The organism is Pseudomonas sp. S36, from assembly GCF_016647875.1.
Taxonomy (GTDB): Bacteria; Pseudomonadota; Gammaproteobacteria; order Pseudomonadales; family Pseudomonadaceae; genus Aquipseudomonas; species Aquipseudomonas parafulva.
Map to the genome: position 1 here is coordinate 1 of NZ_JACVVG010000001.1, position 57,191 is coordinate 57,191.

Below are 57,191 nucleotides of genomic sequence, written 5' to 3' on the forward strand. Positions count from 1 at the left end.
GGGGGGGCCGGCTTCTGCGCGCCCCGCCCGCCCCCCCCCCCCCCCCGCCGCGCGGGCGGCGCTCGATCTCACAGACGCTGCATACCCCAAGGCAAGCACCTAGAGCGCAACACGCAACCTGGGCGAATGCTCCACCAGCGTCCGGGTATAAACATCAACCGGCCGCCCAAGCACCTGCTCGGCAGCCCCCTGCTCCACCACCCGCCCCTGGCGTAACACCAGCACTCGGTCGGCGATCGCCCGCACCACCCCCAGGTCATGGGTGACAAACAACAAAGTCAGCCCCTCACCCTGCAATCGCTGCAACAACGCCAGAATCGACGCCTGCACCGACACATCCAGCGCGGAAGTGATTTCGTCACACACCAGCAACTTCGGCTCGCAGATCAACGCCCGGGCAATCGCCACGCGCTGGCGCTCGCCACCGGACAAACTATGCGGGTACAAGTCGGCCACACGCGTCGGCAGCGACACCCGCTCCAGCACAGCCTCGACCCGCTGACGCGCTTCAGCACCGCGCACCCCGAAAAAGTGGGCCAACGGCGCGCTGAGGGTTTGCCCGATCGTCTGCCGTGGGTTCAAGGCCCGATAGGGGTTCTGGAACACGTACTGGATCTGGTGACGCAGCCGGGCATCGCGTTCACGCGCGGCAAACGCCAAAGCCTCACCCGCGTAGCTCATTTGACCCTGAACGTTTTCGCCCAGCCCGGCAATGGCCCTGGCCAGGCTGGTCTTGCCCGAAGCTGACTCGCCGACCAGCGCCAGGCACTCCCCTTGGCCTACCTGCAGGGAAACATCAAACAGCACCTGCCGGTCGTAAGCGACATCCAGCCCGCGGACCTCCAGCAACACCGCTTCGCCCGGCGCCGCAACAGCCTCGGCAGCCACCCCACCAAGGGGCAGCGGCTCTCGGTGCGGCACCAGGCAGGCCACCCGATGCCCGCCTTCATGGTTCAGCAAAGACGGCTCGATCACTGAACACTCTGCACGACGCCTGCCACAGCGAGGCGCAAACGCACAGCCGTCCGGGCGCAGCCCCGGTGCCGGGGCATGCCCGGCAATCGCCTGCAACGGCTGACGACGGGCAATGTCGGGAATGGCCGCGAGCAGAGCGCGGGTGTAAGGATGCAGCGGTGCGCGGAACAACGCCTCGCGCCCGGCCACTTCCACCAGCCGCCCGGCGTACATCACCATCACACGGTCCACCAGTTCACGCACCACCGCCAGGTCATGGGTGACGTACAGCGCCGCCACACCTTGGTCACGGCAAAGGCGCTTAAGGGTCTGCAGCACATGAGCCTGGGTGGTCGCGTCCAGTGCCGTGGTGGGCTCGTCGAGTACGATCAGTTTTGGCCGCAAGACGAACGCCAGCGCCAGCATCGCCCGCTGCTGCTGCCCGCCCGACAGTTGATGCGGGAACCGTCGCAGGAACGCGTCGTCATCAGGCAGCCCTACATCCAGCAGGGTCTGGCCGATGCGCTGGCGCACCGCTTCACGCGGCAGCGCCGGCTGGTGCGCCAACAGGGTCTCGCGCAGCAAGGCCCCCAGGCGCAAAGCAGGGTTCAACGCCGTGGCCGGGTCCTGGGCCACGTAGCCGACCAGCCCGCCACGGGCCAGGCGCAACGCCTCACCATCAAGATCGAGCAGCGACTGCCCGGCCACCGCCACGTGCCCACCAACAATACGCGCACCTTGCCGGGCATGGCGCAGCAACGCCGTGGCCAAGGTGGTCTTGCCCGAGCCGGACTCGCCCACCAGGCCACAAATTTCACCTGCTGCAACGCTGAACGACACCTTGGCCAGCACATCAACCTGGCCGGCCAGCTCCACCCGCAGGTCGCTGACCTGCAACACTTCACTTGCTACGTTCAACAGCGCGCTCATGGCTGCTTCTCCCCGATCCGTGCACTGGCCCGGCCAATCCCTTCGGCCAGAATGTTGGTGCCGTAAGCAAACACACCGATCAGCAATGCAGGTGCCAGTACCGCCCAGGGCTGCACCAGCAGGCCGGCCTGGTTTTCGTTGATCATCAGGCCCCAATCCGCCGCCGGCGGTGCCACCCCGTAGCCCAGAAAGCTCAGGCCGGACAGCATCCCCACCGCCCAGGTCAGCATGTTGCCGAAGTGCACCAGCAGGGGCGTGAGGATGTTCGGCAGGATTTCCTGAAACAGGATGCGCCAACGCGGATAGCCCATCATCTGCGCCGCCTCGACGTACTCCTGCCCGGCCACCGCCACGGCACTGCCGCGGGCCAGACGAATAACCCCCGGGGTAAAGGCAATGGCCACGGTCAGTACGATCAGCCAAGGGGCTCGGCCGAGCATGGACACGATCAGCAGCACTAGGATCAGGTCTGGAAACGCCAGCGATACGTCGGCCGCCCAGCTGATTGCCTGGTCCAGGCGCCTGCGCGAGAAACCGGCCAACAGGCCCAGGCTGCCGCCAGCCAGCAACGCGAGGCTGGCTGCTGCCACCGACATCCACAGCACCGACAGGCCACCGCTGAGCAACCGCGAGAGCAGGTCGTGGCCCAGAAAATCGTGCCCCAGCGGCGCCCCGGCAGCCGGAGGGCCGTACACCGGCCCGACCATCGCCGTGGGCGCATGGGGTGCCAGCCAGGGGCCGAAAGCGGCCAGCAGCGCCACCAGCAAGGTGATCACGGCGCCACGCCGCACCTGTGGGTCGGCCAGCCAACGGGATTCACTCATGGGTCGCCTCCTGGGCAGGGGTGCTGCGCGCACGTCGCCACCAAGGGCGAATGCCGCGCCGGATACGGCGGATCATCCGCACCCGGCGCGCGGTGCGCAGCTTGGGGGTGAGCAATACGGTCAGCAGGTCGGCCAGCAGGTTGATCAGCACCACCGCCAGGGTAATGACCAGCACCACGCCCTGGATCATCGGCAGGTCACGCATCTGGATCGCGGCGTTCAACGCCGTGCCGATACCCGGGTAGCTGAAGATCACCTCGGCCAGCAGCGCGCCGCCGACCAGTGTGCGCAGGGTCAGTGCCACGCCCTGGATCGCCGGGGTCAGGGCATTGGGCAACGTGTGCCGCCAGACGATGCGCCGCTCAGGGATACCCCGCAGACGCGCGGCGGTCACATACTCGGACTCCAGCGCCTCGATCATCGAGGCCCGCACCATGCGCGTGAGGTACGGCAGGGCCGTCAGGCTCAGGGCCAGCACCGGCAGCACCAGCGACGGCCACTGCTGCCACAGCGGTAACTGTGGGTCGAGGATCGACACCGCCGGCAGCCAGCCCATGCCCGGCATGGAAAACAACAGCACCAGGCCGATGGCCAGCAGAAAACCCGGCGTGGCCTTGAGCAGAATCAGCGCCGACAGGCCCCAGCGGTCCAGCCGGCTGTCACGCCGCAGGGCCAGGCTCACCCCCAGCAGCAGGGCCAACGGCACTACCAGTGCCAACACCCCGGCCAGCAGGGCCAGGGTGTGGCCCAGGCGGTCGAACAGCAGTTGCGCCACCGGTACCTGTGAGTCCAGCGAAATGCCCAGGTCCCCGTGCAATGCTGCGCCCAGCCAGCGCAGGTACTGCACCAGGATCGGCTGGTCGAGGCCCAATTGCCGTTGCAGGGTGAGGATGCTTTCCAGCGGCGCATCCGGGCCGAGGATCACCCGCGCCGGGTCCGAAGGCAGCGCCTGGGTGGCGATGAACACCACTAGGCTGATCACCCAGGCGGTCAGCAGCCCGTAACCGAGCCGGCCGATGAACCAGGCCAGCCAGGCCGGCGAGCGGGGCGTGTGTCGAGGATCAGGCATTGGGGTTCAACCAGAGTTCGTCAAAGCGCCAGGAGGCGAAGGTAGTCTGTTCCGGGGCAAGCCCGTCAACCTTGGCCGACGCAGCATCGAGCACGTCGGAAAAGCCCCAGATCAGCAACCCACCACGTTCGTGCTGGATGGTTTGGGCTTCATGGACCAAGGCCGTGCGCCGCGCCAGGTCGGGTTGGGCCAATGCCTGCTGGAACAGTTCGGTAAAGCGCGGGTCGTGGAAGTTGCTGCGGTTGTAGATGGCCTGCGGTGCATCGTTGTGCAGCGCCGAGGCAAGAAAGCCACGCGCCGGGGTCGAGCCCGGCGACAGCTGCCATTGCTCACGTTGCGGGCCGTTGAAGACCGAGCCGTCCACCTGATTGACCTTAACCTGCACCCCGGCCTTCAGGGCCTGCTGGGCAAACACCAGCGCAGCGTTGACGCCGGGACCCGGCGTGGTGGTCAGTTCGACGCGCAAATCGTCCTGCCCCGCCTGGCGCAGCAGCGAACGGGCCTGGTCCAGGTCGTACGGGCGCTGGGCGATGGCGTGGTTGTAGGTGGGGTCGTGGGGCGAATACAGGTCGTTGGCCAACCGGCCAAAGCCATTGAGCCCGCGTGCCACCAGTTCCTGGCGGTCGGCCAGCAAGCGGAACGCTTGGCGCACCCGTACGTCTTGGAACGGCGCCTTGGCCAGGTTCAGGTTGAAGCCGGTGAACGAGGTGCTGGGCGAGGCATACAAGCGCAGCCGTGGGTCGGCCTTGAGCAGCGCGCTGTGCTCGGCCTGCACACCACTGGCCACGTCGATCTGCCCGGCGCGCAACGCTGCGGCCCGCGATACCTGGTCCTTGAATTCGATGATTTCCAGCTCGTCCGCGTAGGGCCGGTTGGGCTTGTAGTAATTTTCAAAACGGGTGTAGAGCGAGCGCTGGCCAGGTATGAAGCTTTTCAGCCGGTACGGCCCCGCACCCACCGGGTTGGTCACCGGGTGGTAATCGGTGGGCACGATGCCGCCGAAGCTGATCAGCGTTTCATCCAGCGGGTAGAAGCTTTGCCCCTGCTTGAAGCGTATTTCGATAGTGCGCTCGTCCAGCTTGCGCAGGGCCTGCCGATCGATAGCGCCGACCAGCCCGGCGAAGGGCGAGGCCAACTGCGGGTCGGTCAGGCGCAGGATCGAAAACAGCATGTCGTCGGCGGTGATGCTTTTGCCGTGGTGGAATTGCAGCCCAGGCTTCAGGCGGATGGTCCAGGCGCTGGCGTCGGCATTCGGCTCGGCGAACTCGGCCAGTGCCAGGCGCGTGCTGACGTCGGCGTTCCATTCCCAGAATTTGGCGTACAGCGCCCAGCCACGGATGATGCCGCCGCCCACCGGCTTGTGCGCATCAAGGTTGCCGGCCTGGTCGCCATCGATAATGCCCACCCGCAAGCGCCCACCGCGCACCGGCGAACCCGGCAGCGTTGCACTTGCAGTTGCCGGCGCGCCGCTGTCGCAGCCGCTGAGCAGCCCGCTGCCCAGCAGCAGGCTGCCGCCAACGGCCAGGCTGTTGCCGAGAAACACCCGGCGCGAAAACAGCTCGCTCATCACCCTCTCCTTACGCCGGTTGCGCCACGCCAGGCTTGCTCACTGCGCCCAGGCGCGGCACCTCGAAGCCATGGTCCAGGTCCAGCAGCGGGAACAGCAGGTCTGCCACCCGGTGCGCCTCATCGATCAGCGGGAAGCCCGACAGGATGAATGCCGACGTGCCCTGGGCCTCGTATTCACGGATGCGCTCGGCGACCTGTTCGGCGCTGCCGACCAGGTAAGTGCCGGCAGCCGGGCCGAGGATGTTGAAACCGAACAGGCTGGGGCCCAGCCAGACGTTGGGGTAGATCTCCAGCTCGCGTGCCGTGGGTAGGTGCCCGGCGCGGAGGCTGTCGAGGTTGCGCTGGATGCGCGGGTCGTCGCTGACGTAGCTGTCGAAGGTTTGCCCGGGCGGCAACTGGCGTTCGATGGCCGCACGTGCGGTGGCCAGCGAAGTACGCTGCAACAGGCGTTCTGCATGGGCCCACGCTTCTTCCTCGGTCTCGCGCACGATCACTTGCAGTCGGGTGCCGTAGGTGAGTTCGCGGCCGATCTTCGCCGCCTCGGCCGCCACTCGGCGGAACTTGTCGCCGAGCTTTTGCGGGGTATCGGCGAAGCTCAGGTACACGTCTAGCAACTGCACAGAGTGGGCTACGCCTGGTGCCGAGGTGCCGGCGCCCCACAGCGGGATGCCGGGCTTTTGCTTCGGTGGGTGCCAGCCGCCAAGCGGGTGATGGGCAGCGGCGGGCGAACGGGGTGATAGCTTGACGTAGCGGCCGTCGTAACCCGCCGTTTCGCCCGCGTAGAAGCTTTGGAAGGCGCGCCAGTACTCCAGGCTGAAGTCATAGCGTTCGTCGTGTGGGTAGTGCACGCCCAGCGTGGCCAGGCCGGCGTCGTTGCCGTTGACCACGTTGAACAGCAGACGGCCGTTGGAAAACTGGTCGAAGGTGAGCGCCCATTTGGCCAATACCGCTGGCGACAGCTCGCCTGGGTGCTGGGCGACCAGGAAGCGCAAGCGCTTGGTGGCGTCGATCAACGCTGCCGACACGGCCAGGCTTTCATTCGGGCTGGAGCCGAGCAGCGATCCATAATAGCCCAGGCGGTCGGCGGCGATGGCCAGTTGCTTGAGGTGTTCGAAATCGGTGTGCCAGCGGCCGTCGGGCTCCCAAGGGTAAGGGCCGTCGGGGGTGGTCAAGTACCAGAGGATTTTTACTGCCATGAGTCAGGTCCTTGTGTTGGAAGGCAGAGGTGGCATTGCCCCGAAATCAGCTACGCCGATCGATGCCAGGCACCAGGCCCAATTCGGTAGCACGGTCATACAACCCGCTCATCTTCCACTGCTGGGTCAGCACCCCCGGCCCGTAAGGCCGCGACCCACCCAAAGCATCGGCCAGCAACTGGATCTGGGCGCCCTCCTCCAGCAACAGGATGAACTCTGCCGTGGCCCGCAGCCCCTGCTTGCCCCACACCGTGGAGCCGCCGTTGGCTTCCAGGATGGCCAAGTTGAAAGGGTTCTCGGCGATCTTGTCGAGGATGAAGTCCACCTCCGCCTGGCGCCGGTCGATGTACACCGGTAGCTCGCGAGCCAGCTGGTAACGCTGCACCGGCACGTAGTGGAACGGCAAGGTCCGGTGGGTTTGCGCCCAAGCGCCCAGGTACGGGCTGTGCACATGGGACACAGTGGTGACGTCGGGGTGGGTCTGGAACAGCTTGGTGTAACGGCCCAAACCGCCTTTACCCTTGCCGACAATGACGTTGCCGGTAAAGTCGGTGACGGTGGCCTGCAGCGGTTTGCGGTGGTTCCACGGCCCGCCGTAGTTCACCGACACCAGCAACTCTTCACCCGGCACACGCTCGATGAAGCCGACCGTGCCATTGGCAGTGATGGTGTGGGTTTCGCGAAAGACGTTGAAGGCCGCTTCGGCTTCGGCCACTACTTGGTCGATGAAAGCTTGCAGTTCGGCAGTGACGGGGCGTTCGTTGATCAGTACGGTCATGTTCAATCTCCAGTCAGGTCAGGCGCGGCGTTGAGCCGACAGTTCATGGGCAGCTTGAAGAGGCCGCGGGTCGACCCAGTCGGCGATGTCGAAATCGGCTTCGAGGAAGCCGTGCAGGTACAGAAAATCTTTCTGGGTGCCGAGGAAGGCCAGGCGCTGTGCGGATAGGTCTGGCGCCAGCGTGGTGTGGAAGTCACCGCGGTAGGCTTCGGCTACGCCCTGGCTGCCCGCGCGGGTTTCTTCTTCGAGGATGCTGTTGAGCGCAGCGCGGTTGCCGGCTGCCCACTCGGCGGCACGCAAGGTCTGGGCAAGAAAGCGCACCACCAGATCAAAATGGTTGTCGAGCAGGCGTTGATGCACGGTGATCGGTCGCGGGGTGCCGTTGTTGATGCGGTGGCGCGGGTCGGCCAGCAGGTCGAGGTCGACGCCGACCACCAGGCCCAGCCGACGTGCGGCATCCGCGGCGGCCGCGCCTTTCACGTACACCGCATCGACTTCACCGCGCGCCAGGTATTCCAGCCCCGACCATAGCCGCTGCAAGCCCAGTTCCGGGGTGGCGGCAGTGGCCTGGTCGAGCAGTGCCACTTCCACCAGTTGCACGTCATCCAGGTGCAGGCCTGCCGAGGCCAGGGCGCCTTTGTAACCGTGAAGGCTCATGGCCCGGGCAATGCTGCCCGGCCGGCTGTCGCCCCAGGCCGGCAGCGCCAGGCGTTTACCGCGCAGGTCGGCGGCGCTGCGGATGCCGGAATCCGGGCGGACCAGGATGGTTTGCCATTCTTCGATCCAGGTCAGGCCGATCAGCCGGCTGGGCGAGCCGGCGGCACGTGCCGCCAGCGCAGGCACGTTGCCCCCTTCGCGAAACAGCCCGGGCAGCTGGTGATCGTAGTGGTGATGGCCAAGCTGGCGGGCCTCTTGCAGGGTCGAGACGGTCAAGCCATCGGCAGCGAACTCCTGCTCCAGCCAGCCGAGCTTGTAGGCCAGGCCTGAGGCGGTGGGCACCGGGCAGCGGGTGAACCAGATGCGTTCCAGGGCGCAGGGGTCGTCTGCCAGGTGTTTTGCTGTGGGGGTAGCGAGGGACATGGGGTGGCTCCTTGGGCGTCGTGCAAGCACCTTTGCAGTGTGCGTGCCAACCGCTGAAGGCCTTGATTTACCTGAGATTGCTTGTTTTGCCAGGTGGTTGGGTGCTTGGCTTGGAGCAGGATTGCGGGTGGAGTGCTGCCAGATCAGCAACATGACTGCTGCTGAGGCAGCAAAATGCGGTGAAAGCCACGCAGGATGCGGTATGAGTAGGGGTGGCAAAGATATTGCTCAGGAGGTTGGGACCGCGGTGTGGCTATTCGCGGGTGAACCCGCTCCCACAGGGACCGCGCAGAACTCTTGCACTGCGGTTCCTGTGGGAGCGGGTTTACCCGCGAAACAGGCGCACTGGCCTCTTCAGACAATTCGAGACCCCCACCATGAGTGCCATAGAACCTTCCCCTGCCCGCCGCCTCACCAGCGAAAACGAAGCCATCGAAATCGCCCGCCAGGTCGCCGTGCAAATCGCCCAACTGGCCGCCGACCCGCGCAACAATGGCCAGCTCCCCCTCCGCCAGGCCGAGTTGTTGTCCAGCAGCGGCCTGACCGCCATCGCCGTACCGGCCGAGTTCGGCGGCCTCGGTGCCTCGGTGCAGACCGTGGTCGAAACCGTGCGCCTGATCTCCACCGCCGACGGCGGCGTCGGCCAGTTGCTGCAGATTCACAACGTGATGCTGCGCGGCATTTTCACCGGTTACCCCGAAGAAGTACGCGACCGGCTGGTTGCCGACGTGTTGGCCGGCAAGCGCTTCGGCAACGCCCTGGCCGAAGTCGGCGGCAAGAACAAGTTCGCCCTCAAGACCCGCGTCGAGCGCCGCGCCGATGGCCAGTGGGTGCTCAACGGCAGCAAGTTCTACTCCACCGGCTCCTACCTGGCCGAGTGGATCTCGTTGACCGCTGCCAGCGAAGACGGCGGCGTCGGTGTGCTGCTTCACCGCGACACCCCCGGGCTGACCCTGGTGGACGATTGGCAGGCGTTCGGCCAGCAGAACTCGGTAAGCGGTACCGTGAACTTCGACAACATCGTGTTGGACGAGCGCTACCTCACGCGGCGCAGCGGGCCGATGAAGCGCACGGGCCTGACATTCCCGCAGATTCTCCACGCTGCCATTGATACCGGCATCGCCGCTGGCGCATTGCAGGCGGCTGTCGAGTACCTGCGCGAGCATGCCCGGGCCTGGGTGGAAAGCGGCGTCGAACGCGCCAGTGACGAGCCGCATGTCATTCGCCAGATCGGTGAGTACGCCGTGGCGCTGCGCGGCGCCGAATCGGTACTGCGCGAGGCGGCGCGGGTGTTCGACGACCACGAGCGCGACCCCGAGAACAAGGCGTTGCAGGATGAGCTGATCCTGTCCGTGGCGACCGCCCGTGCGCATTCCGATGCGGCATCGTTGAAAATTTCCAGCGACCTGTTCTCGCTGCTGGGGGCCAGCGCTTCGCTGAGCAAGTGGAACCTCGACCGCTTCTGGCGCAATGCACGGGTACACACCACCCACGACCCGATCCGCTGGCGGCTGCACAACGTGGGCAACTACTACCTGAACGGGGCCGACCCAGGTGAGTACACGGCAGTGCTCAATGCCAAGGAAACCCAGGGCGCTACATGCCGTTGAATCCATTTGGGGCCGGGGGGCGCGTAGTGCCCCGTTCGCGGCACAAGGCCGCTCCTACAAGGGCGGCGTCGCATTCTGATCGAGCATCTACATGAACCACCCGCTTCTTCGGGCATTGGCCATCTACCGCGAAATGCCTTGGCGCTTTGCTCTGGTCGCTGCCTTGTACATTGCCGGCAACCTCGGCCTGGCCTTGCAGCAATGGCTGATCGGCCATGCGGTCGATGATGTCAGCGCCGGCCGCGCCGTGCTGCGCCTGGCCGACGGCAGCCTGGACGCCAGCTTGGCCTGGCACTGGTTGTGGCTGCTGCTGGCCACCGCCCTGTGCCGCGGCCTGCTGCAGTATGCCGCCGCCGTGCTGTCGCTGGTGCTCAGCCAGGCCCTGCTGACGCGCCTGCGTGAACGCATCCTGAGCCAGGTACAACGCCTGCACCTGGGCTATCACTGGCAACATGGCATGGGCGAACTGGTCACCCGCACCACCCGCGATGCCGACAAAGTACGCGACGCGCTGATCACCTTCTGGCGGCAGATCATCGAAACCCCGCTGGTGGTAATCGTTGCGGTAGGCCTGCTGGGTTGGTACGACCCGCTGCTGGGGCTGGTGCCCCTGCTGCTGACCGGCGCCGGGCTATGGCTGTTCGTGGTGCAGACCGATCGCCTGGTCACCCTGGACCGCGCCGTGGGCGCCGCCTATGACCAGGTCAGCCAGGACCTGGCCGAAGGCATCGGTGGCGTGCGCGTGATCAAGGCATTTGGTCTGGAACAGCAGCGCATTGCCCGCTTCGCCCGGCAGGTCGAGGTGTTCACCGGCCATGCCCGCGCCGCCCTTGCCTACGCCAGTTCGCGCATTCCACTGCCGCAGGCGGTGGTGGCGCTGGGGCATGTGTGGATCCTGGTGTACGGCGCCCACCGCGTGGCGGCCGGCGCGCTGGGCATCGGCGAGCTGGTCACTTCGCTGCTGGTGGCCACCACGCTGGTGTTCCGCATCGAAGGCATTGGCCGGGTGATGCAGACGTTCGCCGATGCCCGCGCCAGTGCCGAACGCATCTGGCAGCTACTGGACGAACGCCCGGCCATCGTCGGCGGCCATGCCACCCTGCCCGCAGGGCCGTTGGGGCTGAAGCTTGACCAGGTGCAAGTCAGTGCAGCAGAGGCTGGCCGGCCCATCCTACAGGACTGTTCGCTGACCCTGTTGCCCGGTGAGGTGGTGGCGCTGGTCGGCGCAACCGGCACGGGTAAAAGCCTGCTGGCCAGCCTGCTGCCACGTTTGGCCGATGTGCAGCACGGCAGCGTGCAGGTCGGTAACGATACGATGGGTTGGCGCGATGTGCGTGACCTCGACCTGGCCGACCTGCGCCGCCGCGTGCAAGTGCTGCCGCAGGAAAGCTTTCTGTTCTCCGACAGCCTGGCCGCCAACCTGCGCCTGGCCGTACCGCAGGCCAGTGACGCCCAGTTGCGTGAAGGCATGCGCCTGGCCGCTGCTGAGGACGTGCTGGAACGCCTGCCCCACGGCCTCGACACGCCGCTAGGCGACCGCGGCGTGACCCTGTCCGGCGGCCAGCGCCAGCGCCTGTGCTTGGCCCGGGCGCTGCTCGGCGCACCCGACATCCTGTGCCTGGACGATGCCACCAGCGCCCTGGATGCCCTTGGGGAACGCCAGGTGCTGCACAACATCCGCGGCCTGCACAGCGCCAGCGGCCAAGCCCCAACCTTGCTGCTGATCACCAGTCGCCTCTCTACCCTGCTGCTCGCCGACCGCGTGCTGATGCTGGACAACGGCCGCATCACTGCCAACGGCAGCCATGCCGAGTTGTGCGAAAACAACACCCATTACCGCGACTTGCTGGGGATCGACCATGACTGATGTGCAGCACTCCCCCGCCAGCGATATCGACATTGAACAACGCCTGGCCCGCCAGGCGCTGGACAGGGGCATGTTCCACCGTTTGGCGCCGCTGTTGCGGCCCATTCGCGGGCAGATCCTTGCCGTGATCGGTATCGAGCTGCTGCTGGTATTTACTGTGTTTCTGCGCCCGTGGTTCGTGCGGGAACTGCTGGACAAGGGCCTGGTGCCCAGCGCCGACCACTGGCTGCTCGACGAGCGTCTGGTACTGTGGTTGGGCCTGGGGCTGGCCGCGAGCTGGCTGGGGCGCTTTCTGCTGGCCGGGGTGTCGCAGTTCATATCCGGGCGCGCAGCGATCGGCGTGCTTAACGCCCTGCGGGTGAACGTGTTCGCCCATGTACAGGCGTTGTCAGTAAGCTACTTCGACCAGACCCGTGCCGGGCGTATCATTTCCCGTGCCGACCGTGATGTGGATGCGCTGGAGCCCCTGCTGGTACAAGGCCCGCCTGAGTTGCTTGGCGCCTTGCTCCGCTGCGGCCTGGCGGCGGTGATGCTGTGGCGCATCGACCCCAGCTTTTTCTACAGCCTGGTTGCCACGGTACCGTTGCTGGCCGTGGCCACCTGGCGCTTCAAGCGGATATCGCAGCGCAACTGGGCCAGGGTGGCCGAACAGCGCAGCCGCTTCACTGCCCACTTGGTAGAAAGTGTGAGCGGTGTGCGGCTGATCCAGCAATGCGGGCAGGAGCAGACCAACCGGGCACGCTACCGGCGCCTGCTGGAAGACTTCAACCAAGCACTGATCCGCGGCAGCCTGCGCGCCGGCTGGTTCGCCCCGTTTACCGCATTGCTCAGCACCGCCGGCATGGCCGTGCTGTTGCTGGTCGGCGCTCACGGTTTGGCCGAGGGCAAGGTTAGCGTGGGCCAGGTAGCCGAGAGCCTGTTCTACGTGTTCTTGTTCCTCGGGCCGCTGCAAGAGCTGTCGGACCTGTTCGAGCGCTACGCCACCGGCAGCGCTTCAGCCCAACGCATTTTCCTGCTGCTCGACACCCGCCCAGAAGTGCCTGACCCGCCAGCGCCTCACCCGCTGACCAGGGCGCGTGGTCAGGTGGACTTCGATGCGGTTGGTTTTGCCTATGCGCCGAACAGCTCGCGCCCGGTGATCGACGGGCTCGACCTGCATATCCGCGCCGGTGAAGTGCTAGCTATCGTCGGCCCCTCCGGGCATGGCAAGAGCACCCTGGTGCAGTTACTGACGCGCTTCTACGAAGTGCAGCAAGGCGCCGTGAAGCTGGACGGGATCGACCTGCGTGCGCTGGCCCAGCACGACCTGCGGCGCAACGTGGGTGTGGTGCTGCAGGATAACGTACTGTTCAGCGGCAGCATCCTCGACAACCTGCGCCTGGCCGCTCCAGCTGCCGACGATGCACAACTTGTAGCCGCAGCCCGTGAGCTGGGTGCAGACGAGGTGCTGGAGCGCCTGCCGCAGCGCTACCACACCGAAGTCGGCCCGCTGGGTGCACACCTGAGCCATGGCCAGCGTCAGCTGGTGTGCCTGGTGCGGGCCTACCTGGCCGACCCGGCGGTACTGGTGCTCGACGAAGCGACCTCGGCAGTGGACGTGCATACCGAGCGGCGCATCCAGCGTGCGCTGCGCAGGCTGTGCCAGGGGCGGACCGCGATCATCATCGCCCACCGCCTGGCGACCATCCGCGATGCCGACCGCATTGCCGTGGTGAAGCATGGGCGGGTGGTGGAGCAAGGGGCGCATGCCGAACTGATTGGGAGGAGTGGTGCTTATGCAGCGCTGTACGAAGCGTATCTGCGCAGTGCCGGGGAGGTTATGGCCGAAGTGTAGGACGTGAAGGTTGCTGCGCCTGGGCGATCGAGCGCCGCCACATCACCCAAGCCCTACACCTGGCGGCCCTCATGCTGCTACCCCAGCAACCATTGCTGCCGCACTGCTGCCACAGCAGCACCCCTAGCCCCGTCCACGCCTCAAACCCCCGCCCCACAGGCCATGCAACGCGCATGGCACAGCCGTTGCACCACCTCCCACACTCGCACACCCTCTCCCTTCAGGAGCCCCCATGACCACCGAATTCTTCTGGCGCCTGCCCTTGGGCACCGACGGGCCACAGCTGTCCACCGACCGCCATAACCGCGGCAACCCCGCGCACCGCCCCGGCAACATCGCCCCCGGCCGCCTGCCCAATGGACAGGCCGACGGCTTCACCTACATCGACTACATCGCCCAGGTGGCCAAGGCCGCCGAGCTGGCCGGGTTCGAAGGCGCGCTGCTGCCCACCGGCCCTGAGCCGTGGATCGCAGCCGCCGCGCTGGCCCGCGAAACCCGTCGAATACGCTTCCTGATCGCCTTCCAGGCCACCTGGACCCTGCCCGCCTACGCCGCCCAGCAGGCCGCAATCCTGCAGAACCTCAGCGGTGGCCGGCTGGACTGGAACATCATCACCGGCGGCAACCCGGCCAGCCAACGGGCCAATGGCGACTTCCTGGAGCATGACCTGCGCTACAAGCGCACCGGCGAATTCCTCGACGTGATCCAGGGCCTGTGGACCCAGGACAAGTTCAACTACGCAGGCGATATCTACCGCCTGGAAAACGGCAGCCTGCCACCGGGCCTGCAACACGAACGCAAACCGGGCGTGTACTTCTCCGGCTTTTCCGATGCCGCGCTGAACGTGGCCGCGCGCCATGCCGATGTGTACCTGAACTGGGCCGAGTCCATCGACAAGCTCAAGCCGCATATCGAACGGGTACGCGAGCTGGCCTACAAGCAGGGCCGCACCGTGCGCTTTGGCCTGCGTGTCGACCTATTCGCCCGCGAGACCGAAGAACAAGCCTGGCGCGAGCTGCGCCAGCAGTTCGAGCGCCTGGAAGGCAAGGCCAGCGCCAGCGCAAAGGGCTTCGTGACGGGTTCGGACTCTGTCGGTGGTGCACGCCAGGCGGCCTATCACCAAGGCCTGCAGGGCTTTGACGAACTTATCCTGGCACGCAACCTGTGGGCCGGCTTCGCCAAGGCCAAGCCCGGCCCCACCGTAGGCCTGGTGGGTAGCCATCAACACATCGCAGAGCGCCTGGCTGAATACCGAGATGCCGGTTTCAGCACCTTCATCCTCGCCGCCAACCCGCACCTGGAAGAAGCCTTGCGTATCGGCCAGGAGGTGTTGCCGCTTGTGCAGCAGGCAGCCACCACCTCTGAGCAGGCCAGAGCCTGAACGCCATCGGAGCTGAACATGAGCCAACCCCTCGATACCCTGTGGTACACACGCTGCCCGGTGCCCACCGGCCTGGGCATTGCCGTGCAGCAAGGCTGGCTGCAGGAAGACCTGGCCGGGCCCAGGTGCAGTCCCTGCGTGAAGCCGACCAGCAGGCGGTGCGTGAATCCCACTTCGATCATAGCCTGCTCAATTCCGTACGCCACGGCGGCAGCATCCCGGCCATCTGGGCCCGTGCCCAAGGCCGCGACACCCGCGTGATCGGCCTCTCCTGGGCCGATGAGGTGCAGTTGATCCTGACCAGGCCAGACAGCGGCATCCACACCGTAAAAGACCTCAAGGGCCGCCGCTTCGGCCTGCCCGACTGGCCTGCGGTACAAATCGACTTCACCCGTGCCCAAGCTCTGCGCGGGCTGGAAAACGCCCTTAAGCTTGCAGGGTTGCAAGTGGGTGACGTGGAGGTGGTCAATTACCGCTACAACGGCACTTTCAGCGACCGCCCGGTGCGCAACGTAGCCGGTACGCCGGTGTCCAGCACCCGTAGCGAAGGCCGCAACCTGGAGCTGGCCGGCCTGCTGCGCGGCGAGGTCGATGCGGTCTTTCTCAAGGGTGCCAGCGCCGTGCAACTGGCCCACGCCTTTGCCCTGCACACAGTGATCGACACCGGCAGCCACCCCGACCCGCTGATCCGCAGCAACAACGGCACACCACGTACACTGGCGGTGGACAGCCACCTGCTGGTGCAGCACCCGCAGGTGGTGCGTACCCTGCTCGGTTCGGTACTGCGCGCCGAACGCTGGGCACACCAGCACCCTGACGAAACCCGTCGCTACCTGGCGCGGGAAACCAACAGCAGCGAGTACTGGGTGCGAGTGGCCTACGGCAGCGACGCCCACCTGCGTCTGAGCACGCGCCTGGAAGATGAAGCCATTGATGCCCTGCAGGACTTCGTCGAGTTTCTCCAGCGCTGGCGCTTCATCCCGGCGCGCTTCGAAGTACGCGACTGGGTCACTCGGCAACCACTGGAACAACTGCTGCCGCCCCTCCCCATGGACAGGAAACCCGTTACCCCATGACCAAGCCCCTGGAAACGCTCTGGTACACCCACAGCCCCGTGCCCACCGGCCTCGGCATCGCCGTGCAGTCGGGGCGCCTGGCCGAGGCTTTCACGCCGTTCGGCACCAACATCCAGTCGCTGCGTGAATCCAGCGAACGCGAGGTGCGCGAAGCCCACTACGACCATCACCTGCAGAACTCGGTGCGCCACGGCGGCAACATCCCGGCGATCTGGGCATACGCCAGCGGCGTCGAGACCCGTGTGCTGGGGCTGTCGTGGAGCGATGAGGTGCAGTTGATCCTCACCACTGAAGAAAGTGGCGTATGCAGCATTCGCGACCTGAAGAACCGCCGCTTCGGCATACCCAAATGGGCGAACGTACAAATCGACTTCACCCGTGCCCAAGCCCTGCGGGGGCTGGAAAACGCCCTCAAGCTCGAAGGCCTGGCGGTAGCCGATGTGGAGTTGGTCGACTACCCCTATGGCGGCACTTACAGCGACGATGCCAAGCAGCACCTGTACGGCGCCGAAGTGAGCCTGGGCACCAGCCGCGTCAGCCGCCGCAACAACGAGCTGATCGGCCTGCTGCGCGGCGATATTGACGCCATCTTTCTCAAGGGTGCGCATGCGGTGCATCTGGCCCATGAGTTCGGCCTGCGTGTGGTGGTCGACACCGGCAGCCACCCTGACCCGCTGATCCGTAGCAACAACGGTACCCCGCGCACGTTGACCGTGGACCGGCACCTGCTGGAAAACCATTTCGATGCCAGCCGTACGCTGGTCGACACGGTGCTGCGCACCGAGCAATGGGCCTGGGCCAACCCTGTCGAGACCCGGCGCTTTCTGGCGCGGGAGTTGAACACCAGCGAGTACTGGGTGGCGGCGGCCTATGGCGATGATGCACACCGGCGCTTGCGTACGGCCCTCGACAGCCGCTCGATCGAGGCGCTGCAGGACTTTACCGAGTTTCTCTTCAGGTGGGGGTTCATACCACGGCGTTTCGACGTAAAGGGGTGGATTGATTTTCGCGTACTGGAAAGTGTGATCGGTTCGACTTCTCGGTTGGCCGTATAAGTTTTTGGGGCTGCAGCGCGGCCCCAGGCACTCCAGGGCCGCGCTGCTGCCCCAGCAGCACCCGCCCAGCAGTCCACTGTTGTCCAGTAGGCAAGGCCTTTCCAGAAGTCTGAAAAAGACCTTTGTAAACAGATAGTTAACAAGCTGGCACAGTCCCTGCTCTAGCTCTCCCCAACAACGCTTTACATACGGGGAGATCCACCATGCACCAGCTCAACCCTCTTGCCCGCCAGATCAGCATCGCGCTGCTGTTGGGCGGCACCGGCAGCCAGGCCTTCGCCGCGACCGAAGAGATCCAAACCGAACCGGCCCTGGAAACGGTCACGGTCACGGCCCAGCACCGCGAGCAGACCTTGCAGGAAGTCCCGGTAGCCGTATCGGCCATCAAAGGCACCAGCATCACCGCCGATGGCGTGCGCTCGATGGGCGACATCACCACCTTTGTGCCCAACGCCTCGGCAAAGAACCCCGACGGCGACGGCCGTCCGCGCTGGTACATCCGCGGCCTGGGCACAGGCGACACCGGCGCGGCAACGGTCTTTCCGGTCGGCATCTACGCCGATGACGTCTACCTCAACGCCCCCGTTGCCGGCGGCGGGCCACTGTTCGACCTGGAGCGCATCGAAATCCTGCGAGGGCCGCAGGGCACCCTCTATGGCAAGAACACAACGGCCGGTGCAGTGAACGTGATCTCGAAAAAGCCCTCCTTCGACACCGACGGGTATGGCACCGTCGGCTTTGGCAGCAAGAACGAGCGCATTGTAACCGGTGCCATCGGCGGCGCGCTGGTGGACGAAAAACTGGCCGGGCGCGTGGCGCTGTACTCCGAGGAGCGTGATGGTTTCCAGAACAACGACTTCGACGGCAACACTTATGGCGATGTGAACAAGAAAGCCATCCGCCTGCAGTTCCTGGCGCAGCTCAACCCCGACCTAGACGCGCTGCTCAAGGTGCACAGCCGCCAGTTCAAGGGCGACGGCAGCAATGGCTCGCTGCCCGTGGGCCGCTACTACAACGTCGGCTACCAACGCCCGCATGGGCGCGACATTTCGCTGAACGTCAACGAAGACTACCGCCTGGACCACGACGGCGCCTCGCTGACGCTCAACTACTACCTGGGTGACTACACGCTGACGTCAATCAGCGCCTACGACTACATCCGTAACCGCTCCACCAGTGACGCTGACTACACCCCCTACGAGGTCAACGGTGCATCGATCACCGACAACAGCTACCGCCAATGGTCGCAGGAGCTACGCCTCGCGTCGCCGGAGGACCGCCCGCTGCACTGGTTGCTGGGTGCGCACTACTTCCACGAAGACCTCGACAGCTCGGCGCAGCGGGTGGTAACCCCCGGCCCTACGCCCAACGGCACCGGCTCGAATCAAGTGGGCACCACGGCATTGCGCGACATGGGGTTCGACCACCGCACCGACAGCTACGCGCTGTTCGGCAATCTGACCTACGACTTCACCGACGATTTCAGCGTCACCGGCGGCCTGCGCTGGACACAGGAGAAAAAGGACATCGACCTGGACCTGCTGCAGCTGACCCGCGCCAGCGCCAATGGCCCGCTGATCCCGCTGGGCGGCGCGGGCACTAATGGCAACCGCCAGGAAGACAAGACCTGGGAAGCCTGGACCTACGACCTGACGCCCGAGTATCGCATCAACGACAACCTGCGGGTGTTCTTCCGCTACGCTCACGGGTTCCGCTCGGGCGGCTTCAACACCGGGCTTTCCACCAGCCTGGCGCAGTTGACCACGGTCGACCCGGAAGAGCTGGATGCCTACGAGCTAGGGCTGAAGTCGGAATGGTTCGACCGCCGCCTGACCGTCAACGCCAACCTCTTCTACTACGACTACTCAGATATCCAGGTCAATTTGCTGACGGTGAACAACGGCGTGCTCACTACTGCGCTGACCAATGGCGCCAAGGGCAAGGTCAAGGGCGCAGAACTGGAGATCGAAGGCCAGCCGACCGAGCGCCTGCACCTGCGCGCAGCGGTGTCATTCCTCGACACCGAATACACCGATTTCAGGAACACCAACCCCAACACCGGTGCGGTAACCGGCGACTATAGCGGTAACAGCTTCGTGCGTTCACCGCGCAACGTGGTGTCGCTGGGTGCCGATTACACCATCCCGCTGGAAGTGGGCGGCAAGCTGGTGGCCGGTGGGGACGTTAGCTTCCGTGACAAGGAGTACTTCCTGGCCGACCGCCAGAGCAGCGCTGACGAAACCCTCAGCCAGCCCCACTACACCTTGGCCAACGCACGTCTGAGCTGGTTTAGCCACGATGACAAGCTGAGCGTGACCGGTTTCATCAACAACCTTACCGACCGTCGCTACCAGGTACACGGCCGGCCCAACGGCACCGCTGGGCAGTACGTGATCACCTACGGCGACCCACGTACCGTCGGGGTCAGCGTTACCAGCCGGTTCTGATTGAAAACCACTGGGGCCGCAGCGCGGCCCACAGCCTCACGCTGTTTGAAAGGACTACGCCATGCCCCATCACACCCCCTTGGCCAGCGCCATTGCCCTGGCCATTACCGGCCTCGCCGTGCCCGGTTTCGCCGCCGAACCCAACGACCGCCTTGATACCGTGGTCGTGGTCGGCACCCACCGCAGCGACATAACTGCCCTGCAAAGCGCCGCGCCGGTCGATGTGCTGAGCGGTGAAAAACTCCAGGAAACCGGCGCCAGCGACCTGTCCACGGCCCTCACTGCGCTGTCGCCCTCGTTCAGTTTCCCGCAGTCGCCCCAAGGCGCCTTTGCCGGCTCCATCGCACAGGGCGCTTCGCTGCGCGGCCTGGCGTCGGATCAGGTGCTGGTGTTGGTCAACGGCAAGCGCCGCCACACCAGCGCCAATGTCACCCGCCAGGGCTTGGTCAATGCCCGTGGCGCGGCTGCCGTGGACCTTAGCCTGATTCCGCTGTCGGCTATCGAGCGCGTGGAAATCCTGCGTGACGGCGCGGCCGCCCAGTACGGCTCCGACGCCATCGCCGGGGTGATCAACATCGTGCTGAAGGAGCGCGACGATGGCGGTAACGCCGGCTACCGCTTCGGCGGCTACAAGAAAGGCGACGGCCTGCAACGCAAACTCGGCGGCTGGAAAGGCTTCGCTTTGCCCAACGATGGCTTCCTGACCCTAGCCTTCGACGCCGGCAGCCAGGACCCGGCCAGCGACACCCGCGACGACAACCGCATCTTCTACCCCGGCTCCACCAGCATCGGCACCGCGCGCGAGCAAAATAATCGCTACCGCAACTGGCGTTGGGGGTCGGGCAATGTCTCTGACCAATACAACTTCACCGCCAATGCCGAAATGGGTTTGGGCGAGGGCCTCAGCGCCTACGGTTTTGCCACTTATGCGCACAAGAATACCGATGCCGAGAATTTCTTCGACCCGCCTACCACGTTGCGCAACAACTACGGCAGCGTAGCCTTGGCGCGCTACCCTGACGGCCGCCTGCCGGTCACCCGCTACGGCCTGGAAGACGTTGCCGTCACCGGTGGGCTGCGCTTTGAAAGCCAATCTCTGGGCAGCTTTGACCTCGCGCTGAACTACGGTGCCAACCGGGTCGATTCCACCGACCACGATGCGATCAACCCGAGCTGGGGTTCCGCTAGCCCGTCAACCATCTACACTGGCCGCCGCGAAGCCGACCAGACCAACCTGACCCTGGACTGGACCCGCGACTTCGCCGACGGCTGGCTGTTCAAACCATTGACCGTTTCTGCCGGGTTGGCCTGGCGCCAGGAAAACTACGACCTGAACGAGGGCGATGCTGCCGGGTGGTCCAACGGGCCAATGTTCAACACGCGTGACCCTTTAACCGGGCGGCGCATTCCTGGCTATTACTCGGGCATTACCCAGGTCGACGCAGTGTCGCTTGACCGCCGCGTGATCGGCGCGTATCTGGATGTGGAAGCGCAAGTGACCGAGCAATTCCAAGCCGGCGTGGCGGTGCGCAGCGAGCACTATTCGGACTTCGGCGACACCACCAATGGCAAGCTGTCGATGCGCTACGACTTCACCCCTCAGATCGCTGCCCGCGCCAGCGCCAGCACAGGCTACCGGGCGCCGTCGCTTGTGCAGAGCGGTTTGTCATCGTTCAGCGTGCAGGTGGTGGAGCAGCCGCCAGGCAGCGGTAACTGGGTCGAGGTACAACAGCGCACCCTGCGTGCCGATAGTGCGGAAGCTGCGTTGCTCGGTGGCAAGGCACTGAAGCCGGAAGAATCGACCAACTTCTCTATGGGCCTGGTCTGGCAGCCACTGATCAATGCCTCGGTGACCATTGATGCCTACCGGATTGATATCGACAACCGCATCACCCTGTCCGATCAGTTGCCTGCGTCCGTGGTGGGCCCGATTTTCGCCGGCACGCCCTACGCCAGCATCCAAAGTGCGGCGTTCTACACCAACATCGCCGACACCCGCACCGATGGCGTCGAACTGGCCGGCCATTACCTGCTTGATGTGGGCCGTTGGGGGCGCGTGGACTTCAATGGTGGTTACGCACGCAACAATACCCGCATCACCGGCCTGGACAACGTGGGCAACATCGCCGGCAACCAGATCATTGGCCGCAATACCCAGGGGCTGGTTGAAGACGGCACCCCCAAAGACAAACTCACACTCAGTGCCAACTGGCTGTATGACGGCTGGAGCGTTACCGTTGCCCAGCGTCGTTACGGCGAATGGAAAAACCGCAATGCCGCCAACCCCGCGCTCGATCAGACCTTCAGCCCGCAGTGGGTGACGGACCTGGATGTTTCGTACCGCTTCAACCTTGGCCTGACAGTGTCGGCGGGCGCGATAAACCTTTTCGACAGCCATCCTGACAAGCTAGAGGGGGCCCAGCTTTATGGTGTACCTAAATACTCCATTACCAGCCCGGAGGGCGCACAGGGGGCGTTTTACTACACCAGCGTGAGTTACGACTTCTAAGCTGAAACCGGGTTGGCTTCTTCGCGGGTGAACCCGCTCCCACAGGGCAGTACTGATCTTCAGACCTGCGTAGCACCTGTGGGAGCGGATTCACCCGCGAAAAAGCCAGCACCTATATTGCTGCCCCACTGCTGCTCTGGAAGCACCTGACTGCTGCCCCAGCATCACCCTTCTCCCTCCAGCCTGCCAAACTGGGGCCTGCGCCGCCTGGCACAGCTCTTGCGATACAGCTCTACCTTCAGGCCAGCCATGCGCGTGCTCTCTCGTCTTTCTTGGTTCATATCCCCCGTGGCCCTGCTTACTCTCTGGGCCGTGGTGGCCAATGCCGGGCTATTCCCGGCCAACCTGCTGATCCCGCCGCTCGAAGTGTGGCACAGCCTCACCGACCTGCTGGCCACCGGCGAGTTGCAAGAGCACCTGGCCGGCAGCCTGTCACGGCTGGCGCTGGGCTTTACTGGCGGGACGCTGGCCGGCCTTGGCTTTGGCACGGCGTTGGCCTTGTCGAACACCCTGGAGGCCTATTGCGCCCCGTTGTTCCATACCTTGCGACAAGTGCCCAGCATCGCCCTGATCCCGATGTTCGTACTGCTATTTGGCGTGGACGAAACCTTCAAGGTGCTCATCGTTGCCAAAACTGCATTCTTCCCCGTAGCACTGGCCACCCGTGAAGGTATCCGCGCCATCCCCCTTAACCATTTCGAAGTGGCGGCCGTTTACCGCCTGCGCTGGCCCACGCTGGTAGGGCAAATTGCCCTGCCTGCGGCGGTGCCGGCAATCGTGACCGGAATACGTGTGGCACTGACCCGCGCTTGGGTGGTGCTGGTAGCTTGCGAGCTGCTGGCAGCCGACAGCGGCCTGGGCCAGATGATCGAAATGGGCCGGCAGATGCTGCGCATCGATGTCGTTATGGTCGGCGTGGTGCTGACCGGGCTGATCGGCTTCAGCCTGGACTTCATCCTGCGACGCGTGGAATGCCACTTGTCAGCCTGGCAAAGCCGTTGAGGAGGCTGTTGATGAAACGACCTGATTTGCGGGGCCTGGTGCTGCCGCTGGTGCTGATCGGCGCCTGGGAGTATGCCTCTCGCCAAGGGGCGGCCGGTGCCTATGCGTTCGTGCCCCTGGCGCAAGTGGGCACAGCATTGGTCGAACTGCTGGGCAGCGGCGAATTGCTGGTCAACCTGTGGGCCAGCCTGTTCCGTACCTGCAGCGGCCTTACCATCGGCATCATCGGCGGGGTCGGGCTGGGGGCGTTGATGGCCTTGTCCACCCCCGCCAATCGCCTGATCGCCCCGCTGTTCCACGCCCTGCGTCAGGTGCCGATGCTGGGCTGGATCCCGCTGATCGCCTTATGGCTGGGTAACGGTGAAGATGCCAAGTTGCTGATTGTCAGCCTGGCAGCGTTGTACCCGATGGTGCTCAACACCTTTGAAAGCCTGCGCCAGGTCTGCGGCCACCCCCGCGAAGCAGCACGCGTGTTGATGCTCACCCGCTGGCAGCAGCTTTGGCTCATCCTGCTGCCCGCCGCACTGCCAGGCATTGCCGCCGGGGTGCTGCAAGCCTTGGCCTTCGCCTGGGTAACCTCGGTAGGCAGCGAGCTTTTCCTGTCTGCCGGGGCCGGCCTCGGCAGCCTGATGATGAACGCCGAAGCTGCGGCGCGCATGGAGATCATCATGGTCTGCGTGCTGTGCATCGGCCTGAGTGGCTACCTGATGTCCTGGCTATGCACCCTGCTAACCCGCCGCCTGCTGCGCTGGCGCACCCACCATTGAAAGGCCCGCCCATGAACGCCATCGCCCACGCTGTACCCACCCCCGCCAGCACTGGCGCCCTGACCATCTGTGGCCTGAACAAGACGTACCGGCTCAAGGGCAAGCCGGTGCAGGTGCTCGAAGGCATCGACCTGGATATCCACCCTGGCGCATTCGTCAGCATCCTCGGTGCTAGCGGCTGCGGCAAGTCCACCCTGCTTCGGCTGATTGTCGGGCTAGACCAGGACTACCAGGGGCAGATTCTACTGGACCGAAACCCCGTGCGCGGGCCAGGCCTGGAGCGCGGCATCGTGTTCCAGGAACATCGCCTGTTCCCATGGATGACGCTGCAGCAGAACATCGCCCTGGCATTGAAAAACCATGAATTGCCAGCAGCCAATAAGAACCGGTTGGTGTCCGAGCACATCGAACTGGTAGGCCTGGGTGGTTATGAGCAGGCCTACCCGCACCAGTTGTCTGGGGGCATGGCCCAGCGCGCGGCGATTGCCCGGGCGCTGGTGAACAAGCCCAAGGTGCTGCTGCTGGATGAACCGCTCGGCGCACTGGATGCCCTGACCCGGGTACGCTTGCAGCAGGAGCTGCAACGCATCTGGGTGCAGGAGCGTTGCACGGTGATCATGGTGACCCATGACATCGAGGAAGCACTGTACCTGGGTGACCGGGTATTGGTGATGGATGCGCAGCCAGGCAGAATCAAGGAAGACATAAGCATCGATCTACCTCATCCCCGCAAGCGGGACAGTGAGCTTCTGCACGATCTCAAACAGCGGCTGTTGCGACAGTTGGCAGACGCTTGAGGAGGAACCGACGGGCGCGCTGGGAACAGCGCGCTGGCCGAGCCTACGCGACATCACCGCCCCGTGATCAACAGTTGAACATCACCGAACGTTTGACCCGTTCATCTACAGCCAATGAAAACACATCTGGCCGCGCATAATGCCCAACCACATCGAAGTCATACCGAGCCCGGGTCAATTCCTCGATATCAATCTGCGCTGTCAACAACCCCTCCTCCCCGCGCAACGGCCCGGCAAGCACATCGCCCAGTGGCCCCACAATCACACTGTTGCCCTGGATCAGTGGCCGGTCCTCGTCCCAATGCGGCACCTGCACCCCAAGTTGCTTGGGCGAAGGCTGCACCTGGCAGGCGCTAACCACAAACATCCGGCCCTCGTGAGCAATGTGGCGCATCGACGCCTGCCATACATCCCGCTCGTCCACCGTAGGGGCGCACCAGACCTGCACGCCCTTGGCGTACATCGCGGTGCGCAGCAGCGGCATGTGGTTCTCCCAACAGATCGCCGCGCCCACCTTGCCGAATGGCGCCTCAAGCACAGGCAGGGTCGAGCCATCCCCCTGGCCCCAGATCAGGCGCTCGGTTCCGGTTGGCATCAGTTTGCGGTGCTTGGCGACCAGCCCGTGCTCCGGTGAGAAAAACAACGCCGTGCAGTACAGGGTATTACCGGCCCGCTCGATCACACCCACAACCAGGTAAGCACCGGTGCGTTCGGCAAGCCCGGCCAGCTCGTCGGTTTCCACGCCCGGCACATCGATGGCGTTCTCGTAATAACGCTGGAAGCTTTCCCGCCCCTCTGGCAGCCGATAGCCCAGGTAAGTGCCAAATGTTTCACCTTTCGGGTAACCGCCAAGCACGGCCTCTGGCATGACCACCAGGTTGGCGCCCGCCTGTTTGATCTGTGGCTCGTAGGCCAGGATGGCCTCGAGTGTGCTGGTTTTGCCTTCAGGCCTGGAGCCAATTTGCAGTGCAGCAACGGTAGTGGTGGCCATGGTCGTTATCTCGCATGTTATGGCTGGAATATGGGTATAGTCCGTCCGCGCCACCTATCAATCAATCCACAAGGCTGACTAACTGATATGAGCAGTAATAATATCTTGAGCATGGATCTGAACTTGCTGAAAGTGTTCGAAGCCCTGTACGAAGAAGGCGGTGCAAGCCGCGCCGCGATCCGCTTGGGTATCACGCAACCCGCCGTCAGTGCTGCGTTGACGCGCTTGCGTGTGGTGTACGCAGATCACCTGTTCGAGCGGACCGGCCGGGGCCTGCGCCCCACGGCCAAGAGCGAAGAGCTGCGGCCGGTGATCGCCAGCGCCCTGGAAAAGTGCCGTCAGAGCCTGTTGCTCGCCAGCCCCGATGGGGACGGGTTCACGGGGCGCACCTCGACGCTCGGGCTCTCCGATGACCACGAACTGGCCATCGGCAGGCAACTGGTCGACCTGGCCAAGCGCAGCGCGCCGGGGCTCAGGATCATCTTCAAACAGACCCACAGCATGGTGGCAGGCGATGCGTTGATGGGCAGGCATATCGACCTGGCCTTGACCGCAGGTATCCTCGGTTCGCGGGCGCTGGGCCGCAAGGTGCTGGGCACCGGCGGTTACACTTGCCTGATCGCCCGGCAAGCCGATCAGCCACCGGTTGAGCTGACACTGGACGGGTTTCTCGAGCGCAACCACCTGCTGGTGTCGTCGGGTGGGTACGTAGGCGTGGTCGATGAAGCCCTGGCAGCGCTGGGCAGGTCACGCACGGTCGAGGCCTCCACCACCCATTTCGCCGCACTGCCCAGCCTGCTGGCGGGTACCGATTGCGTGGCCACGCTCCCAAGCCATGCAGCCCACGCCTTGGCGAAGAGCAGTGCGGTGGTCTGCTGCCCGTGCCCTATCGACTTGCCCAGGTACTCGGTCGAACTGGCTTGGCGGGTGGACAGCGCGCGGGATCCGGTGGTGCAGAAGGTCAGCGGTTTGATTGGCGAGGCTCTGCAGGCAATCGAGTTGCACGACGTGTTGCTCGGTCATCACTGAGCGTGGAGTCATGCTGGAAGCGTTTCTCGAACTACGGTGATGAAACTATTGCGCCTTGATCCCACTCAATCGGCCAATACGGCGGCAGTTCTGTCGTCTCTCAATCGTTGATCACGAAACAAGAGCACCCCCATGATCGCTCGCTGGCGTTGGGCACTGGCACAAACCACAAAACGGCTATGGTTTCGCGCCACCCTGTTCTCCTTCATCGGTGTACTCACCGCCTTGCTGGCGATAGCCTTCCGCGACTTCGTACCGCCCTCGCTGCCGGCCAAGGTTGGTGCGGATTCGGTGGACAAGATCCTCGGCATCATCGCCTCCAGCATGCTGGCAGTGACCACGTTCTCCCTCAGCACCATGGTGTCGGCCTATGGCGCCGCCAGCAGCGGCGTGACCCCGCGGGCCACCAGCCTGGTGATGGAAGACTCCACAACCCAGAATGCGTTGGCCACATTCATCGGCTCGTTCCTGTTCAGCCTGGTGGGCATCATTGCCTTGAGCACTGGTGCCTATGGCGCGCAGGGCCGGGTGGTGCTGTTTGCGGTCACCCTCGTGATGGTGATTCTGATCGTGTACACGCTGCTGCGCTGGATCGATCACCTGTCCAAGCTCGGTCGGGTCGGTGAAACCATCGACCGTGTGGAGGTCGCCACCATCACGGCGCTGGAAAACCGGGCGCGCTGGCCGTATCTGGGCGGCGAAGCCTACCCCCGCGATTGTGCCCTGCCCGCCCATGCCAGCACCCTCGTGAGTACTGGCACCGGCTACGTCCAGCATGTGGATGTGAATGCCCTGGCGCTGGCGGCCAAGCAGCATGGTGTGGCCATTTACCTGGAAGTGCTGCCAGGCAGTTTCCTGCACCTGGGTGCTGTGGTTGCGCACATCGTGGGCAAAGGGAGCCAGGAGGTCAGCGCTGAGTTACAAACTGTGGTACTGGCCGCGCTCACCATCGGCTTGCGCCGCACTTATGAGCAAGACCCACGCTTCGGGCTGTCCGTGCTGGCAGAGATTGCATCGCGCGCGTTGTCACCCGCCACCAACGACTCAGGCACCGTGATAGACGTGATAGGCCGGGGGGTGCGCTGTTTCACCCAGTGGGCTCAACAGGCGCCCGAGCAGGAAGCCGAACACCACTGCAGGGATGTATACGTGCGTGCGCTGAGTGTGGATGACATGTTCGATGACTTTTTCACGCTGATCGCGCGCGACGGTGCGGGCCTGCTTGAAATCGATATCCGCTTTATCAAGGCTCTCGCCAGCTTGGCGGCTATTGACGCAGACAAGTTTGGGCAGGCCTGCGCCATGCATGCCGCCCTGCTGGTCAAGCGCGCTGAACGCGCGCTACCGCTGGAGGAAGACAGAGCGCGGCTGCAGGCGCTGGCAAAGGCTGCCTTTACAGCCCTGTAACGAGCCTCGCTCGCCCTGGCGAAGCTTCAGAAGCGCATCATCACCGACTTCAACTCGGTGTAGTCATCAATGAACGCGCTACCGAACTCGCGGCCAATCCCCGAGCCCTTGACCCCGCCAAAGGGCACCGACGGGTCGAGGAAGGTGTGCATGTTCACCCAAACTGTGCCCGCCTCGATACGTGGAATCAGCCGCATGGCTTTGGCCAGGTCATTGGTCCACACGCTGGCCCCCAGGCCGAACGGCGAGTCGTTCATCATGCGCACCAGGTCGTCTTCATCGTCGAACGGCAGCACGGTGACGATGGGCCCGAAGGTTTCCTCGTGAAGGAATGGGTCCTGTGCATCCGTGGCCCTGAGCAACGTTGGCTCCACGAAATAACCCGGGCCGGGCAGCGGTTTACCCCCACACAGCACCTGGCCACGGGCATTGGCCTGGGCGAAAAAGCCGACGATCTTGTCGTGGTGCGCTTTATTGGCCAATGGGCCGAACTGGGCAGACTCGTCCAGCGCACCGCCCACCTTCATCGCCCCCAGGCGTTGGGCCAGCTCGGCACAAATGGCGTCTACCTTGCTGCTATGGATATACAGGCGCTCCGGCGCCGCACACACCTGGCCCTGATGTACATAAGCGGTTTGCAGAATCCCTTCGACGGCCTGGTCCACGTCTACATCGGCCAGGAACGCAGCCGGGTTTTTGCCGCCCAGCTCCAGGGTTACACGGGTGAGGTTCGCACTCAGTGCAGCCTTGCCCACCGCAACACCGGTGGGCACCGAGCCGGTGAACGAAACCTTGGCCACCCCCGGGTGGCCGATCAGCTGCTGACCAATGCGCCCGCTGCCGTTGACAATGTTAAGTGCCCCCGGCGGCACCCCGGCCTCCAGGGCCAATTGCGCCACGCGCAACAGCGACAGCGGCGTAAATTCACTGGGTTTGAGCACGATGGTGCAGCCACAGGTCAATGCCGAAGCAATCTTCCAGATGCCGATCATCAGCGAGAAGTTCCAAGGTGTGATCCCGGCCACGACCCCCACCGCTTCGCGGCGAGTGAACGCGGCATACTGCTCACCCTGCATGGACGGCAGCGACGGGGTCATGGTCTGGCCATGGATCTTGGTCGCCCACCCGGCAAAATAGCGCAGAAACACCACGCTTTGCGGCACCTCCAAGTGCCGGGTCAGGTGGATCGACTTGCCAGAGCTCAGCGACTCCAGCTGGGCAAGCTCTTCACCATTGGCTTCGATCAGGTCGGCCAGGCGGTTCAGGGCCACGCCACGCAGGTAAGGCGTGGTGCTGCCCCAGCTGTTGACAAAGGCGCCGTGGGCCGCCTGCACGGCATGCTCCACCAAGGCCGGGCTGGCCTGCGCGACCTGGGTGAGCACCTCGCCGGTTGAAGGGTTGAACACATCGAAGCGCTCGGCACCCGCTTCGCTGATCGCCTGGCCCTCGACAAAGCTGCCAGGCTGGCTGTCAATGAAGCGTTGAACACTAGGCAGCAGGGCAATGTCGCTCATGCCATTACTCCTCGGATAACGGTTTTTGCCACGGGCATCTCAACTCTCCTCTTGCCATTGCGATGAAGGACGCTGCCGCCCACTGGGCCGAGTCTGGCCCATCGGCCCAGCGCCTTCTGGTTCCGCCCTGCCACATTTTGGGTCGTGCCTGCCAAAGGCGCCCCTTAGTTGTGCCCAGGTACAGGCAGTGGCGCGTCGTCGTTCCAGGCCGAAACCGGGCGGCTGAACAGGTTGCAGGTCTGGAAGTGCGCCATACGCCACTGCCCTTCCTCGAACGCGAAACGCACGGTCAGGCGTGCCGCGTTCAGGTGCGACGTGCCGTCATTGAAGGTGCTGGTTTGCAGCATCACCCAACTGCCCTGCCCGTGGTCACCCGTGGCCTCGATGACCTCGCTGGTCAGAAAATGCACGTTCAAGGCGAAGTGGGCTGGGGTTTTCATGTAGCCGGCAAATAGGCTGCGGATCGCCTCGCGGCCTTGATAGCCGCCAAAGCTGGCAGCGTAACGGGCGCCTTTGCCCTCCCAAACCGCCTCCCGGGTAAACAGCCCGACAAGTTCCTCCAGCGGAGTGTGGGCATCCAGCGTGTCGCACAGTGCCATGTAGCGGTTGATGCAAACCCGAATGGCCTGCTGGCTTTCGAAGCCGCGCAGGCGTTCGAGCAAAACAGAAGTTTCTGTCACTGTGGTGGTTCCTCTTCCTGCGATCATGGCGCCGAAACGGCATTCAGGTTTAGCAGCAGGCGCTCGGCCACCGCCAGTAGCTTGGCATCCGCACCCTTGGCGCCCACCAGTTGCAGGCCCACGGGCAGCCCGCATTCGCTGCCCAGAGGGATGGACAAGGCCGGGTGCCCCGAGAGGTTGAAGGGGCGAACCAGCGAGGTCATGCCCAGCACGGCGCGAGTGTCAGCAGCCTCTTCGAGCCTTAGCGGGAAGTCCGGCATGGTGGGCAACGCCAGCACATCGAAACATTTCAGCGCCTGATCGACTTCGTCGCTGAAGCTAACCCGTACCCGTTCGGCTTCCGCCAGTGCCTGATCGGTAGTGTGCCCCGCCGCTGCCAGGCGGCCCGCGATGTCTGCACCCACCTGCTCGGTTTGCAGCAGGTGCGCACATGCGGTGAACGTCTCCCGGTTGATCACCACCATGCCGGCTTCGTATGCCGCCCCCAGGTGCTTGAATTCCACATTGCCCAACTGCAGACCGCTGGCCGTCAACGCGCTATGCACGACTTTCTGGATGCCTACTTCGGCCGTGACCCGCAACACCCCGACCTTGGCCTGCAGCGGCACCTGTGCCGCCACAAAGCTAGGGTCGATCATGGCCATTGCCTGCACCAGCATCGGCAACGAGGCTGCGAACGGCCCCACGCAGTCCAGGGTGGAATGCGCAGGCATCACACCCTGCCGGCTCACCCGCCCGAACGTGGGTTTGAAGCCGAACACACCGCAACAGCAAGCCGGGATACGCACCGAACCACCGGTGTCGGTACCGAGGCTGAAGTCCGCAAGCCCTGCCGCCACCGCGGCCGCCGAGCCGCTGGACGAGCCCCCGGGGATACGCCCTGGAAAACGCGGGTTGCGGGCGGTACCAACGTAGTGGTTGATGCCTGTGGTGCCGAACGCCAGCTCGTGCAGGGCGGTCTTGCCGGTCAACCGGGCGCCGGCTGCCAGCAGATGCCTCACCACCTCGGCATGCTGCTCGGCCAACGGCGCCTGTTCCAGGGCCTTGCTTGAGGCCCGCGTGGCCGTACCGGCCACATCAATGGTGTCCTTCACCACCACACGCGGGCCGCTCCCTCCCAGCGCCAGGGATTCAACAATGATCGTCATGCCATCACCTTCTTGTTGTGACCGGCCCGAACACCTTCAGGCCGGTGTTGTTTGTGTACGTGAATTATCAGTTGAATGTTCCCGCAATGACCTGCGTCAGCACAGCGTGGGTCATGGCCCTGGCATGATGGGTTTCGGTGTTCAAATGCGTTGAACCCGCTATGATGACGCCACTATTTCCGCACCTGTAGTGAACCGATGAGCCATTCGAAAACTGCAAACCACAGCCACCACGACCCCGCCAGCGATGAGTTTCGCAAGGAAGACTTCCCTTTCTACTGGCTAGCCCGTGTACACGGCCGTTACACCCAGAACATGGAGCGCCTGCTGAAGAAGGTCGACCTGGACGTGCCACGCTGGCGTGTGCTGTGGATCCTCAACGAAAATGGCGAATCGAGCATTTCCGAGATTTCCACCCACGCCATCGCCAAGCTTTCGACCATTACCAAGATCGTCTACCGCATGAAGGAAGACGGCCTGGTCGACACTGCGCCCAGCCCCGAAGACGGCCGTGTCACCCAGGTACGCATCACCGAGGTGGGGCTGCAGAACATCGAACGCATGCAAGACGTGACCCGCGACTTGTTCCAGCGCAGCTTCAAAGGCCTGACCGAAGCTCAGGTGCAACGGCTGAACCGCATGCTGGAAGTGGTCTTCCACAACCTCGAAACCTTCTGAGCGCTCGGCGCCATCAGCACGCCTTCGACGCCTCGCAAACCCGGTGGTAGGCCCGGTTGAAGTACACCAGGCCATCATCGGCTCCCCCATGGCGGATGCTCTGGATCTCGCAGTAAAAGATGCTGTGCGAGCCCACCTCGTGCACCTGGGCAATACGGCAATCGAAGTTCACGAGCGCCTCCTGCATCACGGGTGCGCCGCTTTCCAGCACGGTCCAGGGCGTGCTCGCGAAGCGTTGCTCCATGTTCAGGTTGCGGTCGGCGAACGCACCGGACAGCGCCTGATGGGTGCCAGCCAGCACATTCACGCACAGCGCGCCATTGGCCTTGAACTGCTCGTTGGAATACGACGACCTGTTCATGCATACCAGCAGCGTGGGTGGTGAGTCGGTGACGCTGCACACGGCCGAGGCGGTGAACCCGAATCGCCCGGCAGGGCCATCCGTGGTGATGACCGAGACGGCACCGCCAAGCAGGGCCATTGCGTTGCGAAATTGGGTTATGTCTACCATGGTGGGTCTCCTCAGATGTCCAGCACCAGCTTGTTGGTCTTGGCCCGCGAGCAACACACCAGGATCTGGTCGTTGGCAGCCTTTTCTTCATCGGTCAGGTACACGTCGCGGTGGTCAGGAACACCCTCGAGCACCTCGCACATGCAGGTGCCGCACACACCCTGTTCGCAGGAGATGTCGATCTTGATGCCCACCTGGGCCAGGGCATCGAGAATGGTCTGCCCTTCGGCCACCTGCACCGCCTTGTTGCTGCGTGCGGCAAACACCTCGAAGCCGCCGCCACTGGCATCCACCTCCACCTGGAAGTACTCCTTGTGGATATGCGCCTCGTCATAGCCCTGCTGGCGGGCACCGGCGATCACCCAATCCATGAAGCCCGACGGGCCACAGGTGTACAGGTGCGTGCCTGCGCTGGCATCGCCCAACACCGTTGGCAGGTTCAGCCGCTGGGCCTGGGCCTCGTCATCAAAGTGAGTCACCACACAAGCCGCGAAAGGTGCGCGGGCCAGTTCGCCGAGGAAGGCGCTGCGGCTGCGCGAGCGGCCACAGTAGTGCAGCTCGAACGCTGCGCCCTGGCGATGCAGGGCATGGGCCATGGCAATCATCGGTGTAATGCCGATACCGCCGCCCAGCAGAATCGTGCGCTTGGCATCCCGGACCAGCGGAAACAGGTTGCGCGGGGTGCTGATCTGTACCTCGCGGCCCTCATGCAGGGCGTCGTGAATCTGCACAGAGCCACCGCGGGACGCCGGGTCCTTCAGCACACCCAAGCGGTACACGGATGCCTCGCCAGGGTCGCTGCACAGCGAGTACTGGCGTACCAGGCCCGGCGCCACATGGATATCCACGTGAGCACCTGCCTCGAAGGCGGGTAGTGAGGCGCCATCGGCACGCTCCAGGTCGAGCACGACCACGTCGGCCCCTTGGATCTCGCGCTTGCGCACTACAACGTTCAACAGTTCTTCATTCATGGCAGTTACCTCGAATTACCGGAGGAGCGCCGGGCGCTCCGACGCTTTCAACGCATGAACAGGCCGCCGTTCACATCCAAGGTCGCCCCGGTGGTGAAGTAGGCTTCGGGGCGCGCCAGTTGCACGATCAGGTCGCCGATGAAGTCGGCATCGCCCAGCCGCTGCACCGGGATGTTCGCCAGCAGGCCGGGCAGGCGTTCGCCAGGCACGGCAGCGTGCACTGCCGGCGAGTCGATCGGCCCGGGGGCAATGGCGTTGACCGTGACGCCGCTTGCAGCGAACTCCTTGGCGAAGACCTTGGTCAGGGTCACGATGGCACCTTTGCTTGCCGCGTAATGTGCCCCGGTAGCCGTGCCGCCGTTCTGCCCCGCCAGCGACGCCATGTTGATGATCCGCCCGTAACCTGCGGCGGCCATGTGCGCGCCCAGTACCTGGCAGCCGAGAAACACGCTGCGCAGGTTCAGGCCCACTACCGCATCGAACTCTTCCGGGCTGATTTGCATCAGCGGTGTGGTGCGGGTGACCGCCGCGTTGTTGACCACCACCTGCAACGCCCCGAAGTGCTCCAGGGTCTGGGCCAGGGCGTGGTGGAAATCCGATTTGCTGGCCACATCCAGTTTTATCGCCAGGGCGCGGCCGGCCTGCGCCACACACTGCTCCTGCAGTTGCTGCGCAGCAGCGCGGGCCTGGTCCAGGTCGCGGTCGGTCACCACCACGTCGAAACCTGCAGCCATCAACCGGGTGCAGAAGCGCAGGCCAAGCCCTTGGCCGGCCCCGGTTACCAATGCAACGTGTTTCATGGCCGGCTCCTCAGAGGATGTAGCCGATACCCGCGAGGGTGTCGTCACTGTTGATCAGGCTGATCACCTTGCGGTGGATCTTGAAGCCGCCTTCGGTCCGCACCAGGGTGTAGGTCAGGTCAGCGGTGTAATGCTTGAGGCTTTCCTTGCGGAACTCGCGGATGTTCTGGGCGCAACGCACCGTCACGTTCATGCCATCATCGGCCAACACGCGAAAGCGTGAAATGGCACGCACGGTGCGAGGTTGCGGGCTGGTGGAAATGGACTCGCCACCAATCAGCCGCTGCACCCGCAGGCCACGCATGTGGTGGTCGTCGTAGGCATAGTTGAGGGTGTTTTCGTGGTCGGTTTCCTTGGGGTCGATGGGGATGATGTAAGTGCCCTTCTCGGTCCACAAATTCAACCAGGTGTCGTATTCGCCATGGTCGAGCATGTCGCCTTCCTGCCAGATGAAGGCCGTCACTTCCGTGAGCAGGTTGAGGTTCATCATTTGGCCTCCACGGTCATCATTTTTTTCCACTGCTGGTAGGCCGCGCGCATACCGGTTTCGGCACTCACGTCCGAGATCAGGCCATCGGCGGTAGGTGTTTCGCCGGGCAGCCCGCGGTTCAGCATGATCCACAGGTTCTCACCGGCATTCGCGCCCTTCTGTACCCGTTCCCAGGCCTCGGAGTCGTCCGGCGTTCCAAAGCCCATGGGGCCCTGGAAGTGTTCGTGCAGCCGCAGGCGATAGCGGTTGGCCGCGGCCGGCCCGCCATCCATGGTGATCACCGAGTGATGGATTTCGGTTTCTGTGACCGAGATCGGCTGCAGCACGCGGAAAAACGCCATGGAGCAGGCGACGTTCGGGAACAGGTTAAGGTTGAACCCCGACCCGCCCACCGCACGTACGATGCGGCGCACCTGCTGTTCTTCGATGCCCTCGTCCCGCAGTTCGGCCGCCAGCGCTTCGAACCGTTCCGGGATGGGCTTGTCAAGGTTGGCTTCCAGGTCGACCAGTTCGGGGATCATCACCATCACGCTGTGGCCGTTGCCGAGGTCTTCCACATAGCCAGGCCCCTTGACGAAGTCGAAGAGCTCCAGGGTCTGCTCGTCGACCGACGACAGGAAACTCTTGTGCACCAGCGGGAAGTGATAAGCGTCGGTGGTGTTTTCCAGCTGGATCTTCCAGTTGCCCGGGAAGCGGAAGCGGTGCTCGCCCGGCACCTTGATGCCGTAGCCAGCACCTTGCTTCATGAACAGGTCCATCCATTTTTTCGCTGCGCCAAGGAAGTCTTCTAAAGGCTCCAGGTCGTGCTTGAAGGTAGCGAAGACCATGCCGGCGTAGCTTTCGGTGCGCAGGCTCACCAGCGGCAGTTCAGCCTTGTCGATGCAGTCGCCGTAGCTTTCGGGGTGCGGAATGCCCCGCAGCGAGCCGTCCAGTGCGTAGCCCCAGCCGTGGTAGGGGCAGACGAAGCTGTTGGTCTTGCCCTTCTTGTGCTCGCACACGGTGGCCCCCCGGTGGCGGCAGCGGTTGAGCAGCACGTTGATGCCTTTCTTGCGGTCGCGCACCACGATGACCGGCTGCTTGCCGATGTAGGTGGTCTTGTAGCTGCCGGCTTCCGGTATTTCGCTTTCATGGGCGACCCAGATCCAGGTGCTATGGAAAATACGCTCCAGTTCAGCGTCGAACAGCGCCGGGTCGGTGTACAGCGAGGTGTGAACGCGGTCGGCTTGCACCAGCTCGGCCGGGTCGACCGTCAGGTTGATGGCGGGTATCAGGTTGCTCACGGGGTAGTCCTCTTGTTCAGGCACGCTGGATGATCAGTTCGCGGCCAACGCGGGCCTCGACCTTGGCGTAGCGCCACAGCTTGTACGGCCCCTCACCCACGGCTGTGGTGCGGAACAGGTTGCAGGCGGCGTGCACGGTTTCGATGTCTGGCACGTCGGCCAGCAGGTAGGTGGTCCAGGGGAAGCCGTCGGACGGGCCGACCATGCCCTGGTCGTCATCCATGTTGCCCAGCACCTTTACCCCGGCCAGGTCGTGAATACCGTTCCACATGGCACTGAACGCTGCCCACACCTGCAATTGTTCCTCACGCGGGGCACTGAAGAAGTTCTGGTTGATGCCCATGCAGAACAGCACACGCAACGCTTTCTTATCGGTCATGACAAAGGTCTCTGGTGGTTACAGGTAGCCCGGCAGGGGCTGCTTGCCGAAGAACATGGCGCCGGCGTTCTGGTAGGTGACGTCGCCCATGAATGCATGCTGGGTGACCACTTGGGCATCGTTCACGCAGCGCGCCAGGGGGCTGTCGTTGTAGATCCCAGTCATGCCCGAGAGCATTTGCGCGCTGCGCGCCACTTCGGCTGCCACACGGGTGGCATGGGTGGCCGACAGGCGCAGCAGGTTGGTGGCCTCCACAGGCACCGGGTCGCCAGCCAGCACATGGGCCCAGGCCTGCTCAATGGAGTCGTAGAAGAATGCACGTGCCGAACGCAGCGCTGCCTCGGCCTTGGCCACATCGACCTGCGCCAGGGGGCGGTCAGCCAGTGCCGGCGCGCCGGTGACAGAAATACGCCCGCTGGCCATACCGGACAGCTCATCGAGGGCGGCACGTGCCACGCCCAGCCCGACCACCGACAACACCTGGGTGGCCAGCGACAGCGAGGGGTAACGGAACAGCGGCTCGTCGAGGTTGGAAGGGCCGCCGCGCACGAACGTCCATTCCTCCCCTACCACCACGTCCTCAACCACCACGTCATGGCTACCGGTGCCCAGCAAGCCGACGGTATCCCAGGTGTGCTCGATGCGTGCCTGCTGGCTGGGCATGACGGCAAGGCGCGGCAAGTCGAGCTTGTCACCATTGCGGGGGGCAATGCCCACGCCGATGATGTCGGCGCCCAGTGAGCCGCTTGAGTACTTCCAGCGGCCATTTACCCTGAAACCGCCGGGCACGATCTCGGCAGGTTGCGGCGGGAAGATACCGCCTGCAAACACCGTGTCCGGGCTGCGCTGGTAGATCTCGGCGATGGTCTGCAGCGGCAGCGCCGCCAGGTAGACCGGGCTCATGCCAAAGCTCGCCACCCAGCCCGCAGAGCCATCGGCATGGGAAATGCGCTCGATCATTTCGCAGAACTGCGTCGGGGAGCATTCCAGCCCGCCGAACCGGGCTGGCACCAAGGCCCGGTAGACACCGTGCGCCTTGAACGCATCGATCACATCGCGGGAGATGTGGCGTTGCCGATCAAATTCGCCCAGACGGGCCCGATCACGCACACCTTCGAGCAATGCATCGAAGGCGGCTCCAGAAGTCAGCGCCGACACGGGCGCGGCACGCAGGCAAAGCGAATCCATGGACTTTCTCCGTCTCAGATACGGTGTAAAACCAACAGGCGGTGAGTAGCGTGAATGGACGGGTGCTCCCTGGGGGAACACCTGCCACGGCGTGCGGGGAAGGTGTGATCGGGCGGCATGGTCTGTCTCTCTTGTTGTGTTTGCCGATAGACAGAATTTGGGATTATTTACGTGAATTGTCAATTGAATATTCACGTTATATTTTGGGATTTTTTGGTGGCGTTCCTGGGAGGCGCTGCCACGCGTGGTACAGGTCTTTGAATTGGCGAGGGTTTTTAGAGTGAATATAGGCTGGGGGGGGGGTGGAGCTGGGACCGAGCGCCATTGCGGTGCATCGCGAGCTGCGCTCGCTCCTACGGGGCGAGGCGCATATGTCACAGATACTGGCGGTCAGCCCTACTTCAAGAGCAACCGGCGTTGCGGTAACTGCGTGGGGTAATTCCCAGTAGTTTCTTGAACGTCTTGGAAAAGTGCGCCGAATCGGCAAAACCCCAGCGGGTGCCAATGTCAGTGATCGAGCGATGGCCGTAAGCGGGGTTACGCAGATCCTGGGCAGCCTTGAGCAGGCGTTCGCGCAGGATGTAACGGCAGACGCTCTCACCACTGCCCTCGAACAGGCGGTACAACTGGCGGCTGGAAATACCCAGCTCGCGCGCCAGGGCCACAGGCGTCAGACGCTGGGAGTCCAGGCGTTGCTGAATCAAGGTCTGTACTTCATGCAGATGCAGGCCTGGCGAGATGTCCCGGGCGGGGTACTCAAGCACCGAGCCCAGCAACCCCACCAGCGCAGCCTGCAGCCCGTCACCATCCTGGGCGCATACCCACTGTTGCAAATCGCCCTCTGCCACCTGGCGCACCAGCGTGGCCAGTAACTGCCCACATGCGCCAGCGGTGGACAGCTTGCCGTAACGGCTCTGGTCTAGGTTGCTCAAACGCTCCCGGGGCAAGTGGATGGATACATGGGAAAACAGCCCCCGTGGCGTCATTTTCAACGCCTGGGCTGAATCCAGCAGCGCCATGTCGCCCTCACGCAACTCCACTACCCGGTCGCCCAGTTCGATGGCCATCTCCCCGTGGTGCTGTAACACAAGGAAACAGTGGGGATTGGTGTCGCGCCCCGCCTCACGCCCGGAACGGGCAATGGTATTGGCGTTGCTGCGGATATGGGCCACTTGCAGGGTACCCAGCTGCGAGGGGCGGAAATCACCGATGAAAAGGCTCTGGCAGTGGTCGTAGCGGGTTTCGAAGCGCCCACACACCGCGTTCACACGCTCGTTCCAGACAGACATTGCATGACCATTCATGAATCACCTCCACCGGGAACATGCGCCATGTTAGTGCACTATTCACGTGATTTTGGGTAACAAAAATACAACTTTCAGAAGCTCAAGCACAGAGCGCGCCACATTGCTTACCTGCGCCCCATCCTGTGTTTTCACCCTGGCTCGGCCCAGTACCCACACCTTTGTCTACGCTTGCCAGGCACTTGTGCCCACCTGCCAAACCGCTGCGGGCCAATAGGGTTCTTCACGCAGGGTCGGTACCCTGCACTGCCCAGCCAACCTGTAAAAAATAATAAGGAACACGCTTGTGAGCATTCAGAACAAGATCACGTTGTTGGCCAGCGCATGCCTGGTGGCGATCGTCGCGCTGCTCGCCACGTTGTCATTGGCGCAACGACGCGGCGATGCGCAAACCTTGGTTGACACCTCCACTGCCCTGCTCCGCGACGCGGCCAGGGACAACCTGCATGCCGAAGGCCAGGCTCAGGCGCTGCAGCTACAGCAGCAGTTTGGCCAGAGCCATGAGTTTGTGCAGGGTGTCGCCCGCCAGGTGCTGCACCTGCGCGCCCAGGCGGGTAAGGACGAAGCGTCTGCCCGGGCGCTGCGCCAGTCGCTGACCCAAGTGCTGCGTGATGCCATCGGGGCACGCAGCGACGTACTCGGCCTGTTCGTCCTGTTCAATCCCAATGCCCTGGATGGTCACGATGCTGCGTTCACCAATCAGCCGGCCTTGGGCAGTAACGATACCGGGCGCTTCAACCTGTACTGGATCCAGCCGCAACCCGGGCAGTTGCAGGCGGTACCCGCCAACGAATCGCTGTTGGCCGACGACCGGCCAGGCCCTGCGGGTGCGCCCTACAACGCCTTCTTCACCTGCTCGCGGGACAGCGGCCGGCCCTGCGTGCTGGAGCCTTACCTGGACGACTCCAGCGGCACTTCTCACCTCGTGACCAGTGTGACCGTGCCACTGCTGGTGGACGGCGAATTCATCGGTGTCGCAGGGGTTGATATCGACCTGCAAGCCCTGCAAGCCAACGCCGTAAAGACCAGTGCAGCGCTGTACGAGGGTAACGCCTCGTTGACCGTGGCAAGCGCAGCCGGGGTGATAGCCGCCGATACCGCGCAACCGGTACGCCTGGGTACAGTGCCAGGCCAGCCCGCCGGTGATGACGATAGCCAATTGACGGTGACCGTGCCGATGCAACCGATTGCCGACGCCAAGCCATGGACCATTCAGGTAAAGGTACCGCGTCAGGTGCTTGACGCGCCGATCAACGATATGCGGCAGCAGGTACAGGCGCAGCAGGTGCGCAGCCTGGGTACAGAGGTGGCCCTGGGGCTGCTGCTGGCGGTAGCGGGGATTGTCATGATGGCCTGGGCTGCCCGCAGCGTAACCCGGCCCATCCAGCGTGTGGCCGTGCTGCTGGATGAAATTGCCGATGGTGACGGCGACCTCACCCGGCGCCTGAGCTACCAGCGGCCTGATGAATTGGGGCGGTTGAGCGCTGCATTCGATCGTTTCCTGGACCGCCTGCAACCTGTAATTGCCCAAGTGCAGCACGCCGTGCACGAAACCCAGGGCTCCGCCGACCAGTCCCAACGCATTGCCATCTGCACCAGCCAGGGCATGCAGCAGCAGGTGGCAGAGATCGAGCAGATGGCCACCGCCCTGCACGAAATGTCTGCCACCGCGCAGACGTCCGCGCACAGCGCCGCCCAGGCCGCCGACGCGGCGCGCAATGCCGAAAGCGCAACCAGCGAAGGTGTGCAGGTGATCGAGCGCTCCACCCAGGGTATCCGCGAATTGGCCGAGGGCATGAACGATGCGATGCAGCGGCTGCAGGCGTTGTCTAGCAGCAGCGAGCAGATTGGTTCGGTGCTGGATGTGATTCTGGCCATCGCCCGGCAAACCAACCTGCTGGCCCTCAACGCCGCGATCGAAGCGGCGCGTGCCGGCGACGCCGGCCGGGGTTTTGCGGTGGTCGCCGACGAGGTACGTGGGCTGGCCCAGCGCACTCAGGCATCCGTGGAAGAGATTGGCCTGGTCATCCACAACCTGCGGGAAGGCACCCGGGATGTGACCGCGGCCATGCAACACAGCAATGGCCAGGCGCACCAGAACGTGACGCAAACCCAACAGGCACTCGCCGCTCTGGAGGACATTCGCCAAGCGGTGGGCGTCATCACCGACATGAACGTGCAGATCGCCTGCGCGGCTGAGGAACAGAGCAGTGTTGCCGAAGAGATCAACCGCAACGTGGAAGCAGTACGCGGGGTGGTGACGACGCTGTCCGGCCAAGCCGAGCAATCATCGGCCATCAGCCAGCAGCTCAATGAATTGGCAGGGCGCCAACAGGGGTTGATCCAGCGTTTCAAGGTGTAAGCCACACATACTGCAGCCGGCGCCCGGATCACAGGCGCTGGCTGAACAGGTCAACCCTCTTGAAGCGCTCGTGGCCGGTGGCTACGCACCTGCGCATCGGCTGCCTGGGCCGCTTGCAGATGGAAATCGAAGGCCAATTCCGCAAAGCGCTCATCCGCCACGCCCCGGTCGCGTGCCACCGCTGCATCCTCGACGAAGCGCAGTTCGCCGATCAGCCCATCACGGGTCGCATAGGCGAAGTCGTCCCACAGGTAACGATCACCTGCGAAATTGATCTGCGTGGTCAGGTGCCGATGCCCGGGTGCAGAAATGAAGAAGTGCACGTGCGCAGGCCGCTGGCCATGCCGGCCGAGCAGGTTCAGGCATTCCTGGGTGGGGCCTTTGGGGTCGCAGCCATAACCGGACGGCACAATGGAGCGGGCGCGGTAGCGGCCCTGGGCATCGGTGATGATGCGGCGGCGCAGGTTGTAATCGGACTGGCTGGAATCGAAGTAGGAGTACGTGCCTTGGGTATTAGCGTGCCACAGGTCCACCGTGGCGCCGGCCAGGGGGGCGCCGGCAGCATCGAATACCTGCCCTTGTATGAACATCACCACGCCCGGATCGGTGCCGTCATCCATGCGCGCTTCGCCCTGGGACAACGGCGCACCGGCCACATACAGCGGGCCTTCAATGGTACGCGGGGTGCCGCCAGCGAGCCCGGCCCGTTCATCTTTGGCGTCCTGCAGCAGGTCGAGAAAATGCTCTATGCCCAACCCAGCCGCCAGCAGGCCGGCCTCGTTGCGCGCCCCCAGGCGGTTCAGGTAATCGACGGCATGCCAAAACTCGTCTTCGGTGATTTCGAGGTCTTCGATGAGCCGCGCGGTGTCTTGTAGCAGGCGCAGCATGATCTGCTTGAAGCGCGGGTTGCCGCCGGCTTGGCCAAGGCCGGCGACCTCTTCGAAGAAGGCGTTGATCTGGGCAGTGTTGGAAATGGTCACGGTCATGCGGGTTTCCTCGAATTATTGTTGTCAGGGAATGCGATACGGCACAGGCTCAGCGGTCATCGGCGTGGATCGACGACGGGTGGCGGCATAGCCCGTCCACTTCGATGTCCATGTAAGGAAAAAGCGGTAGCTGCATCAGCGTGTCGTGCAGCGCCTCAATGCTTGGCAGGTCGAACACGCTGTAATTGGCGTAATGCCCGGCAATGCGCCACAGATGGCGCCAGCTGCCTTCGCGCTGCAGGCGCTGGGCGAGCTCTTTCTCGTCGGCCTTCAGCTGCGCGGCTTTGGCCGGGTGCATGTCCGGTGGCAACTTCACGGTCATCTTCACGTGGAACAGCATGGTGGTTCTCCTTGCTCTGGATAACGGAATCAGCGGCGGGCAAAGCGCGCCAAGCGCGATTCGTCCAAGGTCAGGCCCAGCCCTGGCGTGCGCGGGATGTGCAACGCGAAGTCCCGGTATTGCGGTGGCTCGTTGACGATTTCCTCGGTCAGCAGCAACGGCCCGAACAGCTCGGTGCTCCAGGTGAGCTGGCGCAAGGTGATAAAGGCATGGGCCGAGGCCAGGGTGCCGATCGACCCCTCCAGCATGGTCCCGCCATACAGGGCAATGCCGGCGGCTTGGGCGATCTGCGCGGTTCGCAGCACAGCCCGCGGCCCGCCGTTCTTGGCAATCTTCAAGGCGAACACACTGGCAGCGCCGTCGGCTGCCAGGCTAAAAGCGTCTTCGACACTTTCGATGGACTCATCGGCCATGATCGGGGCCGGGCTACGTTGGTTCAGGCGCACCTGGCCACTGCGGTTGATACGTGAAATGGGCTGTTCGATCAGGTCGATGCCGTTATCGGCCAATACCTTGCAGGCATGGATCGCCTGGGATTCGTTCCAGTACTGGTTCACATCCACGCGTACACTGGCCCGCTCGCCCAAGGCGCGTTTGATGGCAACCACATGGGCGAGGTCCTGCTGCAGCGGGTTGGCACCGATCTTCAGCTTGAAAATGCGGTGGCGGCGTATTTCCAGCATGTGCTCAGCTTCCTGCACATCCTGGGCGGTATTCCCGCTGGCCAGGGTCCAGGCCACCTCAAGGCTGTCACGCACGCGGCCACCCAGCAGCTCACTCACCGGCAGGCCCAGGCGCTTGCCCTGGGCATCGAGCAAGGCGCTCTCGATACCCGACTTGGCGAACGTATTGCCCTTGGCCAGCGTATCGAGCCTGAGCATGGCGGCATTGATGTTGTCAGCAGCCATGCCCACCAGTGCCGGGGCAAGGTGGGCGTCGATATTGGCCTTGATGCCCTCTGGGCTTTCGTACCCATAGGCCAGACCGCCGATGGTGGTGGCCTCGCCAATACCTTCCACGCCATCGCTGCAGATCAGGCGGATGACCACCAGTGTCTGCTGTTGCATGGTATGCATGGCCAGCTTGTGCGGGCGGATGGTCGGCAGGTCGACGATCAATGCGTCGATACGCTCAATCAGGGCATGAATCATTTTAGGGGTCCTGTCTGGCCGGGTTGCAGGGCAGCAGCTCTGCTGTGGATTTACTTGATAAATCAAGCATTGCGCGAGAAGCTGACGACCGTCCAATATCAAATGAATCTCCAACCATACCCTGGAGGTATGATGGAACTGCGCCACTTTCGTTACTTCAAGGTGCTGGCCGAAACCCTCAATTTCACCCGCGCCGCCGAGTTGCTGCACATCGCTCAACCGCCGCTCAGCCGGCAGATCAGCCAGCTTGAGGAGCACTTGGGCGCCGTGCTGGTGCTGCGCGAACGCCCTTTGCGCCTGACCGATGCTGGTCGGTTTTTCTACGAACAGGCCTGTACCGTTCTGCAGCAGCTCGACAGCATCCGCGACGACACGCGCCGCATTGGACACGGGCAGCGCCAGTGGCTGGGAATTGGCTTCGCACCCAGCACCCTGTACACCGTACTGCCAGAACTGATCCGCGAACTGCGTAACGACACCGAGCTGCAACTGGGCCTCAACGAAATGACCACATTGCAGCAGGTGGAAGCGTTGAAGAGCGGGCGTATCGACATTGCCTTCGGCCGGATCCGCATCGACGACCCCGCCATTGATCAACGCGTGCTTCGCGAAGACCCGCTGGTGGCGGTATTGCCCAAGGGCCACGGCCTGGCGGGTAGCCTGCTCAGCCTTCAACAGCTGGCGAAGGAAGCGTTCATCCTGTACCCGGCCAACCCCAGGCCCAGTTATGCCGACCACATCCTGGCCCTGTTCGCCCACCACGGCCTCAGCATAAAGGTGAGCCAATGGGCCAACGAATTGCAGACCGCCATTGGCCTGGTTGCAGTTGGCATGGGTGTGACGCTGGTGCCACAGTCGGTGCAACAGCAGCACCGCAGCGACATCGAATACGCCAGGCTTGAGGACACCAGCGCGGTCAGCCCCATCATCCTCAGCCGCCGAGTGAACGACCAAAGCCCGCTCATGCAGCGTTGCCTGCAGCTGATCGCCGATATCAATCAGCGATGATCGGCACAGTTGCACGTTCCGATCCTTACAGCTTGGGCAGCGCTACACCTTCGTCCAGGCCGCTGCTTCTGCCGGTCTTCTGTGAGCGCAGTACCGCCGCGCCATAAATGGCCAGCACGCCAATAGAGCAACTGCCCGAGAACACCAGTACAGCGGTGTATCCATACGCTTCGATCAGCAGGCCGCCGAGTGCAGGCCCTACTGCCGCGCCTACCGAAAGGCACAGTGCACCCAACGCCACCAGCCGGCCAGACAGGTCGAATTCGGCCATCACCCCGAAGGTATAGGCCAGCACGAAGCTGATGGAGAACAAGAAGCACATCACTCCGACCACGTACGTGGTCAGCGAAGAAAACTGCCCCAGCAGCACTAGGCCTGCCACCTCGGCGGCAATGATCACCGCTACCGGCAGAAAACGACCGGCTTTCAAGCCTATGGATGAGGCGATGAAACCGCCGCCAGCATTGATGATGAACCCCACTGCCAGCACCGAGCCGATGGTATCCGACGACAAACCGGCTTTTTTGCCCATCAGCTCCAGAAATGCCCAAACCGACATGATGCCGGTCAGAAACACCAGGCTGGCGAGCAGGCTGAGCCACACAATGGCCCGGCTTTCACGGCACACCACAGGCGCGCTGCCTGGCTGCCCGCCCAGACGGCGTGCGGTGCGGCTTGGCACCCAGGGCAGTGGCGCCACGCCCATCAGCACCAGGCTGATGGCCAGCGCGATCAGCATACCCTGGAACCCCCACTGCGGTAACACCGCGACCGGCAACAGCATGAGCAGCAGCGCACCGGGCACAGTTTCCATGCCCAGTTTGAACCCGAATGCCCGCTCCGGTTGTGCGCTGTCGCCAAAGATGGTCATGGCCAAAGCGTACAAGCCGCCGGTACCGGCACCGGCCAGCGCCATCAGCAGCAGCAGCGTGTCGTAGGCCGGCGCACGCAGCATGGCGGCCAGCGCCACCACCACCAGGAATGACGACAGCATGGAAATGACCCGCCAGCTCAGGCGCTGGATCCACAGCAAGGAGGCCAGGCCGAGCAGGCCAAAACCCAGGTTCATAGCCATGGCCAGGTTGCCCAGTTGCTGCTCGCCATAGCCGAACTGCTCGGCAAGTGCCCCGAACAGTACCGGCAGCACATTAAGCAGCAATGCCCCGCCAGCGGAAACCAGGCCCGCGCAGATGTATACAGAAGTCTTGTCAATCGGATTGGATATTGTTGTTTTCATGGGCTGATCCTGGATTGAGTTGCTGACATTCAGCGGTGTGGCGCGACGTCCCTGTCGCCAGTGGTGCCTTGTCACTTACACAGTGTGCAGCGCGCTGAGGGCCACCGACATGTACCCCGTCGCCGGGGTTTTGGTCATGGCTGCCAGCCAGCCGCTGCCCGTTACTGGGCTTGCACAAACAAAGCCACGCGCTCGTCGTTTCTGAACAATTCGGGATAGTTGTAGGCCGCGGGACGTTTCTAACATCGGCGTGGTCGGCATCAGCATTGGCTGTTGCCCTCACTTTTCCCGCATTAGAGATCAGCCATGACTACAACAAGAATCGACTTTCTCTACCTGTCAGAGCAGGACATGATCCGTGCTGGCGTGACTGACATGTTGGCCTGCGTGAATACCATGGAAAAGATGTTCGCGCTGCTGCACCACGGCGACTACCGGATGGCCGGGCCCAACAGCGACTCCCACGGCGCGATGATCACCTTCCCCAAGGACTCGCCCTTCCCCACCATGCCCAAGCCCACCGCTGACCGACGGATGATGGCGATGCCGGCTTACCTGGGCGGTGACTTCTGCACCGCAGGCGTCAAGTGGTACGGCTCCAACATTGCCAACCGCGAAAAAGGCCTGCCCCGCTCCATTCTCATGTTCACCCTCAGCGACGCCGACACTGGCGCACCGCTGGCGCACATGTCGGCCAACCTGCTTTCGGCGTACCGCACCGGTGCCATCCCAGGTGTGGGTGCGCGCCACCTGGCACGCAAGGATTCGCGGGTGATTGGCCTGCTGGGGCCTGGCGTGATGGGCAAAACCACCGTGGCCGCGTTCATGGCCGTGTGTGAGCAGGTCGATACTCTCAAGCTCAAGGGCCGGGGCCAGAAGAGCCTGGATGACTTCATTACCTGGGTGCATGCCACCTACCCGCAGATCACTCATGTCGAAGTGGTTGACAGCATTGAAGACGTTGTACGCGGCGCAGACCTGGTGACCTACTGTACGTCCGGTGAAACCGGCGACCCGTCCAGCTACCCACTGGTCAAGCGCGAGTGGGTCAAGCCCGGCGCCTTCCTGGCCATGCCGGCAGGCTGCAGCATCGACGCAGGCATGGAGCTGCCGGACGTGCGCAAAGTCGTCGACAACACCGGCCTGTACGAGGCGTGGTTTGAAGAGCTGCCCAAACCCGCGCACAACCACGTACCCCTGGTGGGCGTGCGCTTCATGGACATGATCGCTGAAGGCAGCTTGCCTGCCGACCAGCTGGAAGACATCGGCAAGATCGTCTCAGGCGTGGCGCCAGGCCGCCGCGACGACCAGGAAATCATCATCATGTCGGTGGGCGGCATGCCCGTGGAAGACGTGGCTTGGGGCACGGTGGTGTACCGCCAGGCGCTGGAGCGAGGTGTGGGCGTCGCACTGAACCTGTGGGAAAGCCCGGCGTTGAGCTGACCCTCCATCTATTCAACCACGAGGCCTTTATCATGTTGCACATCACCAAACTGAAGACAGGATCCAAGTACGAAACCCTGGGCAGCTATTCGCGCCTGGTCGCGGTGGGCGACTGGATCTTCGTGTCCAACACTGCTGGGCGCAACCCGGCCACCGGCGAGATCCCCGGCGACCTCGAAGCGCAGACGCGTCAGGTGTTCGCCAATATCGAAGCGGCGCTGGCCGCCGTGGATGCCAGCCTGGCCGATGTGGTCTGCTCGCGGGTCTTCATTCAGAACCCGGAGGACGTCGGCAGCGTGATGACCATTGTCGGCGAGGTGTTCCGCGGCATCGACCCGGCCAGCACCGTGACTTGCCCGCCGCTTGGGGCGATGGTGTACCGCGTCGAACTGGAGGTCACCGCTTACCGTGGCGCCTCCCGCGCCACCACACACCTTGTCAGCCTGCAGGGCTGAGCCTGCACCAGGAGGAGAGCACGTCATGTCCCCTGTGATCGCGCCAGTGCGGTGTGCAAGCACACCCCCGGTCGCAACAACCGTGGTCATCATCGGCGGTGGCATTGTCGGCCTGACCGCCGCATTGACCCTTGCCGAACGCAACATCCCGGTCGTGGTGCTGGAAAAAGGCCGGATCGCCGGCGAGCAGTCTTCGCGAAACCTGGGCTGGATACGCAAGAGCAGCCGCCACCGCGAGGACCTGCCGCTGGCCCTGGCCGCCGACCAGCTGTGGGCGCATATGCCGGCCCGAGTCGGACGAGACGTGGGCTATCGGCAAGCAGGCATTCTGTTTGCAGCCCGCGAACCCGCGCAAATGGCCATGCACGAAGCCTGGCTCGAATCGGTAAAAGGGCTGCCGCTGGGCTCACGCCTGTTGAGCAATACCGAGATAGCCCGCCGTGTTCCCGGCGGGCGCGCAACCTGGGCGGGCGGCCTCTTCACCGAAAGCGATGGGCGTGCCGAGCCTACCCTGGCCAGCAGCGCCATTGCCAGCGCCGCCATCGCCCACGGCGCGGTGATCGTGGAGCAATGCGCCGTACGCAGCTTCAGCACCGCTGCCGGGCGCATCGACGGCGTGGTGACCGAACACGGCGAGGTGCGCTGCGACCAGGTGCTGCTGACAGGCGGGTTATGGTCGCGGCGTTTGCTGGGCAACCATGGCATCGCCCTGCCAACCTTGCCGCTCAACTGCTCCGTGCTGCGCACCGCGCCCATGGCCGGGCCGACCGAAATCGCGGTGGGCGGCCCGGACTTCTCATTCCGCAAGCATATCGACGGCGGGTTCATCATTACCCAGCGTGGAGCACTGGACGCGCCGCTAACCCTGGACCATGCCTTGCTGGGCCCGCAGTACATGCCGCAGTTCCGCGCCCAGCGTGGCCTGCTCAGGGTGTCGTTCGGCAAGCCATTTTTCAAGGACCTTGCACTCGGACGGCGTTGGTCGCCCGGTTCAGTGACGCCGTTCGAGCGGGTTCGCACCCAGGACCCTGCAGCTAATCCGGCGCTCAACCAGGAGGCCCTGCGCAACTTGCGAGCCGCCTGGCCGGTGTTCGAACAGGCGCGCATCGAGCAGGCCTGGGCGGGCACCATCGACGTCACCCCAGACTCGCTGCCGGTTATCGGCCACATCCGCCAGTTGCCCGGTCTGGTGCTGGCAAGCGGTTTTTCTGGCCACGGTTTCGGTACCTCGCCAGCGGCCGGGCAACTGGCGGCGGACCTGGTGGAAGGTAGCACCCCGCTTGTTGACCCGACGCCTTATCGCCTGGAGCGTTTTTCCTGAGCGGCGCTGCCCTGGCGAGGGGTTTGCGAGGGCAATTCCCCGAACAGCGCACGGTAAGACCCCGCGAAGTGACCAAGGTGGGTGAAACCGAGGTCGCCCGCCACCCGGGCAACCGTGCATTGCTCGGCGGCGGTGCACTGCAGACGCTGGCGCACTGCATTGAGCCGCACCACCCGCAAATACTCGACCGGGCGCAGGCCGGTAACCCCTAGAAAACTGCGCTGCAAGGTGCTTCGGCTTACATCCAGCCGTTCGCATATCTGCAACACCGACAATGGCTCGTCGAAACACTCCAGGGCCATCAGGTGGGCCTGGCGCACCAGATAGGCGCTGACCGCCATGTTGACCGTGCGCCCTGCCCCTGTTGGGTTCACCTGCTGCAGCAGTAGCAGCATGCACTCGAGCAACAGGTCCTCCAGCTGCGCTTCCACAAGCGCTTCGCCCTGTAGCACGGCACCCACCAGCCCCTCGAACTGAAGGCGGATGGCTGCCAGAAACGCCGGGCTCACATTCAGCCGGGTGGCTCTGTTCAGTTGGCGCAGCTCCTGTGCACTGAATTCACGCTCGGCCACTTGCGCCAGGCGCAGGGCGTCCACGCTGATGGCCAGCAGGTCCATACCCTCTGAGCCTTGGACAAAAAACTCCTGGCCACTGTGAAGAACCGTGACATCCGCGCTACCTACCGTGTTGCCCTGGAAGACCCCAGCACGGCCACGACCTGCGGGAATTGCCAGGCAGAACCGGTCAGCCGGCGCGGCCCCATGTTGCACTACGCGTTTGTCCAAGCGTTCACGGAAAATCTGGAACCGATCTGCAGTGAGGTGCTCAAGCTCGGTGTGCGCACTGCCGGCGCTGGTCTGATCGTAGGTTTGCTGCCAGCCCGCAATAGCGCTGGCATGTGTGTTGACGTCTGTGAAGTGCTGTCGCTGGGCGTGCATGGCTTGACCGTTACTATTGAGTACCGATGGCATAACCCAAGCAAGGAGCGGGCCAGTACCTACGCACTATGCGGCTGCGCCTGGGCTCACCTGCTACGGCCAAAATAAACAAACTCAAGACGTTCCTTTCACTTAATTTTCACCCCCTCTGCGCGATCCTGAACCTATCCCTACGTGTGATAGACCTTGCCCGCCTAGCAGCGGGCTTTCTTTTGCCCGCGATTTGACCTGCCCGCCCTTCCCGATCCCCTCTGATGACATGCCCGCGCTTGCAAACGGCCGTCCGCGTCGTTACATAAAATCTAAGCGGTAATGATTCGCAATAGCTATCATGTAGTTCTCCGCCGCCAGGCTGGATCCCGTCATCCCCTTTTCCTCAAGCAGGTCGACTCATGTACGTCCCCAACTTCCCGCGCAAATGCGCGTTGCGCGCTGTCTGGCTGCCCCTTGGGCTTGTTGCGAGCGTTGCATCCCCCATGGCCTTGGCACAGCAGAGCCTGGAGATCCCCGTCCCCACTACGCAACCGGCCAGCGCCAAGGGGGCACAGGGAGCGGTGCTGGAGCTGGACGAGACAGCGGTATCGGCCAGTGCAGACGCATCCAGGGACGGCCTTGTGCCTGAGTACGAGGGTGGCCAGGTGGCCCGCGGTGGGCGGGTGGGTATTCTGGGCAACAAGGACTACATGGAGACGCCGTTCACCTCCACCTCCTACACCAACCAGCTGATCCAGGACCAGCAGGCCCACAGCGTCGCGGATATCCTGCAAAACGACCCTTCGGTGCGCATCGCCAGGGGGTTCGGCAACTTCCAGGAGCTGTACATGATGCGCGGCTTCCCGCTGTACTCCGATGACATCGCCTACAACGGGCTGTACGGGCTGCTACCTCGGCAATACGTGGCCTCGGAATTCATCGAGCGGGTTGAAGTGTTCCGGGGTGCCAGTGCGTTCCTCAACGGCGCAGCGCCCGGCGGCACGGGCATTGGCGGGGCTATCAATATTCTGCCCAAACGCGCACCGAATACCCCGCTCACCCGGCTGACCGTAGGCGCGGAAAACCGCGGGTTCGGCACGGTGTCCGCCGACGTGGCCCGGCGCTTCGGTGAAGAGGACCGCTTTGGCGTACGCGTGAACGTGGCCAAACGCGGCGGTGAAACGGCGGTGCAGGACCAGGACCGCTCGCTGGACATGTTCGCCCTGGGCCTGGATTACCAGGGTGAGCGCTTGCGCCTGTCGGCGGACCTTGGCAACCAGTACCACTTCATCGACAACCCGCTGCCCAGCGTCACCCCCACAGGCCGGGTGCTCAGCCCACCGGATGCCGACAAGAACTACGGGCAACCCTGGACCTATTCCAAAGAAAAACAGACATTCGGGACCTTCCGCGCCGAGTACGACCTGTCCGACGCGCTCACCACCTGGGCGGCGGTGGGCATGCGCAAGGGCGAAGAGAAAAACGTGCTGGCCAACCCGTCTTCCGATGCAAACGGCGTGACACGCTCCACGCGCTTTGACAATTACCGGGAAGAAACCGTAACCACCGGTGAGGTGGGCATGCGTTACAGCCTGCAGACCGGCCCCGTGTCGCATCAGTGGGTGGTATCTGGCGCGATGTACGACACCAAGGACCGCAATGCCTGGGCTGGCAACTTTACCGGGTTTGCCAATGACCTGTACGACCCCTTCACCGTGGCCAAGCCAGGCAACACCAGTTTCAGCGGCTCCATGTCCGACCCACACATCACCTCGCGCACCCACACCCAAAGCCTTGCCATCGCCGACACACTCGGCTTTTTCGATGACCAGTTACTCGTTACCCTCGGCGCACGCCGCCAGGGCCTGGACGTGACCGGTTACGACTACAACTCCGGTGACAAAACGTCCCAGTACAACCGCTACGAGACCACCCCTGTAGCCGGCGTGGTGTATCAGCTCAATGAGCAGTTCTCTGTGTACGCCAACTACATCGAAGGCCTGACCAAGGGCGACACGGCGGGTGCCACCACTACCCTGCCCGACGGCTCGAAGGCTCCCGTCCTCAACGCCGGCGCCTCCCTGGCACCTTATGTGGCCAAACAGACTGAGCTTGGCGTGAAATACGACGGCGGCGGTTTGGGCGGTAGCCTGGCCGTGTTCGAGACCCGCAAGCCGGTGGGCATCGTCGAGAACCAGGTATTCAAGGACGGTGGCGAACAGCGCAACCGCGGTATCGAACTATCGCTGTTCGGCGAGCCAACCCCTGGGGTGCGGCTGCTGGGTGGGGTGACGCTGCTGGACGCTGAACTCACCAAGACCCAGAACGGCCAGAACGATGGCAACGAACCCATTGGCGTGCCCAGAACCCAGGCTAACGTGGGTGGCGAATGGGACGTACCCGGCGTGAATGGGCTGACCTTGACCAGCCGAGTGGTGTATACCAGCCGCCAGTACGTGAACAACGCCAACAGCCTGGAAATCCCGTCCTGGACCCGCCTGGACCTGGGGGCGCGTTACGGTTTCAAGGTGGACGACAAGGACGTGACCCTGCGTGCACGCCTGGATAACGTTGCCGGGCGTGATTATTGGGCGTCGGCCGGTGGCTACCCGGGTTCCAACTACCTGGTACTGGGTGCGCCACGCACCTTGTCCCTGAGCGCTTCAGTCGACTTCTGAGCAAAAACCCTCAGGTGGCAGGCAGCAAATATCGATGTATAAGAATATGAATATTAATTCTATTTAGGAATAAATAATTTCCTTATTCTGGTCGTCCCAAGCGCCGGCATGTTTAGTGCCGGCGCCCTACTTACCGTCGACCGCGCCATGAACTTCAAACAGCTCAGCCATTTTGTCGCCCTCATCGAACACCGCAGTTTCGTGCGGGCGTCAGAAGCCTGCAACATCACCCAGCCCGCTTTCAGCCGTAGCATTCGCGGTCTTGAAGAGGCGCTGGGCTGCCAATTGGTCGATCGCCACTCCGGCCGCAACTTTCAGCCTACGGTACAGGGCGAGCGGGTGCTTCAGCATGCCCGCAGCGTGCTGGAGGGCATGTCGCGCCTCACCCGCGAACTGCACGACGGGGCTGGGCTGGAGGCCGCCGAAATCCGTGTGGGCTGCGCACCTTTTGCCAGCGAACTGCTTGTGCCACCCGCTATTTCGCGTTTCTTGGGCGATTACCCGCGTATGCAGGTACGCCTTGAGGTGGCGCACTGGCAGGGATTGGTGCGAGGGCTGAAGCGTGACACGCTGGATTTTCTCATCACGACCTCGGAACCCTTCACGCTGGATGAGCAGTACGAGGTAACCCCATTGCATCCCCAGCGCATGGCACTGGTTTGCAGGGCGGGCCACCCATTGTTGCAACAGCCTGGCCGCCTGACAGCCGCGCGGTTGTTCAGCTTCCCGGTCGCGCTGCCAGCCGGTGCACGCCCGGTGCTCGGCCGCATGGCCCGGGTACTGGGGGTTCAGCCCCCAGCGGTCGCCTTGGAAAGCGATACTGCCAACGGGCTGCTGCGGGTGGTGGCAGGCAGCGATCTGATCGGGCTCACGCACGTGGCTGGCCTTGAAGCTGAAATGACCGCGCTCGGCGTTCAACCTCTGGATCAACTGGAAGAGGGGCTAAGCCCCTTCGCTCGCTACGCGGTCATCCAACGGCGCGAGCAGCGGCTGAGCCCGGCTTGCGAGCTGCTGCTGGAGTACATCAAAGAGGCTGACGCCACGCCTGCTGCATTCGGCGCTGCGTTGAAACTGGCAAACTGAAGGTGCCGACCTTGGAATGAGAGTGAATATCATCTATATTGTTACTTTATATCATTCCAAGGATCTTACTTATGAAGCCTGGCATCCACCCCAACTACCGCCCTGTGCTGTTCCATGACGTCTCTGCGAATGCCTTCTGGCTGGTCGGTTCAACCATCGATACCGACAAGACGCACACCCACAGCGACGGCGTCACCTACCCGTACGTGACACTCGACATCTCCAGTGCCTCCCACCCCGTGTATACCGGTCAGGAACGCAAGGCCAAGACCGAAGGCCGCGTTGCTGGCTTCAACAAGCGCTTCGCGGCGTTCACCGGCAAATAACCGCGCGCTGCCCTGGCCACTGCCATCAGGCACGCCAGGGCCGTTCAATCGTCACGCAGGTGGCGCTCCTTTCTCTCCTGCCGTTCCTTGGCTTCGATGCTGAGGGTGGCCGTTGGCCTCAACAGCATGCGGCGCAGCCCGATAGGCTCGCCGGTGTCCTTGCACCAGCCGTACTCCCCGCGTGCAATGCGCTCAAGCGATTCGTCGATCTTGTCCAGCAGCTTTTTCTCCCGCTCCAGCAGGCGCAGCTGCCACTGCCGTTGCTCCTCCACAGTGCCCAGGTCGGAAGGGTCGCTGCTGGGCTCGTAGTCACGCATCTGTTCGAACTCGTGGTCGATGCGCTGTTGCAAATCGGTACGCTGGGCGAGCAGCAGGTCGCGGAAAAACGCCAGTTGGGCGGCGTCCATGTAGGCCTCGGCAGGCATGCCCAGCAGTTCTTGTTCCGTCATGGTGTTATCTCTTGGTTCTGGGTGTGGTGAGGTCAGCGGCGCGAGGCAGCGAAGGCCAATGGCAGGCCCTGGCAGCTGTCGTGCAGGCGCTGCTCATGCCAGGCCAGCTGGCCGGACACCAGGGTGGTGGTAACCCGGTGGCGCAGGCTGTGGTGTTCGAACGGCGTCCATTGGCAGTGGGCAAGGACAGGGTCGAGGCGAACCGGCCGTGGCACGGTCAACCGTTCGACCAGTGCAAGGTCCGCCCAGTAGCCTTCGCGCAGGTAGCCGCGGTGCTGGATGCCGAACAGGTCGGCCACCGCGTGGCTGGTCTTGCGCACCAACTGTGTGAGGGGTAACAGGCCTTCCTCCACCAGCTCGAACAGGGCCGGCAAGGCGTGCTGCACCAGGGGCAACCCGGAGGGTGCCGACGCATAGGGGCGTTGCTTCTCAGCCCAGGTGTGGGGTGCGTGGTCGGTACCTATCACATCGATGCGGTCGTCGAGCAATGCCCGGCGCAAGGCATCCCTGTCTTCGCGGGCCTTGATGGCCGGGTTGCACTTGATCAGGTGGCCCAGGGCGGCGTAGTCGCTGTCATCGAACAGCAGGTGGTGCGCGCAGACCTCGGCGGTGATCAGCTTGTTCAGCACCGGGCCAGGCTCGAACAGCGCCAGCTCCCGTGCGGTAGTCAGGTGCAGCACATGCAGCCGTGTGCCATGGGTGTTGGCAAGCTCCACAGCTAGGCTGGACGAGCGCCAGCACGCCTGGGCGTCACGGATCAGCGGGTGCATCGCGGGTGGCACATGGTCGCCAAAGCGCTCGCGGTAACGCGCCTCGTTCGCCAGAATCGAGGGCGTGTGCTCGCAATGCGCCAGCAGCACTGTAGGTACCTGCGCGAACAGCCGCTCAAGCACCTTGGGGTCATCCACCAGCATGTTGCCCGTGGATGCCCCCATGAATACCTTCACGCCTGCCACCTGGCGTGGGTCCAGCGCAGCCACGGTGTCGAGGTTTTCGTTGCTCACGCCAAAGTGGAAGCCGTAGTTGGCCATTGAAGATGCCGCCGCCCGGCGCTTCTTGTCCTCCAGTGCGGTGAGGGTGAGCGTGGGCGGGTTGGTGTTGGGCATGTCCATGAAGCTGGTGATACCGCCCGCCACGGCGGCGCGGGATTCGCTGGCGATGGTCGCCTTGTGGCTGGCACCCGGCTCACGAAAGTGCACCTGGTCATCGATCATACCGGGGATGAGCCAGCGCCCTTCTGCATCGATTTCCACCTCGGCCGAGCCGTTGGTGATGCTGGAGGCGATCTTTTCAATTCGGCCATGAGCCACCAAGACATCAGCGTCGAACACTGCCCCTTCGTTGACCGCCCGGGCGTTACGGATAAGAACGCTGCTCATGGCACCGACCCCGCCGGGTTGCCCCGCACCACTACCTCATCACCGTCGATGACGTTGTAGAAACAGCTGCGTCGACCGGTATGGCAAGCCCCCGCAACCTGGTCGACCAACAGCAGCAAGGCGTCCCCGTCGCAATCCAGGCGCACCTCTTTCACGTGCTGGACGCTGCCAGAGGTCAGGCCTTTGCGCCAAAGGCCCTGACGCGAACGTGACCAGTAGCAGGTACGGCGGGTGTGCAAGGTCTCATGCAGGGCGGCGCGGTTCATCCAGGCCAGCATCAGTACCTCGCCGGTGTCGTATTGCACGGCGACGGCAGGCACCAGCCCCTGGTCGTTCCAGGGGATATGGCCGATGACATCGCCGAGGGGAAAGCGGGCGCCCGCTCGTGCGCGTTCGAGGGTAGTGAACATAGGCTGGAACCTGAGTAAAATGCATGTGTTATAACATAACATATGTTTTTGTCTTTTCAGCCTCCCTTCCCTCGCGTTAGTCATAAAAAAGGTAAGCCTTCATGACCCAGAACCCCCCATCACCTGCCATCCAGGCTCCCTACGCCGACACAGAGATGGCCTGCCTGGCAGGCGCCAAGGCAGCCCTGCACAGGTGGGCCGAAACCGTAGCCACGCGTGATGTGGACAAGGTGCTGGCGCTGTATGCTGCCGACGCGATCCTGGTCCCTACCCTGTCCAACCTGGTACGCGACTGCGACGACAGCCGCCGTAATTACTTCGAGAACTTCCTGGCCAACGATGGCCTGGTGTGCGACATCCAGGTGTTCAAGAAACGTGTCAGTCGCAAGCTGGGCACCGTGGTGGTGGGTGGGCTTTACACGTTCGTGTACCGGGAGGGTGGCGAGCAGCGCACCGTACCGGCGCGCTTTCTGTTCACCTTCGAGCGCATCGATGAACAATGGCTTATCACTGGGCATCATTCGTCGATCGAAGCCT

48 protein-coding genes and 3 pseudogenes (1 of these 51 running past the window's edge) are annotated in these 57,191 nt (G+C 63.7%); 24 read left to right on the forward strand and 27 right to left on the reverse strand.

Features of this window, described 5'->3' with window-relative positions; translation table 11 throughout:
* Positions 1–99: 99 nt before the first annotated feature.
* Genes IAE36_RS00005 through IAE36_RS00035 form a run of 7 tightly spaced genes read right to left on the reverse strand, consistent with a single transcriptional unit; the run spans position 100 to position 8,400 of the window.
* Complete coding sequence (locus tag IAE36_RS00005; RefSeq protein ID WP_201209499.1) at positions 100–1,884, reverse strand: dipeptide ABC transporter ATP-binding protein; 1,785 nt, start codon at positions 1,882–1,884, stop codon at positions 100–102.
* On the reverse strand, positions 1,881–2,708 hold the full coding sequence (locus IAE36_RS00010; protein WP_201209500.1) for an ABC transporter permease: 828 nt from the start codon (positions 2,706–2,708) through the stop codon (positions 1,881–1,883). The genes IAE36_RS00005 and IAE36_RS00010 overlap by 4 nt, the downstream gene beginning before the upstream one ends.
* Complete coding sequence (locus IAE36_RS00015; protein ID WP_201209501.1) at positions 2,701–3,777, reverse strand: ABC transporter permease; 1,077 nt, start codon at positions 3,775–3,777, stop codon at positions 2,701–2,703. The genes IAE36_RS00010 and IAE36_RS00015 overlap by 8 nt, the downstream gene beginning before the upstream one ends.
* The gene (locus IAE36_RS00020; RefSeq protein ID WP_201209502.1) at positions 3,770–5,344 is read right to left on the reverse strand and encodes an ABC transporter substrate-binding protein; all 1,575 of its coding nucleotides are present in this window, start codon (positions 5,342–5,344) and stop codon (positions 3,770–3,772) included. Before IAE36_RS00020 ends, IAE36_RS00015 begins: the two co-directional genes overlap by 8 nt.
* A 10-nt stretch (positions 5,345–5,354) precedes the next feature.
* Positions 5,355–6,542 carry an LLM class flavin-dependent oxidoreductase gene (locus IAE36_RS00025; RefSeq protein ID WP_201209503.1) on the reverse strand — a complete coding sequence of 396 codons (1,188 nt, stop codon included), beginning with the start codon at positions 6,540–6,542 and terminating at the stop codon, positions 5,355–5,357.
* A 46-nt stretch (positions 6,543–6,588) separates the two neighbouring features.
* Entirely contained in the window at positions 6,589–7,320 is a 732-nt protein-coding gene (locus IAE36_RS00030; RefSeq protein ID WP_201209504.1) for a class II aldolase/adducin family protein, read from the reverse strand.
* 18 nt (positions 7,321–7,338) lie between these two features.
* Positions 7,339–8,400, reverse strand: coding sequence for an ABC transporter substrate-binding protein (locus IAE36_RS00035; RefSeq protein WP_201209506.1), 1,062 nt, complete (start codon positions 8,398–8,400; stop codon positions 7,339–7,341).
* Positions 8,401–8,777: 377 nt separating this feature from the next.
* Here IAE36_RS00035 and IAE36_RS00040 point away from each other — a divergent pair, with 377 nt between their 5' ends.
* From IAE36_RS00040 to IAE36_RS00090, 11 genes and pseudogenes are all read left to right on the forward strand, one after another.
* Complete coding sequence (locus IAE36_RS00040; RefSeq protein WP_201209508.1) at positions 8,778–10,010, forward strand: acyl-CoA dehydrogenase family protein; 1,233 nt, start codon at positions 8,778–8,780, stop codon at positions 10,008–10,010.
* A gap of 91 nt (positions 10,011–10,101) precedes the next feature.
* A complete protein-coding gene (locus IAE36_RS00045) occupies positions 10,102–11,877 on the forward strand; it encodes an ABC transporter ATP-binding protein (protein ID WP_236408459.1) in 1,776 nt (591 codons plus the stop codon).
* Positions 11,870–13,711 carry an ABC transporter ATP-binding protein gene (locus IAE36_RS00050; RefSeq protein ID WP_201209509.1) on the forward strand — a complete coding sequence of 614 codons (1,842 nt, stop codon included), beginning with the start codon at positions 11,870–11,872 and terminating at the stop codon, positions 13,709–13,711. The genes IAE36_RS00045 and IAE36_RS00050 overlap by 8 nt, the downstream gene beginning before the upstream one ends.
* A 232-nt stretch (positions 13,712–13,943) precedes the next feature.
* Positions 13,944–15,092, forward strand: coding sequence for an LLM class flavin-dependent oxidoreductase (locus tag IAE36_RS00055; protein WP_201209510.1), 1,149 nt, complete (start codon positions 13,944–13,946; stop codon positions 15,090–15,092).
* An 18-nt stretch (positions 15,093–15,110) separates the two neighbouring features.
* Positions 15,111–16,168: pseudogene (locus IAE36_RS00060) on the forward strand (ABC transporter substrate-binding protein).
* Positions 16,165–17,223, forward strand: coding sequence for an ABC transporter substrate-binding protein (locus tag IAE36_RS00065; RefSeq protein ID WP_201209511.1), 1,059 nt, complete (start codon positions 16,165–16,167; stop codon positions 17,221–17,223). Before IAE36_RS00060 ends, IAE36_RS00065 begins: the two are co-directional and overlap by 4 nt.
* A 203-nt stretch (positions 17,224–17,426) precedes the next feature.
* Entirely contained in the window at positions 17,427–19,670 is a 2,244-nt protein-coding gene (locus IAE36_RS00070; RefSeq protein WP_201209512.1) for a TonB-dependent receptor, read from the forward strand.
* Between the two features lie 61 nt (positions 19,671–19,731).
* The gene (locus IAE36_RS00075) at positions 19,732–22,179 is read left to right on the forward strand and encodes a TonB-dependent receptor plug domain-containing protein (protein ID WP_201209513.1); all 2,448 of its coding nucleotides are present in this window, start codon (positions 19,732–19,734) and stop codon (positions 22,177–22,179) included.
* A 249-nt stretch (positions 22,180–22,428) separates the two neighbouring features.
* Positions 22,429–23,181 carry an ABC transporter permease gene (locus IAE36_RS00080; protein ID WP_201209515.1) on the forward strand — a complete coding sequence of 251 codons (753 nt, stop codon included), beginning with the start codon at positions 22,429–22,431 and terminating at the stop codon, positions 23,179–23,181.
* 11 nt (positions 23,182–23,192) lie between these two features.
* Positions 23,193–23,948, forward strand: coding sequence for an ABC transporter permease (locus IAE36_RS00085; protein ID WP_201209517.1), 756 nt, complete (start codon positions 23,193–23,195; stop codon positions 23,946–23,948).
* A gap of 11 nt (positions 23,949–23,959) precedes the next feature.
* A complete protein-coding gene (locus IAE36_RS00090; RefSeq protein WP_201209519.1) occupies positions 23,960–24,745 on the forward strand; it encodes an ABC transporter ATP-binding protein in 786 nt (261 codons plus the stop codon).
* Between the two features lie 67 nt (positions 24,746–24,812).
* Here the strand turns inward: IAE36_RS00090 and IAE36_RS00095 are convergent, their stop codons facing one another.
* A complete protein-coding gene (locus IAE36_RS00095) occupies positions 24,813–25,736 on the reverse strand; it encodes a carbon-nitrogen hydrolase family protein (RefSeq protein ID WP_201209520.1) in 924 nt (307 codons plus the stop codon).
* 87 nt (positions 25,737–25,823) lie between these two features.
* On the opposite strand from IAE36_RS00095, the gene IAE36_RS00100 reads away from it, so the two are divergent.
* Positions 25,824–26,765, forward strand: a complete 942-nt coding sequence (locus tag IAE36_RS00100) for a LysR family transcriptional regulator (RefSeq protein WP_201209521.1) — start codon at positions 25,824–25,826, stop codon at positions 26,763–26,765.
* Positions 26,766–26,897: 132 nt separating this feature from the next.
* A complete protein-coding gene (locus IAE36_RS00105) occupies positions 26,898–28,172 on the forward strand; it encodes a DUF2254 domain-containing protein (protein ID WP_201209522.1) in 1,275 nt (424 codons plus the stop codon).
* Between the two features lie 26 nt (positions 28,173–28,198).
* Here IAE36_RS00105 and IAE36_RS00110 read toward each other — a convergent pair whose 3' ends face one another.
* The 3 genes from IAE36_RS00110 to IAE36_RS00120 form a co-directional block, all read right to left on the reverse strand.
* Positions 28,199–29,686 carry an aldehyde dehydrogenase family protein gene (locus tag IAE36_RS00110; protein ID WP_201209523.1) on the reverse strand — a complete coding sequence of 496 codons (1,488 nt, stop codon included), beginning with the start codon at positions 29,684–29,686 and terminating at the stop codon, positions 28,199–28,201.
* Between the two features lie 164 nt (positions 29,687–29,850).
* Positions 29,851–30,366, reverse strand: a complete 516-nt coding sequence (locus IAE36_RS00115) for a nuclear transport factor 2 family protein (protein ID WP_328822843.1) — start codon at positions 30,364–30,366, stop codon at positions 29,851–29,853.
* 23 nt (positions 30,367–30,389) lie between these two features.
* Positions 30,390–31,514: an amidase gene (locus tag IAE36_RS00120; protein ID WP_201209526.1), complete on the reverse strand. Its 1,125-nt coding sequence runs from the start codon at positions 31,512–31,514 to the stop codon at positions 30,390–30,392.
* A gap of 198 nt (positions 31,515–31,712) precedes the next feature.
* Between IAE36_RS00120 and IAE36_RS00125 the strand changes: the two genes are divergently transcribed.
* The gene (locus tag IAE36_RS00125) at positions 31,713–32,192 is read left to right on the forward strand and encodes a MarR family winged helix-turn-helix transcriptional regulator (RefSeq protein WP_201209528.1); all 480 of its coding nucleotides are present in this window, start codon (positions 31,713–31,715) and stop codon (positions 32,190–32,192) included.
* Between the two features lie 13 nt (positions 32,193–32,205).
* Here IAE36_RS00125 and IAE36_RS00130 read toward each other — a convergent pair whose 3' ends face one another.
* The 8 genes from IAE36_RS00130 to feaR all read right to left on the reverse strand — a co-directional run bounded on the left by IAE36_RS00130 (position 32,206) and on the right by feaR (position 39,115).
* On the reverse strand, positions 32,206–32,703 hold the full coding sequence (locus tag IAE36_RS00130) for a flavin reductase (RefSeq protein ID WP_201209530.1): 498 nt from the start codon (positions 32,701–32,703) through the stop codon (positions 32,206–32,208).
* Between the two features lie 11 nt (positions 32,704–32,714).
* Complete coding sequence (locus IAE36_RS00135) at positions 32,715–33,674, reverse strand: PDR/VanB family oxidoreductase (RefSeq protein WP_201209531.1); 960 nt, start codon at positions 33,672–33,674, stop codon at positions 32,715–32,717.
* A 47-nt stretch (positions 33,675–33,721) separates the two neighbouring features.
* A complete protein-coding gene (locus tag IAE36_RS00140; protein ID WP_201209532.1) occupies positions 33,722–34,474 on the reverse strand; it encodes an SDR family NAD(P)-dependent oxidoreductase in 753 nt (250 codons plus the stop codon).
* A gap of 10 nt (positions 34,475–34,484) precedes the next feature.
* Complete coding sequence (locus IAE36_RS00145; RefSeq protein WP_201209759.1) at positions 34,485–34,961, reverse strand: aromatic-ring-hydroxylating dioxygenase subunit beta; 477 nt, start codon at positions 34,959–34,961, stop codon at positions 34,485–34,487.
* Positions 34,961–36,244, reverse strand: a complete 1,284-nt coding sequence (locus IAE36_RS00150) for an aromatic ring-hydroxylating oxygenase subunit alpha (RefSeq protein WP_201209533.1) — start codon at positions 36,242–36,244, stop codon at positions 34,961–34,963. The genes IAE36_RS00145 and IAE36_RS00150 overlap by 1 nt, the downstream gene beginning before the upstream one ends.
* Positions 36,245–36,260: 16 nt before the next feature.
* Entirely contained in the window at positions 36,261–36,623 is a 363-nt protein-coding gene (locus IAE36_RS00155) for an IacB protein (RefSeq protein ID WP_201209534.1), read from the reverse strand.
* Between the two features lie 18 nt (positions 36,624–36,641).
* Entirely contained in the window at positions 36,642–37,811 is a 1,170-nt protein-coding gene (gene iacA, locus IAE36_RS00160; protein ID WP_201209535.1) for an indole-3-acetate monooxygenase, read from the reverse strand.
* A 401-nt stretch (positions 37,812–38,212) separates the two neighbouring features.
* A complete protein-coding gene (feaR, locus tag IAE36_RS00165) occupies positions 38,213–39,115 on the reverse strand; it encodes a transcriptional regulator FeaR (protein WP_201209536.1) in 903 nt (300 codons plus the stop codon).
* A gap of 601 nt (positions 39,116–39,716) precedes the next feature.
* Here feaR and IAE36_RS23940 point away from each other — a divergent pair.
* Positions 39,717–40,619: pseudogene (locus IAE36_RS23940) on the forward strand (HAMP domain-containing protein); the annotation flags it as partial.
* Positions 40,620–40,961: 342 nt separating this feature from the next.
* Positions 40,962–41,477 (forward strand): annotated as a pseudogene (locus IAE36_RS23945) (methyl-accepting chemotaxis protein); the annotation flags it as partial.
* A gap of 50 nt (positions 41,478–41,527) precedes the next feature.
* On the opposite strand, the gene catA reads toward IAE36_RS23945, so the two are convergent.
* Genes catA through IAE36_RS00185 form a run of 3 tightly spaced genes read right to left on the reverse strand, consistent with a single transcriptional unit; the run spans position 41,528 to position 43,954 of the window.
* Complete coding sequence (catA, locus tag IAE36_RS00175) at positions 41,528–42,463, reverse strand: catechol 1,2-dioxygenase (protein WP_201209537.1); 936 nt, start codon at positions 42,461–42,463, stop codon at positions 41,528–41,530.
* 49 nt (positions 42,464–42,512) lie between these two features.
* Positions 42,513–42,803, reverse strand: a complete 291-nt coding sequence (gene catC, locus IAE36_RS00180; protein WP_201209538.1) for a muconolactone Delta-isomerase — start codon at positions 42,801–42,803, stop codon at positions 42,513–42,515.
* A 29-nt stretch (positions 42,804–42,832) separates the two neighbouring features.
* On the reverse strand, positions 42,833–43,954 hold the full coding sequence (locus IAE36_RS00185; protein WP_201209539.1) for a muconate cycloisomerase family protein: 1,122 nt from the start codon (positions 43,952–43,954) through the stop codon (positions 42,833–42,835).
* A 132-nt stretch (positions 43,955–44,086) separates the two neighbouring features.
* Here IAE36_RS00185 and IAE36_RS00190 point away from each other — a divergent pair, with 132 nt between their 5' ends.
* A complete protein-coding gene (locus tag IAE36_RS00190; RefSeq protein ID WP_201209540.1) occupies positions 44,087–44,962 on the forward strand; it encodes a LysR family transcriptional regulator in 876 nt (291 codons plus the stop codon).
* Positions 44,963–44,987: 25 nt separating this feature from the next.
* Here the strand turns inward: IAE36_RS00190 and IAE36_RS00195 are convergent, their stop codons facing one another.
* Positions 44,988–46,199 carry an MFS transporter gene (locus tag IAE36_RS00195; protein ID WP_201209541.1) on the reverse strand — a complete coding sequence of 404 codons (1,212 nt, stop codon included), beginning with the start codon at positions 46,197–46,199 and terminating at the stop codon, positions 44,988–44,990.
* A 306-nt stretch (positions 46,200–46,505) separates the two neighbouring features.
* On the opposite strand from IAE36_RS00195, the gene IAE36_RS00200 reads away from it, so the two are divergent.
* The 3 genes from IAE36_RS00200 to IAE36_RS00210 are packed head-to-tail and all read left to right on the forward strand — an operon-like array spanning position 46,506 to position 49,418.
* A complete protein-coding gene (locus tag IAE36_RS00200; protein ID WP_201209543.1) occupies positions 46,506–47,642 on the forward strand; it encodes a tyramine oxidase subunit B in 1,137 nt (378 codons plus the stop codon).
* Between the two features lie 32 nt (positions 47,643–47,674).
* Positions 47,675–48,097, forward strand: coding sequence for a RidA family protein (locus IAE36_RS00205; RefSeq protein ID WP_201209544.1), 423 nt, complete (start codon positions 47,675–47,677; stop codon positions 48,095–48,097).
* Positions 48,098–48,122: 25 nt separating this feature from the next.
* Positions 48,123–49,418 carry an NAD(P)/FAD-dependent oxidoreductase gene (locus IAE36_RS00210; protein ID WP_201209545.1) on the forward strand — a complete coding sequence of 432 codons (1,296 nt, stop codon included), beginning with the start codon at positions 48,123–48,125 and terminating at the stop codon, positions 49,416–49,418.
* Here the strand turns inward: IAE36_RS00210 and IAE36_RS00215 are convergent.
* On the reverse strand, positions 49,394–50,356 hold the full coding sequence (locus IAE36_RS00215; protein WP_201209546.1) for a helix-turn-helix domain-containing protein: 963 nt from the start codon (positions 50,354–50,356) through the stop codon (positions 49,394–49,396). The genes IAE36_RS00210 and IAE36_RS00215 overlap by 25 nt on opposite strands.
* 392 nt (positions 50,357–50,748) lie before the next feature.
* Here IAE36_RS00215 and IAE36_RS00220 point away from each other — a divergent pair, with 392 nt between their 5' ends.
* The 3 genes from IAE36_RS00220 (at position 50,749) to IAE36_RS00230 (ending at position 54,416) form a co-directional block, all read left to right on the forward strand.
* Positions 50,749–53,007: a TonB-dependent receptor gene (locus IAE36_RS00220; protein ID WP_201209547.1), complete on the forward strand. Its 2,259-nt coding sequence runs from the start codon at positions 50,749–50,751 to the stop codon at positions 53,005–53,007.
* 147 nt (positions 53,008–53,154) lie between these two features.
* The gene (locus IAE36_RS00225) at positions 53,155–54,090 is read left to right on the forward strand and encodes a LysR family transcriptional regulator (RefSeq protein WP_201209548.1); all 936 of its coding nucleotides are present in this window, start codon (positions 53,155–53,157) and stop codon (positions 54,088–54,090) included.
* Positions 54,091–54,161: 71 nt separating this feature from the next.
* Positions 54,162–54,416: a type B 50S ribosomal protein L31 gene (locus tag IAE36_RS00230; RefSeq protein ID WP_028633961.1), complete on the forward strand. Its 255-nt coding sequence runs from the start codon at positions 54,162–54,164 to the stop codon at positions 54,414–54,416.
* Between the two features lie 44 nt (positions 54,417–54,460).
* On the opposite strand, the gene dksA is transcribed toward IAE36_RS00230, so the two are convergent.
* Genes dksA through hisI form a run of 3 tightly spaced genes read right to left on the reverse strand, consistent with a single transcriptional unit; the run spans position 54,461 to position 56,654 of the window.
* Positions 54,461–54,865: an RNA polymerase-binding protein DksA gene (dksA, locus tag IAE36_RS00235; RefSeq protein WP_028633960.1), complete on the reverse strand. Its 405-nt coding sequence runs from the start codon at positions 54,863–54,865 to the stop codon at positions 54,461–54,463.
* A 32-nt stretch (positions 54,866–54,897) separates the two neighbouring features.
* Positions 54,898–56,244, reverse strand: coding sequence for a dihydroorotase (locus IAE36_RS00240; protein ID WP_201209549.1), 1,347 nt, complete (start codon positions 56,242–56,244; stop codon positions 54,898–54,900).
* Positions 56,241–56,654, reverse strand: a complete 414-nt coding sequence (gene hisI, locus IAE36_RS00245) for a phosphoribosyl-AMP cyclohydrolase (protein WP_201209550.1) — start codon at positions 56,652–56,654, stop codon at positions 56,241–56,243. The genes IAE36_RS00240 and hisI overlap by 4 nt, the downstream gene beginning before the upstream one ends.
* A 101-nt stretch (positions 56,655–56,755) precedes the next feature.
* On the opposite strand from hisI, the gene IAE36_RS00250 reads away from it, so the two are divergent.
* A protein-coding gene (locus IAE36_RS00250) for a DUF4440 domain-containing protein (protein WP_201209552.1) crosses the window boundary here: on the forward strand, positions 56,756–57,191 show its 5' portion. The gene runs 2 nt beyond the window's last position; only the first 436 of its 438 coding nucleotides appear in the window; it begins with the start codon at positions 56,756–56,758; only part of the stop codon is in view: it crosses the right edge, with 1 base visible at position 57,191.

Excerpts from the sequence above, each read along its gene's own strand:
- IAE36_RS00135 (WP_201209531.1), bottom strand. The coding sequence starts at position 33,674 with ATGAATGAAGAACTGTTGAACGTTGTAGTGCGCAAGCGCGAGATCCAA.
- IAE36_RS00125 (WP_201209528.1), top strand. The coding sequence starts at position 31,713 with ATGAGCCATTCGAAAACTGCAAACCACAGCCACCACGACCCCGCCAGC.
- IAE36_RS00050 (WP_201209509.1), top strand. The coding sequence starts at position 11,870 with ATGACTGATGTGCAGCACTCCCCCGCCAGCGATATCGACATTGAACAA.
- IAE36_RS00140 (WP_201209532.1), bottom strand. The coding sequence starts at position 34,474 with ATGAAACACGTTGCATTGGTAACCGGGGCCGGCCAAGGGCTTGGCCTG.
- IAE36_RS00205 (WP_201209544.1), top strand. The coding sequence starts at position 47,675 with ATGTTGCACATCACCAAACTGAAGACAGGATCCAAGTACGAAACCCTG.
- IAE36_RS00030 (WP_201209504.1), bottom strand. The coding sequence starts at position 7,320 with ATGACCGTACTGATCAACGAACGCCCCGTCACTGCCGAACTGCAAGCT.
- dksA (WP_028633960.1), bottom strand. The coding sequence starts at position 54,865 with ATGACGGAACAAGAACTGCTGGGCATGCCTGCCGAGGCCTACATGGAC.
- IAE36_RS00210 (WP_201209545.1), top strand. The coding sequence starts at position 48,123 with ATGTCCCCTGTGATCGCGCCAGTGCGGTGTGCAAGCACACCCCCGGTC.
- IAE36_RS00225 (WP_201209548.1), top strand. The coding sequence starts at position 53,155 with ATGAACTTCAAACAGCTCAGCCATTTTGTCGCCCTCATCGAACACCGC.
- IAE36_RS00005 (WP_201209499.1), bottom strand. The coding sequence starts at position 1,884 with ATGAGCGCGCTGTTGAACGTAGCAAGTGAAGTGTTGCAGGTCAGCGAC.
- feaR (WP_201209536.1), bottom strand. The coding sequence starts at position 39,115 with ATGAATGGTCATGCAATGTCTGTCTGGAACGAGCGTGTGAACGCGGTG.
- catC (WP_201209538.1), bottom strand. The coding sequence starts at position 42,803 with ATGCTGTTCCACGTGAAGATGACCGTGAAGTTGCCACCGGACATGCAC.
- IAE36_RS00055 (WP_201209510.1), top strand. The coding sequence starts at position 13,944 with ATGACCACCGAATTCTTCTGGCGCCTGCCCTTGGGCACCGACGGGCCA.
- hisI (WP_201209550.1), bottom strand. The coding sequence starts at position 56,654 with ATGTTCACTACCCTCGAACGCGCACGAGCGGGCGCCCGCTTTCCCCTC.
- IAE36_RS00075 (WP_201209513.1), top strand. The coding sequence starts at position 19,732 with ATGCCCCATCACACCCCCTTGGCCAGCGCCATTGCCCTGGCCATTACC.
- IAE36_RS00240 (WP_201209549.1), bottom strand. The coding sequence starts at position 56,244 with ATGAGCAGCGTTCTTATCCGTAACGCCCGGGCGGTCAACGAAGGGGCA.
- IAE36_RS00215 (WP_201209546.1), bottom strand. The coding sequence starts at position 50,356 with ATGCACGCCCAGCGACAGCACTTCACAGACGTCAACACACATGCCAGC.
- IAE36_RS00130 (WP_201209530.1), bottom strand. The coding sequence starts at position 32,703 with ATGGTAGACATAACCCAATTTCGCAACGCAATGGCCCTGCTTGGCGGT.
- IAE36_RS00200 (WP_201209543.1), top strand. The coding sequence starts at position 46,506 with ATGACTACAACAAGAATCGACTTTCTCTACCTGTCAGAGCAGGACATG.
- IAE36_RS00110 (WP_201209523.1), bottom strand. The coding sequence starts at position 29,686 with ATGAGCGACATTGCCCTGCTGCCTAGTGTTCAACGCTTCATTGACAGC.
- IAE36_RS00195 (WP_201209541.1), bottom strand. The coding sequence starts at position 46,199 with ATGAAAACAACAATATCCAATCCGATTGACAAGACTTCTGTATACATC.
- IAE36_RS00145 (WP_201209759.1), bottom strand. The coding sequence starts at position 34,961 with ATGAACCTCAACCTGCTCACGGAAGTGACGGCCTTCATCTGGCAGGAA.
- IAE36_RS00040 (WP_201209508.1), top strand. The coding sequence starts at position 8,778 with ATGAGTGCCATAGAACCTTCCCCTGCCCGCCGCCTCACCAGCGAAAAC.
- IAE36_RS00185 (WP_201209539.1), bottom strand. The coding sequence starts at position 43,954 with ATGATTCATGCCCTGATTGAGCGTATCGACGCATTGATCGTCGACCTG.
- IAE36_RS00105 (WP_201209522.1), top strand. The coding sequence starts at position 26,898 with ATGATCGCTCGCTGGCGTTGGGCACTGGCACAAACCACAAAACGGCTA.
- IAE36_RS00045 (WP_236408459.1), top strand. The coding sequence starts at position 10,102 with ATGAACCACCCGCTTCTTCGGGCATTGGCCATCTACCGCGAAATGCCT.
- IAE36_RS00230 (WP_028633961.1), top strand. The coding sequence starts at position 54,162 with ATGAAGCCTGGCATCCACCCCAACTACCGCCCTGTGCTGTTCCATGAC.
- iacA (WP_201209535.1), bottom strand. The coding sequence starts at position 37,811 with ATGGATTCGCTTTGCCTGCGTGCCGCGCCCGTGTCGGCGCTGACTTCT.
- IAE36_RS00020 (WP_201209502.1), bottom strand. The coding sequence starts at position 5,344 with ATGAGCGAGCTGTTTTCGCGCCGGGTGTTTCTCGGCAACAGCCTGGCC.
- IAE36_RS00155 (WP_201209534.1), bottom strand. The coding sequence starts at position 36,623 with ATGACCGATAAGAAAGCGTTGCGTGTGCTGTTCTGCATGGGCATCAAC.
- IAE36_RS00070 (WP_201209512.1), top strand. The coding sequence starts at position 17,427 with ATGCACCAGCTCAACCCTCTTGCCCGCCAGATCAGCATCGCGCTGCTG.
- IAE36_RS00065 (WP_201209511.1), top strand. The coding sequence starts at position 16,165 with ATGACCAAGCCCCTGGAAACGCTCTGGTACACCCACAGCCCCGTGCCC.
- IAE36_RS00190 (WP_201209540.1), top strand. The coding sequence starts at position 44,087 with ATGGAACTGCGCCACTTTCGTTACTTCAAGGTGCTGGCCGAAACCCTC.
- IAE36_RS00100 (WP_201209521.1), top strand. The coding sequence starts at position 25,824 with ATGAGCAGTAATAATATCTTGAGCATGGATCTGAACTTGCTGAAAGTG.
- IAE36_RS00095 (WP_201209520.1), bottom strand. The coding sequence starts at position 25,736 with ATGGCCACCACTACCGTTGCTGCACTGCAAATTGGCTCCAGGCCTGAA.
- IAE36_RS00080 (WP_201209515.1), top strand. The coding sequence starts at position 22,429 with ATGCGCGTGCTCTCTCGTCTTTCTTGGTTCATATCCCCCGTGGCCCTG.
- IAE36_RS00120 (WP_201209526.1), bottom strand. The coding sequence starts at position 31,514 with ATGACGATCATTGTTGAATCCCTGGCGCTGGGAGGGAGCGGCCCGCGT.
- IAE36_RS00015 (WP_201209501.1), bottom strand. The coding sequence starts at position 3,777 with ATGCCTGATCCTCGACACACGCCCCGCTCGCCGGCCTGGCTGGCCTGG.
- IAE36_RS00220 (WP_201209547.1), top strand. The coding sequence starts at position 50,749 with ATGTACGTCCCCAACTTCCCGCGCAAATGCGCGTTGCGCGCTGTCTGG.
- catA (WP_201209537.1), bottom strand. The coding sequence starts at position 42,463 with ATGACCGTGACCATTTCCAACACTGCCCAGATCAACGCCTTCTTCGAA.
- IAE36_RS00035 (WP_201209506.1), bottom strand. The coding sequence starts at position 8,400 with ATGTCCCTCGCTACCCCCACAGCAAAACACCTGGCAGACGACCCCTGC.
- IAE36_RS00025 (WP_201209503.1), bottom strand. The coding sequence starts at position 6,542 with ATGGCAGTAAAAATCCTCTGGTACTTGACCACCCCCGACGGCCCTTAC.
- IAE36_RS00085 (WP_201209517.1), top strand. The coding sequence starts at position 23,193 with ATGAAACGACCTGATTTGCGGGGCCTGGTGCTGCCGCTGGTGCTGATC.
- IAE36_RS00010 (WP_201209500.1), bottom strand. The coding sequence starts at position 2,708 with ATGAGTGAATCCCGTTGGCTGGCCGACCCACAGGTGCGGCGTGGCGCC.
- IAE36_RS00090 (WP_201209519.1), top strand. The coding sequence starts at position 23,960 with ATGAACGCCATCGCCCACGCTGTACCCACCCCCGCCAGCACTGGCGCC.